General features: G+C 57.7%; 54 protein-coding genes and 1 other RNA gene (1 of these 55 running past the window's edge). 30 read left to right on the forward strand and 25 right to left on the reverse strand.

Translation table 11 applies throughout. The annotated features are described in order from the left end of the window. The 3 genes from ABIE13_RS19275 to ABIE13_RS19285 all read right to left on the reverse strand — a co-directional run. On the reverse strand, positions 1-916 hold a 916-nt coding region (locus ABIE13_RS19275; RefSeq protein ID WP_354446447.1), incomplete at its 3' end, for an Ig domain-containing protein. 150 nt (positions 917-1,066) lie between these two features. Further along, a complete protein-coding gene (locus tag ABIE13_RS19280) occupies positions 1,067-1,288 on the reverse strand; it encodes a hypothetical protein (protein WP_354446449.1) in 222 nt (73 codons plus the stop codon). 312 nt (positions 1,289-1,600) lie between these two features. Continuing rightward, positions 1,601-3,256: an amidohydrolase gene (locus ABIE13_RS19285; RefSeq protein ID WP_354446451.1), complete on the reverse strand. Its 1,656-nt coding sequence runs from the start codon at positions 3,254-3,256 to the stop codon at positions 1,601-1,603. A 965-nt stretch (positions 3,257-4,221) separates the two neighbouring features. On the opposite strand from ABIE13_RS19285, the gene ABIE13_RS19295 reads away from it, so the two are divergent. The 5 genes from ABIE13_RS19295 (at position 4,222) to ABIE13_RS19315 (ending at position 9,885) form a co-directional block, all read left to right on the forward strand. Beyond that, positions 4,222-5,805, forward strand: coding sequence for an ABC transporter substrate-binding protein (locus ABIE13_RS19295; protein WP_436278446.1), 1,584 nt, complete (start codon positions 4,222-4,224; stop codon positions 5,803-5,805). 112 nt (positions 5,806-5,917) lie between these two features. After that, on the forward strand, positions 5,918-6,898 hold the full coding sequence (locus ABIE13_RS19300; protein ID WP_354446453.1) for an ABC transporter permease: 981 nt from the start codon (positions 5,918-5,920) through the stop codon (positions 6,896-6,898). A 38-nt stretch (positions 6,899-6,936) separates the two neighbouring features. Continuing rightward, complete coding sequence (locus ABIE13_RS19305) at positions 6,937-7,848, forward strand: ABC transporter permease (RefSeq protein WP_354446455.1); 912 nt, start codon at positions 6,937-6,939, stop codon at positions 7,846-7,848. Between the two features lie 16 nt (positions 7,849-7,864). Beyond that, positions 7,865-8,845 (forward strand): ABC transporter ATP-binding protein, encoded by a 981-nt coding sequence (locus ABIE13_RS19310; protein ID WP_354446457.1) that lies wholly within the window; start codon positions 7,865-7,867, stop codon positions 8,843-8,845. Continuing rightward, on the forward strand, positions 8,842-9,885 hold the full coding sequence (locus ABIE13_RS19315) for an ABC transporter ATP-binding protein (protein WP_354446459.1): 1,044 nt from the start codon (positions 8,842-8,844) through the stop codon (positions 9,883-9,885). Before ABIE13_RS19310 ends, ABIE13_RS19315 begins: the two co-directional genes overlap by 4 nt. A 64-nt stretch (positions 9,886-9,949) precedes the next feature. On the opposite strand, the gene ABIE13_RS19320 is transcribed toward ABIE13_RS19315, so the two are convergent. Beyond that, on the reverse strand, positions 9,950-10,903 hold the full coding sequence (locus ABIE13_RS19320; protein WP_354446461.1) for a LysR substrate-binding domain-containing protein: 954 nt from the start codon (positions 10,901-10,903) through the stop codon (positions 9,950-9,952). A 95-nt stretch (positions 10,904-10,998) separates the two neighbouring features. Here ABIE13_RS19320 and ABIE13_RS19325 point away from each other — a divergent pair, with 95 nt between their 5' ends. From ABIE13_RS19325 to cls, 4 genes are all read left to right on the forward strand, one after another. After that, positions 10,999-12,087 carry a tartrate dehydrogenase gene (locus tag ABIE13_RS19325; protein ID WP_354446463.1) on the forward strand — a complete coding sequence of 363 codons (1,089 nt, stop codon included), beginning with the start codon at positions 10,999-11,001 and terminating at the stop codon, positions 12,085-12,087. Positions 12,088-12,119: 32 nt separating this feature from the next. Next, positions 12,120-13,115 carry a tripartite tricarboxylate transporter substrate binding protein gene (locus ABIE13_RS19330; RefSeq protein ID WP_354446465.1) on the forward strand — a complete coding sequence of 332 codons (996 nt, stop codon included), beginning with the start codon at positions 12,120-12,122 and terminating at the stop codon, positions 13,113-13,115. Positions 13,116-13,131: 16 nt separating this feature from the next. Beyond that, entirely contained in the window at positions 13,132-14,139 is a 1,008-nt protein-coding gene (locus ABIE13_RS19335; protein ID WP_354446467.1) for an alpha/beta fold hydrolase, read from the forward strand. 207 nt (positions 14,140-14,346) lie between these two features. After that, entirely contained in the window at positions 14,347-15,612 is a 1,266-nt protein-coding gene (gene cls / locus ABIE13_RS19340; protein ID WP_354446469.1) for a cardiolipin synthase, read from the forward strand. Positions 15,613-15,715: 103 nt separating this feature from the next. On the opposite strand, the gene ABIE13_RS19345 is transcribed toward cls, so the two are convergent. From ABIE13_RS19345 to ABIE13_RS19370, 6 genes are all read right to left on the reverse strand, one after another. Further along, entirely contained in the window at positions 15,716-16,849 is a 1,134-nt protein-coding gene (locus tag ABIE13_RS19345) for a serine hydrolase domain-containing protein (protein WP_354446471.1), read from the reverse strand. Between the two features lie 181 nt (positions 16,850-17,030). Beyond that, positions 17,031-17,615, reverse strand: a complete 585-nt coding sequence (pgaD, locus tag ABIE13_RS19350) for a poly-beta-1,6-N-acetyl-D-glucosamine biosynthesis protein PgaD (RefSeq protein WP_354446473.1) — start codon at positions 17,613-17,615, stop codon at positions 17,031-17,033. Next, positions 17,599-18,882 (reverse strand): poly-beta-1,6-N-acetyl-D-glucosamine synthase, encoded by a 1,284-nt coding sequence (pgaC, locus tag ABIE13_RS19355; RefSeq protein WP_354446474.1) that lies wholly within the window; start codon positions 18,880-18,882, stop codon positions 17,599-17,601. Before pgaC ends, pgaD begins: the two co-directional genes overlap by 17 nt. Next, positions 18,879-20,951: a poly-beta-1,6-N-acetyl-D-glucosamine N-deacetylase PgaB gene (gene pgaB, locus ABIE13_RS19360; protein ID WP_354446476.1), complete on the reverse strand. Its 2,073-nt coding sequence runs from the start codon at positions 20,949-20,951 to the stop codon at positions 18,879-18,881. Before pgaB ends, pgaC begins: the two co-directional genes overlap by 4 nt. Then, on the reverse strand, positions 20,948-23,413 hold the full coding sequence (gene pgaA, locus ABIE13_RS19365; RefSeq protein ID WP_354446478.1) for a poly-beta-1,6 N-acetyl-D-glucosamine export porin PgaA: 2,466 nt from the start codon (positions 23,411-23,413) through the stop codon (positions 20,948-20,950). The genes pgaB and pgaA overlap by 4 nt, the downstream gene beginning before the upstream one ends. Positions 23,414-24,441: 1,028 nt before the next feature. Continuing rightward, positions 24,442-25,329 carry a LysR family transcriptional regulator gene (locus tag ABIE13_RS19370; RefSeq protein ID WP_354446480.1) on the reverse strand — a complete coding sequence of 296 codons (888 nt, stop codon included), beginning with the start codon at positions 25,327-25,329 and terminating at the stop codon, positions 24,442-24,444. 70 nt (positions 25,330-25,399) lie between these two features. Between ABIE13_RS19370 and ABIE13_RS19375 the strand changes: the two genes are divergently transcribed. The 7 genes from ABIE13_RS19375 (at position 25,400) to ABIE13_RS19405 (ending at position 31,373) form a co-directional block, all read left to right on the forward strand. Next, positions 25,400-25,609, forward strand: coding sequence for a hypothetical protein (locus ABIE13_RS19375; RefSeq protein ID WP_354446482.1), 210 nt, complete (start codon positions 25,400-25,402; stop codon positions 25,607-25,609). Positions 25,610-25,816: 207 nt separating this feature from the next. Continuing rightward, positions 25,817-26,650, forward strand: coding sequence for an STAS domain-containing protein (locus ABIE13_RS19380; RefSeq protein ID WP_354446484.1), 834 nt, complete (start codon positions 25,817-25,819; stop codon positions 26,648-26,650). Between the two features lie 9 nt (positions 26,651-26,659). Then, the gene (locus ABIE13_RS19385) at positions 26,660-27,034 is read left to right on the forward strand and encodes an STAS domain-containing protein (RefSeq protein WP_354446486.1); all 375 of its coding nucleotides are present in this window, start codon (positions 26,660-26,662) and stop codon (positions 27,032-27,034) included. After that, entirely contained in the window at positions 27,024-27,428 is a 405-nt protein-coding gene (locus ABIE13_RS19390) for an anti-sigma regulatory factor (RefSeq protein ID WP_354446488.1), read from the forward strand. Before ABIE13_RS19385 ends, ABIE13_RS19390 begins: the two co-directional genes overlap by 11 nt. A 29-nt stretch (positions 27,429-27,457) precedes the next feature. Next, positions 27,458-28,426 (forward strand): ATP-binding SpoIIE family protein phosphatase, encoded by a 969-nt coding sequence (locus ABIE13_RS19395; RefSeq protein ID WP_354446490.1) that lies wholly within the window; start codon positions 27,458-27,460, stop codon positions 28,424-28,426. A 96-nt stretch (positions 28,427-28,522) separates the two neighbouring features. Continuing rightward, complete coding sequence (locus ABIE13_RS19400; protein ID WP_354447132.1) at positions 28,523-29,383, forward strand: sensor histidine kinase; 861 nt, start codon at positions 28,523-28,525, stop codon at positions 29,381-29,383. A gap of 4 nt (positions 29,384-29,387) precedes the next feature. Further along, on the forward strand, positions 29,388-31,373 hold the full coding sequence (locus ABIE13_RS19405) for a response regulator (RefSeq protein WP_354446492.1): 1,986 nt from the start codon (positions 29,388-29,390) through the stop codon (positions 31,371-31,373). A gap of 44 nt (positions 31,374-31,417) precedes the next feature. Here the strand turns inward: ABIE13_RS19405 and ABIE13_RS19410 are convergent, their stop codons facing one another. Next, a complete protein-coding gene (locus ABIE13_RS19410; protein ID WP_354446494.1) occupies positions 31,418-31,852 on the reverse strand; it encodes a response regulator in 435 nt (144 codons plus the stop codon). A 107-nt stretch (positions 31,853-31,959) separates the two neighbouring features. Here ABIE13_RS19410 and ABIE13_RS19415 point away from each other — a divergent pair, with 107 nt between their 5' ends. Then, positions 31,960-32,538 carry a flavin reductase family protein gene (locus ABIE13_RS19415; RefSeq protein WP_354446496.1) on the forward strand — a complete coding sequence of 193 codons (579 nt, stop codon included), beginning with the start codon at positions 31,960-31,962 and terminating at the stop codon, positions 32,536-32,538. A 140-nt stretch (positions 32,539-32,678) separates the two neighbouring features. Here ABIE13_RS19415 and ABIE13_RS19420 read toward each other — a convergent pair whose 3' ends face one another. The 4 genes from ABIE13_RS19420 to ABIE13_RS19435 all read right to left on the reverse strand — a co-directional run bounded on the left by ABIE13_RS19420 (position 32,679) and on the right by ABIE13_RS19435 (position 38,028). Continuing rightward, positions 32,679-34,718, reverse strand: a complete 2,040-nt coding sequence (locus ABIE13_RS19420) for a choice-of-anchor I family protein (RefSeq protein WP_354446498.1) — start codon at positions 34,716-34,718, stop codon at positions 32,679-32,681. A 95-nt stretch (positions 34,719-34,813) separates the two neighbouring features. Next, entirely contained in the window at positions 34,814-35,749 is a 936-nt protein-coding gene (locus ABIE13_RS19425) for a class I SAM-dependent methyltransferase (protein WP_354446500.1), read from the reverse strand. Positions 35,750-36,192: 443 nt separating this feature from the next. Then, positions 36,193-37,170, reverse strand: a complete 978-nt coding sequence (locus tag ABIE13_RS19430) for a Bug family tripartite tricarboxylate transporter substrate binding protein (protein WP_354446502.1) — start codon at positions 37,168-37,170, stop codon at positions 36,193-36,195. A 36-nt stretch (positions 37,171-37,206) separates the two neighbouring features. Continuing rightward, positions 37,207-38,028: an alpha/beta fold hydrolase gene (locus tag ABIE13_RS19435; RefSeq protein ID WP_354446504.1), complete on the reverse strand. Its 822-nt coding sequence runs from the start codon at positions 38,026-38,028 to the stop codon at positions 37,207-37,209. A 98-nt stretch (positions 38,029-38,126) separates the two neighbouring features. On the opposite strand from ABIE13_RS19435, the gene ABIE13_RS19440 reads away from it, so the two are divergent. Next, complete coding sequence (locus tag ABIE13_RS19440; protein ID WP_354446506.1) at positions 38,127-39,047, forward strand: LysR family transcriptional regulator; 921 nt, start codon at positions 38,127-38,129, stop codon at positions 39,045-39,047. 100 nt (positions 39,048-39,147) lie between these two features. Here ABIE13_RS19440 and ABIE13_RS19445 read toward each other — a convergent pair whose 3' ends face one another. Continuing rightward, complete coding sequence (locus ABIE13_RS19445) at positions 39,148-39,327, reverse strand: CsbD family protein (protein WP_354446508.1); 180 nt, start codon at positions 39,325-39,327, stop codon at positions 39,148-39,150. 379 nt (positions 39,328-39,706) lie between these two features. On the opposite strand from ABIE13_RS19445, the gene ABIE13_RS19450 reads away from it, so the two are divergent. Next, complete coding sequence (locus tag ABIE13_RS19450) at positions 39,707-39,985, forward strand: hypothetical protein (protein WP_354446510.1); 279 nt, start codon at positions 39,707-39,709, stop codon at positions 39,983-39,985. 56 nt (positions 39,986-40,041) lie between these two features. Here the strand turns inward: ABIE13_RS19450 and ABIE13_RS19455 are convergent, their stop codons facing one another. Next, positions 40,042-40,950 carry a LysR family transcriptional regulator gene (locus ABIE13_RS19455; protein ID WP_354446512.1) on the reverse strand — a complete coding sequence of 303 codons (909 nt, stop codon included), beginning with the start codon at positions 40,948-40,950 and terminating at the stop codon, positions 40,042-40,044. Between the two features lie 115 nt (positions 40,951-41,065). Here ABIE13_RS19455 and ABIE13_RS19460 point away from each other — a divergent pair, with 115 nt between their 5' ends. From ABIE13_RS19460 to ABIE13_RS19510, 11 genes are all read left to right on the forward strand, one after another. Beyond that, a complete protein-coding gene (locus ABIE13_RS19460; protein ID WP_354446513.1) occupies positions 41,066-42,043 on the forward strand; it encodes a Bug family tripartite tricarboxylate transporter substrate binding protein in 978 nt (325 codons plus the stop codon). Positions 42,044-42,047: 4 nt separating this feature from the next. Beyond that, positions 42,048-43,103 (forward strand): aromatic ring-hydroxylating dioxygenase subunit alpha, encoded by a 1,056-nt coding sequence (locus ABIE13_RS19465; RefSeq protein ID WP_354446515.1) that lies wholly within the window; start codon positions 42,048-42,050, stop codon positions 43,101-43,103. Positions 43,104-43,218: 115 nt separating this feature from the next. Further along, positions 43,219-44,163 carry a PDR/VanB family oxidoreductase gene (locus tag ABIE13_RS19470; RefSeq protein ID WP_354446517.1) on the forward strand — a complete coding sequence of 315 codons (945 nt, stop codon included), beginning with the start codon at positions 43,219-43,221 and terminating at the stop codon, positions 44,161-44,163. A 16-nt stretch (positions 44,164-44,179) separates the two neighbouring features. Next, the gene (locus ABIE13_RS19475) at positions 44,180-46,333 is read left to right on the forward strand and encodes an indolepyruvate ferredoxin oxidoreductase subunit alpha (protein ID WP_354446519.1); all 2,154 of its coding nucleotides are present in this window, start codon (positions 44,180-44,182) and stop codon (positions 46,331-46,333) included. Positions 46,334-46,337: 4 nt separating this feature from the next. Then, entirely contained in the window at positions 46,338-47,948 is a 1,611-nt protein-coding gene (locus ABIE13_RS19480) for an indolepyruvate oxidoreductase subunit beta family protein (RefSeq protein ID WP_354446521.1), read from the forward strand. Between the two features lie 143 nt (positions 47,949-48,091). Beyond that, entirely contained in the window at positions 48,092-48,868 is a 777-nt protein-coding gene (locus ABIE13_RS19485; RefSeq protein ID WP_354446523.1) for an IclR family transcriptional regulator, read from the forward strand. Positions 48,869-49,104: 236 nt separating this feature from the next. Beyond that, on the forward strand, positions 49,105-50,094 hold the full coding sequence (locus tag ABIE13_RS19490) for a Bug family tripartite tricarboxylate transporter substrate binding protein (RefSeq protein WP_354446525.1): 990 nt from the start codon (positions 49,105-49,107) through the stop codon (positions 50,092-50,094). A gap of 45 nt (positions 50,095-50,139) precedes the next feature. Beyond that, on the forward strand, positions 50,140-50,931 hold the full coding sequence (locus ABIE13_RS19495) for an enoyl-CoA hydratase/isomerase family protein (protein ID WP_354446527.1): 792 nt from the start codon (positions 50,140-50,142) through the stop codon (positions 50,929-50,931). Between the two features lies 1 nt (position 50,932). Further along, on the forward strand, positions 50,933-51,421 hold the full coding sequence (locus ABIE13_RS19500) for a DUF6841 family protein (RefSeq protein WP_354446529.1): 489 nt from the start codon (positions 50,933-50,935) through the stop codon (positions 51,419-51,421). Next, entirely contained in the window at positions 51,418-52,353 is a 936-nt protein-coding gene (locus ABIE13_RS19505) for an alpha/beta hydrolase (protein ID WP_354446531.1), read from the forward strand. Before ABIE13_RS19500 ends, ABIE13_RS19505 begins: the two co-directional genes overlap by 4 nt. 17 nt (positions 52,354-52,370) lie before the next feature. Further along, positions 52,371-53,129 carry an alpha/beta fold hydrolase gene (locus ABIE13_RS19510; RefSeq protein WP_354446533.1) on the forward strand — a complete coding sequence of 253 codons (759 nt, stop codon included), beginning with the start codon at positions 52,371-52,373 and terminating at the stop codon, positions 53,127-53,129. Between the two features lie 574 nt (positions 53,130-53,703). Here ABIE13_RS19510 and ABIE13_RS19515 read toward each other — a convergent pair. The 8 genes from ABIE13_RS19515 to ABIE13_RS19550 form a co-directional block, all read right to left on the reverse strand. Next, positions 53,704-53,874 (reverse strand): hypothetical protein, encoded by a 171-nt coding sequence (locus ABIE13_RS19515; RefSeq protein WP_354446535.1) that lies wholly within the window; start codon positions 53,872-53,874, stop codon positions 53,704-53,706. Then, positions 53,871-54,302, reverse strand: a complete 432-nt coding sequence (locus tag ABIE13_RS19520) for a MarR family winged helix-turn-helix transcriptional regulator (RefSeq protein ID WP_354446537.1) — start codon at positions 54,300-54,302, stop codon at positions 53,871-53,873. Before ABIE13_RS19520 ends, ABIE13_RS19515 begins: the two co-directional genes overlap by 4 nt. Beyond that, on the reverse strand, positions 54,299-54,649 hold the full coding sequence (locus tag ABIE13_RS19525) for a GIY-YIG nuclease family protein (RefSeq protein ID WP_354446539.1): 351 nt from the start codon (positions 54,647-54,649) through the stop codon (positions 54,299-54,301). The genes ABIE13_RS19520 and ABIE13_RS19525 overlap by 4 nt, the downstream gene beginning before the upstream one ends. A gap of 41 nt (positions 54,650-54,690) precedes the next feature. Further along, positions 54,691-54,900, reverse strand: a complete 210-nt coding sequence (locus tag ABIE13_RS19530; RefSeq protein ID WP_354446541.1) for a hypothetical protein — start codon at positions 54,898-54,900, stop codon at positions 54,691-54,693. A gap of 458 nt (positions 54,901-55,358) precedes the next feature. Beyond that, positions 55,359-55,734, reverse strand: a transfer-messenger RNA (tmRNA) gene (gene ssrA / locus ABIE13_RS19535). Between the two features lie 34 nt (positions 55,735-55,768). Continuing rightward, positions 55,769-56,434 (reverse strand): HAD family hydrolase, encoded by a 666-nt coding sequence (locus ABIE13_RS19540; protein ID WP_354446543.1) that lies wholly within the window; start codon positions 56,432-56,434, stop codon positions 55,769-55,771. Positions 56,435-56,436: 2 nt separating this feature from the next. After that, on the reverse strand, positions 56,437-57,153 hold the full coding sequence (gene ubiG, locus ABIE13_RS19545) for a bifunctional 2-polyprenyl-6-hydroxyphenol methylase/3-demethylubiquinol 3-O-methyltransferase UbiG (RefSeq protein WP_436278447.1): 717 nt from the start codon (positions 57,151-57,153) through the stop codon (positions 56,437-56,439). Between the two features lie 69 nt (positions 57,154-57,222). Continuing rightward, a protein-coding gene (locus ABIE13_RS19550) for a hypothetical protein (protein WP_354446545.1) crosses the window boundary here: on the reverse strand, positions 57,223-57,419 show its 3' end. The gene runs 1,084 nt beyond the window's last position; the window shows 197 of its 1,281 coding nt (coding positions 1,085-1,281); its start codon lies off the right edge, out of view; it ends in the stop codon at positions 57,223-57,225.

Genomic DNA, 57,419 nt, shown 5'->3' on the forward strand with positions numbered 1-57,419 from the left:
AGGCCCGTGAACCGGTGGATCCCGCCGCCCCATTGTCAGCGGTCACAGTGAAGTTGAAGGTGCCAGGGACGGTAGGAGTGCCGCTGAGCACACCAACGCTGTTGAAGGACATCCCCAGGGGAAAGCTACCCGCAGTCAAAGCGAAGCTGTAGGGTCCTGGGGCGCCACTGGCGGTGAGGGTTTGGGTATAAGCCGTGCCCTGTGTGGCGTTGGGCAGAGTTAAAGGGGTAATGGCCAGTGCAGGGGGAGGATCCACTACGAAAGAGTAGGCCCGTGAACCGGTGGATCCCGCCGCCCCATTGTCAGCGGTCACAGTGAAGTTGAAGGTGCCAGGGACGGTAGGAGTGCCGCTGAGCACACCAACGCTGTTGAAGGACATCCCCAGGGGAAAGCTACCCGCAGTCAAAGCGAAGCTGTAGGGTCCTGGGGCGCCACTGGCGGTGAGGGTTTGTGTATAGGCCGTGCCCTGTGTGGCGTTAGGCAGAGTTAAAGGGGTAATGGCCAGTGCAGGGGGAGGATCCACTACGAAAGCATAGGCCCGTGAACCGATGGATCCCGCCGCCCCATTAACGGTCACAATGAAGTTGAAGGTGCCAGCGACGGTAGGAGTGCCGCTGAGCACACCTGCACTGTTGAAGGACATCCCCAGGGGAAAGCTACCCGCGGTCAAAGCGAAGCTGTAGGGGCCTGGGGCGCCGCTGGCGGTGAGGGTTTGGGTATAAGCCGTGCCCTGTGTGGCGTTGGGCAGTGTGGGCGGCGCAACAGTGAGTTGGGCCCATGCTGTGGACACGGCAAAGAGTGCCAGCAGAGTGAGCGCACCGTGGCGCACCGCACGAAGGAGATACTGCACCATATGCAGAGTTGGCTGAAAACCCTGAGCTTCCGGCTTGTTGCGTGCCCTGTGTTCCTCTTCCATATTCATCTTCCCTGATGGCATATGAATCACATTTGGATTCTTGATTGGGCGATGTTAACCGTGCATTGACATTTTTTGGTTTGCTATTGGATGCAATAGGGTTAACCACAGGTGCAGCCTTGGACTGCTACGCCCCAGCCGGTCACGGCATCAGTCCTGGGCCGCGCTGTCACCCTCTTCCGCAGCATATGGGCGAACCAGCGGCAAATTTGGCGCAGACATAAAGCCATGCACCTCTTTCACACTGACTTCACCCTCGCCATGGATAAGGAACGTGTGATGTCCGCCTGGCTGCATACGGGTCTGACCCGCTGGCGTGGTGACGCAAACTTGTTTGTTGCCGCTGACGACGATCTGAACTGAGGTGGTCATGGTTTTCCTAGTGGAGGCCAAGCGACCTCCAGATACTAGCCGTCGTCGTTTCCTGATGTCTCAAAACTGCCAAGCGACTTTGCGCGATGACAAGGTACGCGATACGGCGACCAAGCCTGCGAACCCATCCCACCGCGCACCACGGACTATGACCGACGAGGTGCTTGGACACCCGCGGACCATACGAAAAACGGAGCGAAGTTCCCTATGAAACTTCGCTCCGTCCTTAGTCGCATGCGGCACCGGGACTGTTAATACCTGCCGCCGGTATCATGCCAATCGTCGGCCCCCTGTTCTTTCACGAAAGGAGGATTACTTGGAGTTATCGCTAAAACTCGCATCGCGGAACACGACTTTTCCTGTTGCCAAGGTCATCACCGGCTTGGCTGCAGAGATTTCTTCCGCAGTCATCGCGAAGAAGCTCTTGTCATAAACCACCAAGTCGGCAGACTTCCCAACCTCAATCGATCCAATCTCCTTTTCGCGGAACATGAGTTCAGCACCAGCGATGGTGTGGGCCGCAATTGCGCTTGCGACAGGAACACCGCTCTTCACAACTCGACCGATCCGCCTTCCAGGGAAAAAGTCAACTACGGGATAGTCACTCGAAAGAGTCACCTTGACCCCAGCATCAAAGAAGGCCTTGGGCGCGGGATGGCCGTCTGCGCGAATGTCCAACTGCTTAAAGCGCTCAATCGTCGGAACGGAGTCACCCTCATTGACGTGAGTAATGGTGTGACGAGCGTCACGCGGACCGTTCTGCTTCAAGGCATACTCGAAAGCATCGAGCATGTTGTTGTAACTTTCAACTGGCCCAATGTCATGAATGAAGATTCTCATGCCGTTCTTGTCCAGCGCTGCGACCGTCTGTTTCAGAGTTTCCTGGTCCCATACAGGTCGATCTGACGCTTCCCAGGCGGAGGAGCCCGTACCGAAGATCTTCACGGTGGAGAGCTTGAACTTATTGCCTCCCTTGTATTTTTCACGCAGGGCCAAAATCTCAGGCACTTGCTCGGTGCCGCGTGTCTCATCTGCCCACACTGCAACTTCAAAGTGCGAAGTCAGTAGTCCCTCGGCATCGAGCTCCTTCAGGGCTTCGTAGAAGTTGACGGTAGGTCTAGGCTGAGGAACCAGTGCCGACGTCACACCTCTGACCGCAGCCATCTTTTGCCAATCCAGAATGGCCTCCCGAAACTGGGCTTTGGTGAAGTCTGGGTATGGAAGCGCCTTCAAAATAAGACTCATCGCGCCAAATTCACGGACGATACCGCTCGGTTGGCCGATGCCCGCAGTACCTGCGACACGTTCAAAGAATGCACCCGGCGGATTGGGGGTGTTCTCGTTGATACCCGCATTTTCCAGAGCCAGCGAGTTGACCCACATGTCGTGATGCCAGTCGTGCAGCAGGATCACGGGAATGTCCGGGACATACTGATCAAGAATCTGCGCTGGGGACAATCCACTCTCGGCGCTGGCTTCCTTCAGCATGTCGACATCCCAACCGATTGCACGCAATTGCTTCATCGACGGATCCTTGGCCCGGTACTCCTTCAACGCAGCACCGATTTTCTCCATGCTGGTAAATGGTCGGGTTGTCAGCCAGAAGAGGCCTTCTGGATGGTCCGAGACATGGTTGTGTGAATCGACGATGCCAGGCAGCAGCATCTTGCCTTTGAGGTCCACGCTTTGCGTCTTCTCGCCTATATAGGCATCTGCATCGCGGTTTTTGCCCACAAAGAGAATTTTCCCGTTCTTCACAGCCACAGCCTCAGCTTCGCTTCGGGATGTGTCGACCGTGTACACATACCCGTTCTTCAAAACGAGGTCTGCTGTCTCTTTAGTGTGGTCTCCATCTCCACCACAGGCGTAGAGGAAAACGGGGAAAGTGGTCACGGCGATGGCGTACTTTGCGGCCTTGAGCACCGAACGGCGATTCGCATGCGTACCCATGCTTGGCTTACTAAACATTTTTGTCTCCTGATGTTGTTCTGTGCCGCTGATTGCGTCACTTCTTCATGGTAGGTCTGCCCCATCAGAAGATCATTGGCCTCATCTTTCATTGCACGATGATCGCGCATATTGTTCGCCCATCGCGCAATACATGACTTATCCCTGTAAGCCAGTCATGCTTCGCACGAATCACTTGCAAATGCGATGTCGCACTCCGAGAGAACTGCACTTCAGGAAGCAACGTTCCCGACTTTTAGGGCACCAAGACACCTGTCCCTTGGCCGTGCAGCCCGGCTGTTGGCTTTGTTCAAGTCGGGTACATTGCCGCTGCTACCTCGCACCTTGTGCACCAGGCGAGAGTCCGACTTCACGCTGGTGCGAGCCATGATGCCGAAGTACCACTGCTTGCCATTCTTGCTCTGTGCGCTTTGCGGTGTTGCTCAAGCCCAGGCTTCGGTGCAGATGTTTCTGCTACCCGGCCGGCACTTGCACTGTCGCCGCGGAGAACTCAGGCCATGGCGACTACGAAACAGCCCCTCGTGTAAAGCCAAGCCATCACATTAGCCCCGACATCGTTGCGCAGCCCCCCGCCACTCCACGGGTGCTGGCTCCATCACTGCCAGCTTCAACGGTGGCCGCGCAAAGATTGAACACCAAAGTATTCAATCCTAGCACTGCATCGAATTGCCCTCCGCCATCAGCGGCAACTGCATAACCTACGCTGCTACACACAGCGGCGCATATGCGAGGCCAGAAAATGCTGACGTTGAAGAGCTCGGTGGCGGGAATACTGGAGACAGAGCGGTCACGGAGCCGTCAGACCTCTGCGCGCTAAAAAGATCGCCTTGGCGACGATCGACAAGCGGAGTTTTGCCGCGTACTCCCTGTGACTCGGGAGTTTCCCTGTTCTGGTGCTTACCCTGTAGCGCCCCCTGGCACGCGTGTTGCATATTCTGGTTTTTGAATCTTTCGAGAGAGGCCCTATGACAAAGACCCGTTTTGCCTGGACCAGCTTGTTTGTTGCTGCGGCGACCCTGATGGCCCCTGCCATCCACGCCAAGACTTTCAAATGGTCCAGCGCCAGTGACCTTCCAACAATGGATATCCATTCGCAGAACAATGCTCTGGGCAATGGCATACACGCGTCCATCTATGAGTCGCTGGTGTACTACAACAGCAAGACTTTCAAGCCCGAGCCACAACTGGCTACGAGCTGGAAACTGATCACCCCCACACAAATGCGTTTCACGCTGCGCAGCGGCGTCAAATTCAGTGATGGCTCGGTACTGACGCCTGAGGACGTGATCTTCTCGATCAACCGCTCCATGGCCAAGACTTCCAACTACGCCGTGTACGCACAAGGCATCGATAAAGTCGTCAAGGTCGATGCCAATACGATCGACATCATGCTCAAAAGCCCCAATCCGGTGCTGTTGAACCAGTTGACCGAATTGCGCATCATGAGCAAGGCCTGGGCCGAGAAGAACAAATCGACCGAGCCCAAGGACATCAAAACCTCCGAAGAAAGCTTTGCGCACCGCAATGCCATGGGCACCGGCCAGTACATGGTCAAGGAATGGCAACCCGACCAGCGCCTGGTCCTGGTGGCCAACCCTAACTACTCTGGCAAGAACCCCACCAACGTAACCGAGATCGTCTACACGCCGATCAAATCAGCCCCTACGCGTATCGCGGCCCTGCTCTCCGGTGAAACCGACTTTGTACTGGACCCCAGCACGCAAGACTTGGCCCGGCTTCGCAGCAACAGTGCCATCAAGGTGCTGGACGGCGTCGAAGCCCGCACCATGTTCCTCGGTATGGACCAGCATCGCGACGAGCTGCCTGGCTCCAATGTGAAGGGCAAGAACCCGCTGAAAGACCAACGTGTACGCAAGGCGCTCTACCAGGCCATCGACATCAATGCGATCAAGCGCGTCACGATGCGTGACCTGTCGCAGAACACGGGCACGCTGATTGCACACCAGGTCAATGGTTGGACCAAGAAGGCCGATGCGCGCTTCCCCTACGATGTAGCCGCGGCCCAGAAGCTGCTGGCTGACGCCGGTTACCCGCAGGGGTTTGAGGTGGACTTTGCCTGTCCGAACAACCGCTACATCAATGATGAAGCCATCTGCCAGGCTGTGACCGCCATGTGGGCACGTATCGGCGTCAAGGCCAAGCTTCGCACGCTGCCTCTGGTGACCTATTTCCCCATGATCCAGCGCTATGAAGCCAGCATCTACATGCTGGGCTGGGGCGTACCAACGTTTGATGCGCTGTATTCGCTGCAATCGCTGCTGCGCAGTGTGGGTGCGGGCGGTGACGGCAACTACAACGTAGGCCGCTACTCGAACCCACAGATGGACGCCCTGATCGAGCGCATCAAGGTTGAGACCGACCTCACCTTGCGCAACGATCTGATCGAAAAAGCGCTGGTGCTGGGCAACGAAGACGTGGCCTACCTGCCGCTACACAACCAGGTTATCCCTTGGGCTATGCGCAAGAACGTGGAAGTCGTGCACCGCGCGGATAACCGGTTGGACTGGCGCCTGATTCAAGTTAAGTAATCCTTATGCGGCTGCGGCCCGCCTGACCATTGGTTTAGGCGGGCCGTTGTGTTTCTGTGCGGGTCCGGGTCTGACACCTCGATTGCCTGTCATCCACTTTTCAGTCAGCTCCATGATTGCATTTGTTCTGCGTCGCCTGATCCAATCCGTGATCGTCATGATCGCGGTGGCGTTCATCTCTTTCCTGCTCTTCCAGTACGTAGGAGACCCTATCTCCTTCCTGCTGGGCCAGGACGCCACGGCCGAAGAAATACGGGAAATGCGTAAAGCACTCGGTCTAGACCAGCCGTTCTTCGTGCAGTTCTGGCACTTTCTGGGCAACGCTGTGCAGGGTGATTTCGGCATGAGTTTGCGGCAAGCAGCCAAAGTGTCTGGCCTGATCGCAGAGCGTTTTCCCGCGACCCTGGAACTGGCCGTCGTTGCAGCGCTGCTTGCGCTGCTGATCGGCATTCCAATGGGTGTCTACACCGCCTTGCGTCGCGGCACCTTCATGAGCCAGGTGTTCATGGGCATTTCTCTGTTGGGCGTGTCACTTCCCACCTTTCTCATTGGCATCCTGCTGATTCTGGTGTTCGCCGTTGGACTGGGGTGGTTCCCAAGTTTTGGCCGGGGCGACACCGTGCAACTGGGCTGGTGGAGTACTGGCCTGCTCACGGTGGACGGTTGGCACCATATCGTCTTGCCAGCCATCACCCTGGCCATCTTCCAGCTCACGCTCATCATGCGGCTGGTGCGTGCAGAGATGCTGGAGGTGCTCCGTACTGACTACATCAAGTTCGCCCGTGCACGAGGCCTTTCCAACCGAGCCATTCATTTTGGCCATGCACTCAAGAACACCCTGGTGCCAGTGATGACCATCACCGGCTTGCAGTTGGGTGGCCTGATCGCCTTCGCCATCATTACTGAGTCGGTTTTCCAATGGCCCGGGATGGGACTGCTGTTCATCCAGGCCGTGACGTTTGCAGATATCCCGGTGATGGCAGCCTACCTGTGCCTTGTCGCGCTGATATTTGTGGTGATCAACCTGATCGTAGACCTCCTTTACTTTGTAGTCGATCCTCGCCTGCGCGTCGGCAAAGCCGGCGGGCATTGATCTCCAGGCCTCGGTGCTGTTTGAACGGACTTCCTACGATGAAAAAAACAATTGGGCGCTGGCTAGACAGCGATATTGGCCACAGCTTTCGCACCTCGCCTGTTGCCATGGGCGCGGCTCTGATTGCCTTGGTCTGTGTGTTCTGTGCGCTGTTTGCGGGCTGGGTGGCACCTCACAACCCGTTCAACCTTGCAGCGCTGGAGTTGGGCGACGCCCGCCTGCCTCCTGCGTGGCAGGCAGAGGGAAGCAGCAAGTATTTGCTGGGCACAGACGATCAGGGACGCGACATCCTGTCAGCACTGATCTACGGCGCCCGTATCTCGCTGATAGTGGGCGTTGTCTCAGTGGTCTTGTCGGTGGTGATTGGTGTGGTGTTTGGCCTGCTCGCCGGTTTCTTCGGCGGCTGGCTTGATGCCTTCCTGATGCGTGTGTGTGATGTGATGTTGTCCTTTCCCCCCATTCTGGTTGCTTTGTTGATCGCCGGGGTTGGTCGGGCCCTGTTTCCCAACGCCCATGAAACCGTGGCCTTCGGGGTGCTGATCATCTCGATCACGCTGACCGGCTGGGTGCAGTACGCCCGCACGGTGCGCGGCTCTACCCTGGTGGAACGCAACAAGGAATATGTACAGGCCGCACGTGTGACCGGGGTGGCGCCCAGCCGCATCATGCTGCGCCATGTGCTGCCCAACGTGACCGGCCCTGTGATGGTGCTGGCCACCATTCAGGTAGCTACGGCCATCATCACAGAGGCGACACTGTCCTTTCTGGGTGTGGGGGTGCCCCCCACATCGCCCTCACTCGGTACCCTGATACGTGTAGGTAACGACTATATTTTCTCTGGCGAGTGGTGGATCACCGTGTTCCCGGGTGCCATGCTGGTGCTGATTGCCCTTAGCGTCAACCTGCTGGGTGACTGGCTGCGTGACGCGTTGAACCCCCGTTTGCGCTGAAGAAGGAGAGCAAACCATGACCCTTCTACAAGTCAAAGACCTGGTGGTAGAGTTTCCGCATCGCCACGGAACCCTCCGGGCGCTGGACCACATTTCCTTCGACATCGCCCCCGGTGAAATTCTGGGTGTGGTGGGCGAGTCTGGTGCGGGCAAGTCACTTACCGGTGCGGCCATCATTGGCCTGCTCGAGCCCCCAGGCCGTATAGCCGGTGGTGAAATCGTGCTGGAAGGCCAGCGAATCGACAAGCTTCCTTTCGAAGCCATGCGCCACATCCGGGGCCGCAAGATCGGTGCGATCTTCCAGGATCCACTCACGTCCCTGAACCCGCTGTACACCATAGGCCGGCAGCTCACCGAAACGATTCGAGCCCACTTGCCGGTGAGCGAGACCGAAGCTCGACGCCGCGCCATCAGCCTGCTGCAGGACACTGGCATACCGGCAGCCGAGCAACGCATTGACCACTTTCCACACCAGTTCTCGGGCGGTATGCGCCAGAGGGTGGTGATCGCGCTGGCGCTGGCGGCTGAACCCAAACTGATCGTCGCCGACGAACCCACCACAGCGCTGGACGTATCGATTCAGGCGCAAATCATTCAGCTGCTGAAGAAGGTGTGCAAAGAACGCGGCGCCGCTGTAATGCTCATCACGCACGATATGGGTGTAATTGCCGAGACCTGCGACCGGGTAGCCGTGTTGTACGCGGGCCGCGTGGCTGAGATTGGCCCCGTGCACGAGGTTATTCACCAACCGGCGCACCCCTACACAGCAGGCTTGATGGCCGCCATCCCTGACATGGCAAGCGATCGCGAACGCCTGAACCAGATCGATGGTGCCATGCCCCGGTTGAATGCCATTCCCACCGGCTGCGCTTACAACCCCCGTTGCCCGCAACGCTTCGACCGTTGCCTGCATGAACGCCCCGAACTGTTGCCCGCCGGCGCCACCCGCGCAGCCTGCTGGCTGCATGAGCCTGCTACCTTGGAGACGGCCCGATGAATACCGCCGTAATGCAATCCCCCGAGGCCACTGCGCATGCTGCCCAAGGAGCCCCACTGGTCGTCGCTCACGACCTGGCACGCACCTTTGACGTGTCCCCTCCCTGGCTCAACCGCGTTCTGGAGCGCAAGCCGCGCGTGCTGCTGCATGCAGTGGATGGCGTGAGTTTCAGCATCGAGCGCGGCAAGACCCTCGCTCTGGTGGGAGAGTCTGGCTGCGGAAAGAGCACCGTGGCCCGCCTTCTGGTGGGCCTGTACGCGCCCACCCGTGGCGGCTTCCAGTTTGACGGACAGGACGCCCACGCCGCCTTCAAGACACCTGAAGGCCGCAAGCTGCGCCGTCGCATTCAGATGATTTTCCAGGATCCGTACGCCAGCCTGAACCCGCGCTGGATCGTGCAGGACATTGTGGGTGAGCCGCTGCGCGAGCATGGCATCCTGTCGGACAAGTTGGAGTTGAAGCAGCGAGTGGGTGAACTGCTGCAGTCCGTCGGCCTGTCGCCGCTCGACATGAGCAAATACCCCCACCAGTTCTCTGGCGGCCAACGTCAGCGCATCTCCATCGCCCGAGCGCTCGCCACTCAGCCCGAGTTTCTGGTGTGTGATGAACCCACTTCCGCGCTGGATGTGAGTGTGCAAGCGCAGGTGCTCAACATCATGAAGGACTTGCAGCGCCAGCAGGGCCTGACCTACCTTTTCATCAGTCACAACCTGGCCGTGGTACGCCATGTGGCCGACCAGGTGGGTGTGATGTACCTGGGCCGCTTGATCGAAGTGGCAGACAAGCAGGCACTATTTGCAACACCACAGCACCCATACACCCGCATGCTGCTGGACGCCATTCCGCAGATGAAACATACGGGTCGCTCCCGTACACCGGTGCAAGGCGAAGTACCCAACCCGCTGAACCCACCCACAGGCTGCGCCTTCCACCCACGCTGCCCGCATGCCAACGCCCGCTGTTCGGCCGAGCGTCCCAAATTACAGACGCTCAGAGGCGTACAGGTTGCTTGCCATGCGGTGGAGGAAGGACGCATATAGTTTTTCGCGTCGAAAGGTTGGCTCCTGCTGAGGCCAGGCTAGCGGGAGTTAGGGAGTTTCGTTCTCAAACCCGGCGAGCACTCGCAAGATCATCAGTCGACTCGGAATTCTGGAAGAAGTCTGACTCCTGGAACTCTCGCGCTATCCATTCTGTAGCTACCCTGACCTTGGCAGAGGTTTCCAGCCGAGACGGAAATACCGCCCAGATATTGGCTTGCTGCCGGTACTTGGGCAGGATTTGCACCAATTGGCCAGTCTCCACGAGGTGCTGCACGTCCCAGACGGAGCGAAGCACAATGCCCATGCCGTTCACGGCCCACTGAACGGCAATTTCGCCATGGTTGGTGGACAAGGGGCCCCGCACGCGCACTGACACCTCGCGTGCACCAGAGGTCAGCTTCCATACTCCGAAGGGATGGTCCCTCTCGCGAATCACAATGCAGCTGTGAGCAGTTAAATCGCTCAACAGCCTCGGCGTGCCGTGATGTTCAAGGTAGCCCGGAGAGGCACACAAAATGCGGTGATTGGACGCAATCCGCTTGGCGATATGGTGGGGCGCAATATCGTCACCTATACGAATATCCAGATCAAAGCCTTCTGCGCCCACATCGATCAGGCGGTCAAACACCTCAAACCTGATTTCAAGCGCGGGATAGGCCTTGGAAAACCGCGCCAGGATAGGCCCAACGACATGACGGCCAAACCCGAAACTGCTGGAGATGCGTAGCGCGCCGCGTGGCTCCGTGCGTTTTTCGCGAATGTCCTCCACCAGGTTGTCAACATCCTCCAGTATGCGTTGTGCCCACACATAGGTTCGCTCGCCGTCTTCACTCAAGCTGACTTTGCGGGTAGAGCGGTGGAACAGCGGGGTGCCCAGCAGTGCTTCCAGAATCTTGATGCGCTTGGTGATGAACGACGGAGACACGCCCAGATCCTTGGCTGCGCCCGAAAAATTCGACCGCCGAACCACTTGCACAAAGAGATCCAGATCGTCTGGGCTGGGAAATCTATTTTTCATGAAGTGTGCATTCTGAATTGCTATTTTTTACTATTGTTGTCGATTTATCAATTTTCTATGATCACCAGCTTCACCTGAAATCTCCTAGGATCCCCATGAAAAAAACGTACAGAATCGCGTCCATCCCAGGCGATGGCATAGGCAAAGAGGTGATGCCTGAAGGCTTGCGCGTATTGAAAGCTGCGACTAAAGCATTCGAGTTCGAGATCGAGTTCGTGCAATTCGACTGGGCGTCATGCGATTACTACGTCTCCAGTGGATCGATGATGCCGAGCGACTGGAAACAAATCCTGAGTGGCTTCGATGCGATCTATTTCGGTGCCGTGGGATGGCCGGCCCTGGTGCCGGACCACGTTTCTTTGTGGGGTTCACTGCTGAAATTCCGCAGGGAATTCGATCAATACATCAACTACAGGCCAGTGCGGCTATTTGAGGGCGTTCCTAGCCCGCTGGCCGGGCGCAAGGTGGGCGACATTGACTATGTGGTCATCCGCGAAAACACCGAAGGTGAGTACACCTCCCTGGGCGGGATCATGTTCGAGGGCACCGATCGCGAAGTGGTGGTTCAGGAATCCGTTTTCTCGCGACACGGGGCCGACCGGCTTCTGCGCTACGCGTTCGACCTGGCGAGCAAGCGTGCGCGAAAGCACGTGACTGTGGCCACCAAGTCGAATGGCATCGCAGTGAGCATGCCGTGGTGGGACAAGCGCGCAGACGCCATTGCCGGCGAATTTCCAGATGTGGTCCTGGACAAGCAACACATCGACATATTGACCGCCCGCTTCGTGCTTCAACCAGGACGCTTTGACGTCGTGGCTGCCACCAACCTCTTCGGCGACATCCTCTCCGACCTTGGCCCCGCCACAACCGGGACCATCGGCTTGGCGCCTTCTGCCAACCTGAACCCTGAGCGCCTATTTCCCTCGCTGTTTGAGCCGGTGCACGGTTCCGCGCCCGACATCTACGGAAAGAACATTGCCAACCCCATCGCGATGATCTGGTCGGGCGCATTGATGCTGGACTTCCTGGGCGAGAAGGCCGCACACGATCAAATCGTAGGCGCCATCGAAGAGGCTCTGCGCACCGGACCCCGGACGCCAGACATGGGAGGCAATGCCAGCACCCAAGACGTCGGCGCGGCGATTACACAACTACTACAAATCCGCACGCCGCAGCCAGACTGAAGTTCGAAGATTTCAACATTCAAGGAGACAACATGAACATCCCTATCACTCGACGCCTTCTGGTTGCAGCCACGCTGGTCATCACCTCCGCTCCGGGCTTGTCATACGCTCAGAGCGAACGCGTTGACAACTATCCGCAGCGCCCCATCAAGCTCGTGGTGGGTATTGGGGCTGGCAGCACAACGGACCTGCTCACTCGCATTGCGGCACGCAACCTCTCTGAAGCCCTCAAGCAGCCTGTGGTGGTGGAAAACCGGCCGGGTGCAGGGGGAACACTGGGCGCTGCCGCCGTCGCAACAGCGCCGCCGGACGGGTACACCTTGTTGTTCGTAAGCTCTTCGTTACCCACGTTCGGGCATTTCTATGACAACCTGAAGTTCGATCCAGTGAAGGATTTGGTGGGAGCTGCGGGCCTGGCGCAGGGCGGCATGGTCATGCTCACCCGCCCCGGAGCACCTTGGAAGAACCTGGCGGAGTTGGTGGCCTATGGCAAGGCTAAACCCGATGGCACTGTCTCCTACGCTTCGGCTGGCGTCGGCAGCATCGCCTACCTTTACTCAGAGTTGTTCGCCCAGAACATGGGCCAGAAATTCTTGCATGTTCCCTACAAAAGTTCTGCTGCCGCGCTTGCCGATTTGCTGGCCGGTCACGTGGATTTCGTCTTCGACGGAACGACCACGGCCAAACCGATGATTGACGCAGGCAAGGTGCAAGCATTGGCGTACTCGAGCAACCGCCGCAACCCCTTCCTTCCGCAGGTCCCCACCATGCAGGAAGCTGGCGTGAAAGACTTCGACCAGCGTACCTGGTTCGGTATCAGTGCGCCGCGGGGCACCCCCCAGAAGATTTTGGACCGCATCTCCAAAGCTTCTGCCACATTCACCGGCCAGTCCGCCTACCGCAACGAACTCGCTGGTGCGGCGCACGAGCCTATGGCCATGTCCGCCCAAGCTTTCGAGAGACTGGTTCAAGATGAAGCGCGAGTTTGGGGCAAGAGCATCCAACAGATCCGCAGCAACGAAAAGTGATCTGGTGCAAAGCTGTATGCCACACGATCACTTCTGTTCCATTGGGTCGCTCGCGCTGAAGAACGGCGACAGCTTGCCAGACGTGACCATTGCATACGCCTGCTACGGCAAACTCTCGGCCGATGGCAGCAACGCGATCCTTGTCACGCATGGCTACACAGCGAGCCATAGGCTGCTCGCGCACGGTGCTGGCGTGGCAGAAGGCTCCTGGGCTCCGTTGATCGGCCCAGGCAAGCCATTGGACCCGGACAGGTATTTCATCGTATGCCCCAATATGCTGGGCTCTTGCTACGGCAGCACGGGGCCGTCCAGCCTCAATCCGAAAACTGGTAAGCCCTACGGCGTTACTTTTCCAAGGATTGGCTTCTCCGACATAGTGGCTTCGCAGCGCGCTCTGCTGGACAAGCTCGGGGTTACGCACCTTCGTGCAGTGGTCGGTCCCTCCATGGGTGGGTTTCAGGCCTTGCAATGGGCCATTGATCACCCAGATTGGCTGGACACTGTCGCCGCAGTTGTTTCAGCGCCCTACTTGCCGCAGACCGAGAGCATGTCCATGGACTGGCTTATGCACTGGCTGGGGCGCGATCCTGCCTGGAACAACGGTGAGTTCACACCTGGAGCTTTGTACGACACCATGTGCCGCCTGAGAGTAGCCACGCTGCGTCAGTACGGAATGGAAACTATTCTGAACGCGCAAGGTGTCGATCCCACCGATGTCCAAGGGCGGATGGAGCGCATGGCGGCGCAATGGGCCCATGAGTTTGATCCACATGCACTGGTCGTGCTCCTGCGCGCCGCCCTCGATTTCGACGTGCAGCCCTTCATGGGCGCAATTCGCGCCAAGGTACTGCATGTAGTGGCGCGCAGCGACAAGCTGTTCCCACCCAACGCCACCATGAACTGTGAGATGGCCCGCGTGCTTGGCAGTTACCGGTACGTGGAAATGGACACCGACCTCGGTCACTCCTCCTCTGGCCCTGCACATGCGTTATGGAGCCCTGCCCTGGCGGCGCTAATCGACTGACTGCTCTGCAACGAGTTTTCGGGACGGGTAGCAAACCCTGCCGCTTCGCAGGCCCTGAGACTCGACTGGCCTATCACGTCAGCCCACCATTTTCGTATGCCACGTCCGTGGTCGTGAATCGACGCCGTCCTACGGAATTTTCCCCTGCCTGAGCCTAGACTGCCACAGGCTCCATTTCGGAGATAACCGCGAACAAAAAGAAGAAGAATGATAAAGCCCGTCGTCATTACTGCGCTCATCACCCTGCTTGCCGTCGTATTGGCGATGAACTTCGCCACGCCAGAAAAGAAGCTCGAGCGCAAGATCGAACACCGCTATGTAGTCAGCGACCCCCAGTTCAGAAGGGAACTGAGTGTCATGCTCGGCCCTGCCATTCTTCCTGGCAATCGCGTGCAAGACTTTCAAAATGGTGAGGAAATCTTCCCCGCCATGCTGGAAGCCATACACGACGCGACGCAGACCATCACCTTCGAAACCTACATCTACTGGTCCGGTGACATCGGAAAGAAGATGACAGAAGCGCTTTCCGAGAAGGCGCGCGCAGGCGTCAAAGTCAGGGTACTGCTGGACTGGGTGGGCAGCTTGAAAATGGAGAATGAGCTTATTGAGGGCATGCAGGAAGCTGGCGTCATAGTGCACCGGTACCGGCCTCTTAAGTGGTACAACCTCGGCCGCATGAACAATCGGACACATCGCAAGCTGCTGGTAGTGGATGGCCGAGTCGCGTTTACCGGTGGTGTTGGCATTGCCGATCAGTGGGAGGGACAAGCCCAGGACCCCGACCACTGGCGCGATGTCCACTTCCGGCTAGACGGGCCGGCAGCAGCGCAATTTCAAGCGGCGTTCAACGACAACTGGATCAAGGCTACTGGCGAAGTCCTTAACGACGAAGAGTTTTTCCCTCGCCTTTCGCCAGCCGGGGACGTAGACGCCCACCTGTTTATCAGCTCCCCTGCCAGTGGCAGCGAGAGCATGCACCTGATGTATCTGCTGGCCATTGCAGCGGCAGCTGAAAGTATTGATCTCCAGGCATCCTATTTTGTGCCGGACGAACTCATCATCAAAGCGCTAACGGAAGCACGCAGCCGCGGCGTGAAAATCCGGATTCTGGTGCCCGGCGAACATATAGATTCCGAGACCGTTCGGTTTGCGTCCAAAGCGTCATGGGGGCCCATGTTGCAAGCAGGGATCAAAATATACGAATACGAGCCCACCATGATGCACAACAAGGTGCTGATAGTGGACAAGGAGATGGTCTCGGTAGGTTCCACCAATTTCGACGTGAGGTCGTTCCGCCTGAACGACGAAGCCAGCCTTAACATCTACGACGCTGCCTTTGCAGAAAAAATGACGCGGATGTTCGAGGAAGATCTCAAGCACACCCATCTCTACACTTTCGAGACATGGGCAGCGCGCCCCTTGAAGGACAAATTGATCGAGCGCTTCGTATTACCGATCAAATCTCAGTTGTAGTCGAAGTCTCAAGACGCTCGGAAAGCCAGCACATACTGACCTCAAGGCTCCTCCGAACCACAAGCCGCCTCGCTGACATCAGGTTGAAAAAATTCCTGCAGGGTCACTTTGCCAAGCCGCGGGCCGCTTGAAGGATCTGGGTTCGGATGAGGGTAATGGCCTGCCCACGCGCCATGCTCTGCGGGGAAGTGCTTGAGGTGGCCGCAACCACCAGGTTCAGGTGCGGGTACACCCATATCCACTGACCGCCATGGCCGCTGGCCATGAACGGTTTGCGTGTCACACCGCGATCTGGAGCACTGTTGGCCACCCACCAGAGATAACCATATGGTGTGCTCAATGGAGGGCCGCCAGAATTCCTGCCTGAGGTGGCTGTGCGCATGAAATCCAGGGGCACCAGTGCATTCGCTCCCCACGACCCCTCCCTCAATGCAAGCTCCCCCAACCGAGCCATGTCGCGGGTACTAAGACGCAGGCCCAGGGCACCGAAATCGAAGCCGTTGGCACCTTTGGCCCAGGAAAATCGCTTGATGCCGAGCGGCGCAAAAAGCTGTTCGCGCGCAAGCTCTGATACGGGCTTACCGGCTGCACGAGAAAGCGCAATCGCCAGCAGGTTGGCGGCGCCATTGTCATAGTTGAATTGCTTGCCTGGAGAGGCCACAAATGGCCGGCGCGTGATCCACGCCACGTTGTCATCCAGGTCACGCTGGCTGAACTGCGCCCCTGGCCAACCGGCAGTCATGGTCAACAGGTGTGAAATGCGCAATTGACGTGCACGCGGATCCGGGTGACCACGTGCCAGATCGGGCACCAGTTCTGCCACCAATTGATCGACGCGCTTGATCTGGCCGGACTTCAGCGCCTGCCCCACCAGCAACGCGAGCACGCTCTTCGTGATGGACTGCGTATCCTGAAGCGTATCGGCGGTGACGCCCTTCCGGTAATACTCAAACATGAGCTGACCATTCTGAACGACCACTACACTGCGTATGTCCGTGTAGTGGCTTTCGATTCGCGTTGTCAGATCCCCAAACAACTGCGAGGCCTTTGCGGCCCTCGCTCGCGACGGCTGCTGCCATTCGGGTTTCGAAGGCTCTGAACCAACTGGGCTCTTTTGCGCCAAAGAGGTTGATGCGGTTACAGCCGCAAGCGTCAGCATCAAGGTGCGAAGCCAGGCCCGCACTAACCGTGAAACACCGAGCATTGGGTCAATTCCAAGACATGAAACGATCGTCATGAACGCCATCCGAGTGATACTTTGGGCGCGCAACGGCCTCTGACCACCCGCCTCGCATCCATACGCGATTCAGGTCGGGCGTCCAGCCGCATCTCATACTACCTCTGAATTCCCTGCTATCGCTTCGCCCACCCCATTGCAAACTCAGAGCCTCTGGCTAGCCATCGAATGGCGTTTTATCTCAGCGACGTGAATAGACTTTACGGCTCAAAACTGCTCCTTCGTCCTGGAGCGGGGCCGGTGAGGTTTCTGTCGCATCGCGCAGTTGACCATCGCGATCGTGGTGCACCAGCAGTTGCCGGGTGCGTTGCCATGTGGAAAGCAATGCAGGAGGTACGGCAATGTAGGAAGCCAGTGCGAACAAGGATGAATGCTCATATTTCGACGGCGCCTCGCGTTGGTCCTGCATGCGGCGCAAAGGTCCCATCACAAGCATGGAAAGAAGGATTACGCCGATCACGATGGCATAGAGCCCCAACAGATGCCATACCTCAGGTTGGGATCGAGCTCCCAAAACGTAGGGCCAGGCATACCAGATCGCGCAGAACCAGATCGCGAGCGTGACCGCGGGGCGCAGCAGGCGCAACCACAAGAACATCACGAGAGCACGCTGCGGCGAACGCCCTGTGCCGAAGGCACTCAGAGGAATGCGCGCCGCATCGATGATGGGCTCATCAACGTTGGGCTGGCCCCAGGAGCGTTGGCGTGTCGGTGGCGGCGATGAACGCTCGCGCGTTGCTGTAATGGAATCATTGTCGTGGTACATCAGAAACTCCTCGGTCTGGGCTCGTCCATACCGCGCGTTTTCCGCGACGGCGTATCAGGGCCTTGGGAAGGGCGACGACCGTGGTGGCCATCGTGATAGTCCAGAATGCGATCGGATACCAGATCGTTCCGGCGAAATAGCGCAGCAGGTCGCGGTCGTAGCGACGGTCGATCCACAGGCTCACCAATATCTGCAGGATGCAGGTCATGGCCAGCAGCGTCCCCTGCCATTGCGGCAGCAGCGCCGAATGCCAGCTCGACTCCTGAGGCAGGAAGGGACGGATGAAGCTGATTGCAAGTACCAACACCATCGCGTAGGCCCACACCACACTCGTCATGTACTCGGCATAGATAAGCCACAGGCGCCAACTGCGCAGCCTCAGAATGCGAAGCGTGACGCGCAGCATGGTCTGAATGCCGCCTTCGGCCCAGCGAAGCCTCTGCTTCCACAAACCCCTTAGCGTCTCAGGCATGAGAATCCAGCAAAGTGCGCGAGGTTCGAAGCGCAGCCGCCAGCCAGCCAGCTGGAGCTTCCAGCTCATGTCAATGTCTTCGGTGAGCACATCCGTGCTCCAAAAACCCACGTCAATCACTGCACGGCGACGGAACATGGCCAGTACCCCCGACACCGTGAACAAAGTGCCGATCAGTTGCTGCGAGCGCTTGATGAGCCCAATGATTGAAGAGAACTCACCTACCTGCATGCGCCCCAGCACGGTGGTGCGCGTGCGGATACGCGGATTACCTGTGACTGCTCCGATGGTTTCCGAGGACAGCATGCGCTTGAGCAGCCAGGCAATGGCGTTTGGGTCGACCAGCGCGTCGCCGTCGATGCCCAGAATGTACTCACCGAGCGCGAGTTGACAGGCGGTGTTCAGACCCACTGCCTTTCCCTGATTGCTGGCATTGTGAATCACGCGCAGCCGCTCGAACTCCAGTGTCATGGCGTCGAGAAGCCGACCCGTCCCGTCGGTGCTGCCATCGTTAACGGCGATCACCTCGTAGTTCGGGTAACGCGTGCGCATGAGCTGCTCGATCACCTCTCGCAGATGCGGCTCCTCGTTGAAGCAAGGCACCACCACAGTCACCAGCGGCAGCGAGGGCAGTTGCAAGAGCGGGTCCACTTCTACGTCTCGCTTGCGCTCGAATGACCATGCATGCGAGACACCGCCCGCCATCCATACCCACGCCATAAAGAAAGGGTAGTAGAAAACAAAGCCAAACAGCACCGGCGGGATCGAATCCAGCAAGAGGGCTAGCCCGTTCATTGGGGTGCTCCCGTAGCCAGCGGTGCGGTTGAAGCACGGGCGCTGCGTGGCAAGGTGCGCGGCAATAAAGAACGCACGGAGATTGCGCGTCGCACTGTGTCCAGTGAGGGTTGATTGTTCAGAAAATCGTCTGGGTAATAGCCCAGATGACGCACGCCAGCGCGCTGCAACAGAGTCCACTGTCGGGTCAGCTCTTCGTCGGATACTGGCTCGCCGGTTCGCCAATCGCGCGCCTGTAGTTCGAACACGGTGCCGTCCAGACCCCGGGGCGTGTCCGCCGCACGTCGGGCGAGGCGGCTTAGCCAGGCGTCGCTTTCAGCTGCAGTCCGGGCCTCCTGCTCCATGCGCGGCATCGCCATCAGGCCCACGTAGTCATAAGCTGCAAGCGAAGCTTCATAGTTCTGTGCGAACCATTGCTCAGCGGCGGGTTCAAGCACCGGCCGCGCGTAGAGGTTGCGGGCGGTCTCCAGGCCTGGGCGCCAAACGCGCACGCGGGCTGCCAACTCTTTCGTGAAGTCGATCAGGTGGCGGGTCTTTGCAGTGCTCCAGCGCTGCATCAGCATGGGGTCGGCGCGCAGCGTGGTCACGTCGGCCGGCATACCCCAGCTGCGATACGCTTCGAGCGCAGCAGAGCTCGCATCCTCGTCATCAGAGAGCATGGCGTCGTCATGAAACAGCAGGCCGGCAAAGTCGGCGTGGCGGCCAAGGTCTTCGTAAATGTCACCGACCAACCCGCGTACCTCAGGGTCGAAAGGTGATAGGCGGTGGTAGCGGTCGGCGGGTGCTTGACCGTTCACAGAGCGGACGGTGCGCGTCGCGAGCGGGTTGGAAGCCGGCAGACGAAAGGCTGTGACCGGCATCCAAGCGTAGACCTTGACGCGGGCGCGGGTGCGCAGCTGCCAGGCCGCGCGCGCAAACAGGTCGGAGCGCATCGGCAAGTAGCGGTTGGGAAAGTACAGCTCGCTGGCCACGCCATCCCCATCGGGGTCGGCGTAGGCCTGCAGGAAAACCGAGCGTGGGCGCACGGCGGCCACTCGCTCGATCAGCGCAGAGAGATTTTGCTCCTGCCTGGCTGGGTCAGGGTCGTAGACGTAGTCCAGATCGACGTGCATGACACGGTTGATTGGCCGTACCTCGCCACCAGCCGGGCTACGCAGCATGTGCACGTAATCGGGGGCCGAGGCATCATAGGTAGCCAAGCCGCGGCGGATGCGCGTCAAAGGCACTCCCAGCGTGTTGGGGCCGGCATCGAGCGTCAAGGTGATCGGCATGCCCGCGCGCACTGAGGCATCTATCACAGGCGCGTTATAGGCTCCATAGGGCCAAACGGTGGCACGCACTTTGGCGCCAGTGCGTGCTTCTATCAGTGCACGGCTGCGGCGCAAGTCGGCCTCAACGCGGTGCAAATAGGCCGCGTCGCTCTCGTAGCGGCCAGTCTCTGGATCGTAGCGGTGAGTAACCGCAGCCGGCATCAAGTTGCCCTGCGGATTGCCCTGAATGCCGGTATGCATCTCATGGGTATGCGTAGCGAATTCGACCAGTGGAGAGCGTGCCATCTCGGCCGCCTCACTCCAGAGCAGGAAATTCTCGCGTGGAACGGGCTTGTCGCCCCAGGGCACAAGTTGGCCTTCGGGCACTTCCAGCCAGCTCGTCACCAAGGCGAACACCGCCGGGTAATCAAAGCGCTGAAGCAGTGGAAACACCTTGGTGTAGGCGCTTCGGTAGCCATCGTCGAACGTGAGCAGGACAGGTTTCGGTGGCAGTGGCTTGCCGCCGGAGCGCGATTCCGTGATCTGCTGCAGACTGACCGGCCGGTAGCCGCTGTACTGCAGCCACGCGAACACCTCGGTGAGCGTGCGCTCGTCAAGGGCGGTATCGTCGGGCGCCGCCTCAAAGCTCGCGCGCACGTTGGAGCGTACGTCGTGGAACGCGATTACTCGAAAGTCGGCCCCGTTGACGGGATCGGCTGCTGGCAGTCGCTGCGCCGAGGCGGGCCATAGGGGTGCCAGAAGCAACCCGAACAGCACAGCACGCAGCCATTGGTAGAGGAAGAAGGAAGTTCTTTTCACTGCAAAGGCATCGAGAGATTCAGGAACACGCCGTGCTGTCGTTCATTCACGCCGTCGTATGGATGGCTGCCCAAGCTCAGGCCATAGCGCAAGGTGAGCTTTTGACCCAGAGCCCAGTTGTGTTCGTAACGCAGACTCCAAAGCGGGCCGCGACCAAAGTCGGCCTGGTGATAGCTGCCACCTGCGAGCTCGACCGCCTGGATGAATTGGCGGTCGTCTCGTTTCCAGCTGAGCCACTGGCCGCGCACGGCAATCTGCGCGCTGGCGTCGCGCGAGGGACTGAAGTAGCGCACGTCCTGCAGCCGGGTATGGCTGGTGTCCGCGCCCAGACGGGTTTCGAGTTGAAAGCGCGGAGTGCTGATCCAGCGCTCGCGCCAACCAAAATCGAAGCTGTCGCGCAGGTTGCCGTCACTGAAGTCGAGCCGGCGCCATTGCAGGTCGAAGCGACGCGACTCATTGAGCAGGTAGGTCACACTGGCGCCGAAGTCGCGCGCACCGATGGACTGCGCGCCAAGAGGGACGACCCGCGCCTTCCATGGCAATTCCTTACTGTCGCCGTCATAGCTCGCCGACAGCCGCCAGGCGTCGCTGGCGCGGTAAGCGATGCGGCCAGCCACGCTGCTGCGATAGGGGCCAGCATTCGAATGCTGCAACACGCCCTCGGCCAGCCAGCGACCTTGTTGCCAGCTCAGACCGAGGCCGCCGCGCGCCAACCTGGCACTGCCCTCCAAGGTGTCGCCGCGGCCCAGGGACTGGTCATAGAAGACGCGCCAGGCGTCGGCAATCAAGCCGGTGCTGAGCCGGCTGTCGGCGCGCCATTCGCGGCCCGCCAGCGCGGTGCCGCCGCGCGAGCCTTCGGCGCTGAGTTCAAGTTGCGCGCCCACCAGCGAGCGCCGCTTGATCTCCATCTCGCGGACCTGGTGTGCATCGGGTGCGTCGGCGAGAACCCCTTCGGCGCGCTGTCGAGCCTCACGGAATTCGCCGGCATTGAGCAGCGCCTCCACATGACCAATACGGGTGCTCACGTTGTCAGGATGGTTGGCTGCCAGTGCCTCAAAGCGTGCGACGGCAGCCTCGGGATGCTCTCGCAACCGTTCAGTGAGCGCGGCACCGGATGCAAAGCCGGAATTGAGTGGCGCCTCGCCGGTCAAGGTGACAAAGCGCGGTTGTGCAATCTTCGGCCGGTCACCGTAGAGCTGCAGAAGGGAGTCCATGCCGGCAACGGACGAGTATTGTTCGTTAGGACGCCCGGCTTCTGGCGCGAGCCGCATAGTGGCAGGGGTGTCATCTTCCATGCGCTTTAGCAGCGATTCAGCGTCATCGAAGCGGCCAGTATCCAGGTACGCATAGACCAGGCCGAAAGACAGATCGTCTGACACCGGCAGATCAGCCAAGGCCTTCTCGAAAAGTGGAACGGCGTCGGCCGACCGGCGCACTTGTGCCATCGCACGGGCCACCACGCCCAGCGCATAGGCCGGTAGTTCAGTGTCGGCAGCAAGCAGCGTCTCATACTGCGCAATGGTCTCGGCAGGACGGCCACGCTCCAGCAACGCCAGCATGTGGTCAGACTGCAGCCGCACGCGCAGCGTGCGCCAGTTGTCAGCATCCTGAGGGGTTGATTGCGCAGCTCCAGCGTCGAGCCGCGCTTGAGCTGATCTCTGATCAACCAGAACCCGGTCAATCTCAGCAACGCGTGCCGGGCCGAGCCGTTGGTCGCGAGCCTTCACGGCCCAGCGTAGACGCTGGGCCAGGGCCTGCTGTTCGAGTGTGGCCAATGCCAACGCTGAGAACGCCCCCGGATGAGCGTGCTGAATGTCCTTGGCATCCTCAAAAGCTGCCGATGCGCCGCCCTGCTCCGCCAGCAAAAAGCTGGCCTCGCGCTGCGCATCGTGGCGCTCGGATTGCAGTTTGATGACGTTTCTGTAGGCTGCTAACGCCTGGTAGGGCTCTCCGAGCGCACGCGCCAGCGCCGCTTGCAGGTCCAGCAACGCCACACGATCCGAGATCGCCGTGGGTGTCGGCTCCGACAGCGCACGGTAGATCGCCTGCGCGCCCGTTGTATCTTTTACCGCCAGTCGCCAGAAGGCTTCGTGAATACGTGGATTGCGAGCCTCTGGCTGGCGTACCCGCCAGACTTGGATGGTTTCGCCCTGTTGTGCCAGATCGCCCATTCTTCGCGCAGCAATGGCCAGCGGTTCCAGTGCGTAGTCGTCAAGCTCGGCGGCAGGCGTCTGGCGTCCTAGCTCCACAGCATCGGCGAACCGCCCATCCGCGACGGCGATGACGATAGCGTCAGAGGCCACGCGACGGCGCTGTGTGGCGTCCAGTGGCACAGCCAGCCATTGACGTAGCTGTTGTAGAGCTTGCACTGCAGTCATCCGGCCGTCGCGGCGGGCCACGATCAGAGCGTCGTGCGACTGCGGATCATAGGCTAACGCTTCGCCAGAAGAACCAGAAGGCATTGACGCAACGCCGGCGCCGGAGAACGAAGCGATGCCAGCACCAAAGGTGAGCACGCAGACAATCGGCAAACAATTCCGCACAGCACTGATCAGACGGTTCGGCACTGCCTTGGCAAGTGCAATTTCACACCCTGCAACGACAGTGCCTCTATTTCTTTGTGTATAGATAGACACTCAACTCCCTGAACCCGAACTTCTCTCAGACCTGATCAGCCATAACAAGAAAGCTCTCAAAAAAAACAATAACCAAACAACCATTCCGCATTAACGCTTCAGCAGGGGCATCATAAAAACAATATTCAATAATTCTTCAACCCCATATATATTTAGAATGGATTTGCGTGAAATATTTTTTGGTTTTTTAGTTTAATTTTTGGATAAGCACCCAAGAGTTCAACGTTCCGCTCTTGTCGCAACACATTGCTATTAAATGGAAATTACTTATTTCCATTTAAATTTGCTTCAATAGCAATAAAAAGAAGTATTTCTTAAAGCCCAAAAACCACCCACCCCAGGGAATTTATCCACCATGCTGGCATTCGTGTCTCTTTGCATATATTGTTTCCGCACGAAAAAATACCCAACTCTCATTAACAAACCCCATAAATCTTAAAAATACAGTACTCACCGTTAATCGCGGCGGGTTAAAAACTACCGCTTTAATATTCAATCGAAATGATTGCAAGGAATTCCTGCCGTGATAACGGATGGCCCTGAGTGGTGATGGAGTCTTAAGCTCGTGCTCACATACGGATCACTTGAACCGTGTGCTTCGAACACTCGTGGTGTTGGCCTCGCGTTGACCTTGGCAGCGAGACCAAGCAACTCGCGTGGCACCAGGGAATCGAATTGAATTCCGACCATCGCGCGCATGACCGCAGGGAGGAGTCGGATCCGATGGAGACAAAACGGGCAGCCAACCGCGCGCGGGTTGGTGCAACCAGGTTGAAGCGAGGCCTCAGTGAGCGGACAAATTTGGCTGGAAACCGCAAAGCTCCGACAACGCAGAGTGCATACGCAACGCTTGCTTAGCTCGATAGCCCAAGCAATACATTCAGTACAGCGGTTACTGCCAAGTCAGGGGTCGACAAGCGCCTATGGGCCACGGCCATGGGGCGCATAAGTTGAGGCTGCAACGGCCGTACATGCACGTCGGGCGAATTCATCTGGTCTTGTACTTCCTCCAACGGCAGAAGAACTGCACTTTGGCTTGCTGCGGCGAGACTCTTGAGCGCCCCGGGATAACTAAGCGTGAGGAATGGCCGCGGATTGAAGCCAGCCTGTCCGAACCATGATGAAACAAGGCCATGCATCTGCGTGGCAGGCGCGAAAGAAGCCCAACGCCGTCCAGCCAGCCACTCGGGAGTGACCTTCTCAGGAGCTTCCCATGAGGCGGGCAGGAGTGCCACCATGGGATCGTTACGCCATGGCGTCAGGTGAACTTCCGCCATGGGCGGCTGGGGACTTGCCACGATGCCGATATCCAGAGTGGCCGTCTTCAATCGATGCATGGCCTCAGCCGAGCCCACTGCTTCCAGCTTGACTTCTACGCCTGGACTTTGCCTGCTCAGTACCTCAAGCGCCATGGGCAATAGCCGCGTGCTTACACCGGCTGAAACGCCCACTCTCACAACCCCCTGTCGCCCACTGGCCCGGCGTTGAACCAGATCGATCAGGTCATCACTGGCGGCCAGCAATTTTCGACCTTCTTGCACCAGCACCGCCCCTACAGGCGTCAACTCTGTCTGTCTTCGTCCGCGTACGAGCAGTACCGCGTTCATGCGCGATTCAAGCTCCTTGATGTGCAGGCTGATGGTCGGAGGCGCCAGATGCAGCGCTTGTGCGGCTGCGGCAAAAGTACCTAGATCCGCGATGGCGACAAGGGTCTGCAGCTGGTCCAGATTCAAGTTACGCATCAGAATTTCTGAATTAATTGGTCATATAAGTCAACTTTACAGAATATAGAGCACCAACGAGCATTCAGTCATGGCAAACACAGACTCCCATGACGACTTGCAGCCCGTGAACGCTGAGCGACTAATCACCCGATATGCAGCCAGTGGCCTCATTAACGAAAGCGCCCGCGTCACCCAGCCTGGGCGCCTTGCCCGTTGGTGGGGTTGCGTGCAGCGTCTGCTGGCCAAAGCTGAGAAAAAGGTCACTGAGAACTTTCGGGTCCCTCCACACGGCGGCTAAGGATGGCTAAGGGCCGCTAAGGAGTTCAGATCGTCCGTCGACAACCGAAGGCAACCCGTAGCCTGGGTACCCCACGTAGATCATCCCTATGAGTTCTTGTAGGAAATCATGCCGTCCTGGGCCTCCAGCGGCAAAAGTGCCATTTCCTCCGATAGACCTGCCCCATAATTCCCGGCGAACTAAATAAGTCATGCATAAGGGGTTGCCGTGGAAAAGAGCTATAGCATTTTGGCCAGTCTGCTGGAGAACGAAGAATCTCAAGTACTGGATCAATGGATTCTCAGCGCCGGAGGCTCTGCTTCTCCCAAAGTGCGCGCTGAGGTAGCCCCTATTCTTGACAAGCTGCGCGCTGCAGTTCAATCGAATGAGCCCCTCACCTCTGGCTCTGGTGCATGGAAACCGCTCAATGCTGCCCTGGAAGCCCTGTCTGCTTCGCGTGCCGCGCAAGGTACTACGGCGGGAAGCACAAGTGCCTTGGTGCTTGCTTTAAAGCAACCTGTTTTCGCAGCGCTGCAAAAGTCGCTTTCTTCAGACAGTCAAGCCTTGTTGGAAGCCATCACGGAGTCTTCCAAGCTCATTGACGTCATGGCCCAATGGACTGCCGACTCGTATCAACGGAGCCGAGATCAACTGATCGCTCGGCAACAGGAAGAATTGCTGGAGCTGTCCACGCCAGTCATCAAGCTATGGGATGGCATCTTGGCTGTTCCGATGATTGGAACGCTGGATTCCAGCAGAACCCAGGTCATCATGGAAACGCTGTTGCAACGCATCGTGGAAACCGAGGCATCGATAGCCATCATTGACATCACCGGGGTCCCCACCGTTGACACCCTGGTTGCGCAACATTTGCTTAAAACGGTCACTGCGATTCGGTTGATGGGCGCTGACTGCATCATCAGCGGCATTCGTCCGCAGATCGCTCAGACCATTGTTCATTTGGGAATTGATCTTCAGTCAGTGGCCTCAAAAGCCACCCTGGCTGACGCTCTTGATCTGGCGCTGAAACGCATCGGCTACACCTTCACCAAGATCAAGTGAGGTTGAGAGATGTACCGTATTCCGATACTGCGCATGGGACGAACGCTGCTGGTCACCATTCAGATTGATATGGAAGACCAGACCGCCATGGCGCTGCAGAACGACCTTGCGGAGCAGATTGTCAAAACGGGGGCCAGAGGTGTACTGATTGATATCTCTGCATTAGAGATTGTTGACTCATTCGTGGGAAGAATGTTGGCCGGCATCTCGAGCATTGGGAAGATTCTTGACGCAACCACCGTCGTAGTCGGCATGCAACCTGCCGTGGCCATCACGTTGGTGGAGCTGGGCCTTTCCCTGGATGGTGTCAAAACCGCGCTCAATGTGAGCAAAGGCATGGCCCTTCTAGAGGCTGCTGCTCAAGGAGATTCTTTTGTCACTTGACACTCACGGCTCTGAGCCACTCCGCAGTGAAGCGGATATTGTGTTGTGTCGTCAGACAGTGAGAAGGCTCACTGGCGAACTCAAATTTTCACTGGTCGATCAAACCAAGATGATCACGGCCGCCAGCGAATTGTCGCGAAACACCCTCGTGTACGGCGGCGGGGGCGACATGGAATGGGAACTGCTGAGCGACGGAATCAAACGTGGGCTTCGACTGAAGTTCAGAGATTCTGGCCCTGGCATACCCGACCTCAGTCTTGCACTCAAGGATGGCTGGACATCAGGCAAGGGCATGGGTCTGGGCCTTTCCGGCAGCAAGCGCCTGGTCCATGAGTTTGAACTCGAATCGGCCGTAGGTGTAGGCACCTGCGTCAGCGTGACCCGTTGGAAATAATAGGCGGCTCCAGCCACGTTTCGTTTCCCATGGAAGATGCCAGCCGTGTGGGCGAAGCTCGTCGGCACGTGGCCAGCCTGTGCAGCGAACTCGCCTTCGACGAAGTCCTTTCTGGACAGGCAGCCATCGTTGTGAACGAGCTTGGAAACAATCTCTGCAAACACGCGGTCCGTGGGCAGCTTTGGATTGCTTGTCGCAAGGGAAACGTTCCCGAAATCGAAATTCTGTCGGTGGATGAAGGGCCAGGAATCGGCGACCTCACTCTGGCAATGAGCGATGGGTACTCGACTGCCAGCTCCCCAGGTACTGGCCTCGGAGCAGTGCAACGGCTTTCTACGGATTTCGACATTCATTCCGAGGCTGGCAAGGGAACGGTGGTTTTGACGCGCTTTCGCGCAGCCCCCCACAAACAACGAGCATTCACTTGGGGTGTAGTGGCATTTCCCGCCCCTGGAGAACGCGTATGCGGCGATAGCTGGGCGCTCGCATTCAAGGGTCAACAGGCCGCCATGTTGGTAGCCGATGGACTCGGTCATGGCGAGCTTGCGGCAGAAGCCTCTCAAGCAGCTGTCGGGGTGTTCGAGAAGGACCCCTTTGCCGAATTGCAGGATTCTTTGGAAGAGTCTCACGTCGTTCTGAGAATGACGCGCGGCGCCGCCGTGACCCAGGCTCAATTGGATGCGGATTCCAATAATTTGACTGCCGTCGGTGCGGGTAATGTCATGATCCGTGTGGCCAATGGGGTTTTCAATCGCGCCGTACTTCCTCAAAATGGCACTGTGGGCCTCCAGATACGCCGCGTCGAAAAAACCGCCATGCAGTGGCCTGCTCATGCCTTGGTGGTGTGCCACAGCGACGGCCTTCAGTCTCGGTGGCCACCAGAGGCGATCACATCTCTGCTTGGGAAGGATCCGGCGTTAGCCGCAGCCATCCTGGTCCGAGATTACGTTCGAGGGCGAGACGATGTCACGGTCATGGTTGTGCGCCGAAACGACTGAGAGATGGATATGAACGATTTGACAGCAGGTGGTGGTGGCAGTCGAGGCAATCAGGTCAATCAAGGCGATTGCGTTTCAGACAGCCAGAACAAGGACATGGAGCGCCGCTTGGCTGAAGCGCAAGCAGAGGTTGAGTCTTTGCGGTCCGAGCTGGAGGAGACCAATCGCGGCGTCGTCGCGCTTTATGCTGAGCTGGATTCGCAAGCTGACCATCTAAGGCAAGCCACGGAACTCAAAAGCCGCTTTCTCGCCTATATGAGCCACGAGTTCAGAACGCCCATTGGTGCTATTCAAAGCATAGCGCGAATCCTACAGGACAAAGTCGATGGTCCACTGACTGAAGAACAGGAAAGACAGGTCCAGTTCATTCAAACCACCTCGGCCGAGTTTGCAGAAATGGTCAACGACCTGCTGGACCTTGCGAAGGTTGAAGCGGGACGTATTGAAGTCTCGCCGGCATGGTTTGAGATGGTCGACGTGTTCGCTGCACTGCGTGGCATGTTCAAGTCTGTAATCATCAACCCCGATGTGACCTTGCTTTTTGAGGAACCAGAGAGTGTTCCCAAGATGTTCACTGACGACCGTAAACTGGCTCAGATCTTGAGGAACTTCATCAGCAATGCGTTGAAGTTCACCCTCCAAGGGGAGGTCCGCGTCAGTGCCATCCGAGTTCCCGGAGACCGAGTGCAATTTGCAGTGTCTGATACCGGAATCGGTATAGCGCCTGAATTTCACGACGCCATTTTTCAAGATTATTCCCAGATCGACTCACCCATTCAGAAGCGCCTCCGAGGGACCGGCCTTGGGCTGTCCCTCAGCAAGAAGCTGGCAGAGCTGCTGGGCGGGACCGTCTCAATTGAAAGCGAATCCCATAAGGGCTCCACGTTTTTTGTGACCATACCGATTCAGATGGATGTCCAAACCGACTCCACCGCGAGCGAACTCAAACACTCCTGAAGACATGTCTACCATTTCTGCCAGGCTCAATGTCAGCATCGATCGGTCCAAGCACACCGTTTTGGTGGTCGATGACAACCCTGTGACCTGCTATGCAACCTCTCGTTCGCTGCGGGCCGCTGGCTTTCAAACGATTGAGGCGGGAACAGGAAGACGGGCTTTGGAGCTCTCGGTGGGAGATGTGTCCGCCGTCGTGCTTGATGTGCATTTACCCGATATGGGGGGCTTCGACGTTTGCCGCGAAATCCGTGCGAATGAGATCACACGGGCTCTGCCTGTGTTGCACCTTTCCGCGGCCTTCGTCAAGGATGCAGACAAGGTAGCGGGCTTGGAAGCTGGGGCGGATGCATACCTCACGCACCCCGCGGAGCCTGCGATGTTGGTGGCAACCGTGCAAGCCCTGGTACGTGCACGGCTGGCCGAGAAGAAAGTCCACCAAAGTGAAGCGAAGTTTCGATCAATCTACGAACAGGCGCAGAGTGGCATCGCCTTGATCAATGATGACGGCCGATTCACTGACGCGAATCCCGCCTTGCTTGAGATGATGGGACGCACCGCTGAAGACGTGCTCGGTCGGCCTGTGGCGGAATTCGCCGCACCAGGCCATGAGGAGCATATTCAGCACATCATGGCGGCGCAAAACACCCAGTCCCTGTGGCGGGAAGATGTCGTGTTGTTTGACGCGAGCGGTGAGTTGCTTCACCTCGAATGGAGTATGGCTCCGGGCGCTCGGGGCGAATTGCGTGTGGCGGCTGTCGCGAACGTTTCAGATCGCATTCAGCTGGAACAAGAGCGCAAGCTCTTGCTGGAACGAGAGCAGGCCGCGCGCGCCACTGCTGAACGCTACAGCCGTTCAAAAGACGATTTCGTTGCCGTGCTTTCCCACGAGCTTCGCAACCCGCTGGCCGCCATCATTATGAATGTGCACCACCTCATTCGGAAGTCGCCGCCTCCAGAGCTGGCAAAGAGCATCGACGCGATCAAACGCAATGCCAATACTCAAGCGCGCATCATCAGTGACATTCTGGACGTGTCGAGGATCAGCTCAGGCAAGCTGACGCTGGAGCGCGAATGGGTTGAACCCGACTCGCTTATCTCTTCGTCCCTGGACTCCATGAAGCCCGCCATGGACGCCAAGCACTTGACGCTTGATCTGCAAATGCAGACTGGCAGCAGAAATGCACTTTTGGATCCCGCGAGGTTTCAGCAAATATTCTGGAATATTCTGAACAACGCCATCAAGTTTTCTAACGAAGGCGAACGCATCGAGGTGAGTCTGAGCACGCACGAGAACGATCTGATCCTCACAGTGCGAGATCACGGAAGAGGCATTGAGGCGAGCTTTCTCAATCACATCTTCGAAAAATTCACCCAAGTCGCGACCCCTGGGAGCAAGTCCACAGGAGGCTTAGGGCTTGGGCTTTCGATTGTTAAGCACTTGGCTGAATTGCACTCTGGCGATGTCACCGTGTCCAGTCCCGGCATTGGGCTAGGCACCACGGTGAAAGTGACCTTGCCCGAAAGCCTTTCGCCCGTTGGAGAAGCTCCAGATCAGGATTCGAAGTGGAGCGAGCTCAATGATGGAACGGAAGAGCTCAACGGCATTCGTATTTTGGTCGTAGAAGACGATCAGGAAGCAGCCGATCTGCTCGGCTTGATTCTTCAGGAACGCGGCGCTACTGTCAGCATTTCAGGAGATTATGAGGCTGCAGTGGCCTCGCTTGAGAGGACCGGAGCAGACCTTCTCATCAGCGACATAGGCCTGCCGGGTAAAGACGGCTATGAACTCATCCGCCATGTACGAGCCTCTTCAAGCCCGTACTCCCGCATACCTGCCATCGCTTTGACTGCCTTTGGGCGCGAGGCGGACAAACAAGCTGCCATCGCTGCGGGGTTTGATCTTCACTCAGCCAAGCCACTTCAACCGCAGAAACTGCTCGTCGCTATCAAGTCGTTGATGGCTAGTGGCTCGCCATCAGGTTCAGCGTGAGGTCAAGCTTCCGTTCACCGTAGTTTGCCCTGCGCAGAGTGGATTCAGGGAGAGCTCTGAAGCATCGCACGCTCAAGTCCCAGAAGCTTTTTTTCAAGCTCTTCGGGTTCACTGCTTTTGAGCAAAGCCGTCACATTAGGTCCTATCGATTCCAGACCACTGTTCATTTCATAACCGGACAGCAAAAGTATGAACCGGTCTTTATTCGGCTGCAACCAATGCCTGGCCAAATCGGTCCCTGACATTCCGGGCAAACTGATGTCGGTTATCAATACATCAAACTCTTGATCATCAGCGGCAGCCAGCGCGGCCTCGGCGTGAGGCACTGACACAATCTTTCGGTGTTCGGCCTCCATGAAGGATGCCACCACCTCTCGGATATCTTCGTCGTCTTCGACGTAGAGATAGGAAATCATACTTTGCGGCTCGTTAACCCCAAGACGAGGGAACTGTGAAAGCGTTATGAATTTTCTGAGCATCTATTCTTCACGCGTTTCACAATAGTGGGTGTACGCTGGGACCGTTTTTCATGTAGGACAACGCCTACTTTTTCACTGCCTAACCTGACAAAGCTTCGAATTCCATCATGACTTCAAATGTAGCGCCTGTGCCGCTGGAAAAAGCCACCCGTCTGCTTAATCACGGCCCGACTGTCCTGGTCTCTGCACGGCATGCCGGTGAGGACAACGTCATGGCCGCAGCCTGGGCCTGCGCGCTGGACTACACGCCACCCAAGCTTACCGTGGTGCTGGACAAGATGACCAGGACGCGGCCCTTGGTTGAAGGCAGTGGAATCTTTGCCATACAGGTCCCTACTGCTGCTCAAATGCAACTTACCTTCGACGTCGGCCATAGGAGCCTACACGACGACGCGGATAAGCTCGCAAACTGTGGCGTGAAGCTATTCGGCATCGACGGTCACGATTTGCCCTTTGTTTCGGGGTGTTCTGCTTGGCTAGCCTGCAAACTCATTCCCGAGAAGCACAACCAGCAGATCTATGACCTGTTTATCGGCGAAATCGTAGGTGCTTGGGCGGACACCCGAGCCTTCGAGAACGGACACTGGAAGTTTGAAACTGCCGATCCCGCGTGGCGCAGCCTCCACTATGTAGCGGGCGGCCAGTTTTACGCTACCGGAGAATCGCTGGTGGCACCGTCGAAGTGAAGACAGTTTAGCCACACTCGCCTCCCCCAGAAAAAAGGCGATCGCCGGAGGGAAGCGAACGCCTTTTCAATGCTCTCATCTGCGCGTTGCCTTGCGCGGTGCCTAAGCCAGGCCCGCCAGCTACACCACCTCAGCAGTTGTTACTGCACTTGGTAGATCGTGGTCGTGCCGCTCACCTCGTGCCCGACAATCAGCAGCGCCTTGCCATTAGGCGACTTGTGTGCAGGCACAAATGCCAAGCCTTCAGGGCCGAGGTCACCAAACTTTGCGCCATTGGCGGCCCAACCACCTGCTGCGCTCGCGGCATCTGCAGGTTGGTCACCCCAGTTTTCGCGGGTATTCAGGTAATCCTGAAACACAGGGGCTTTGGGATCTGTGACGTCATAGACCATCACACCACTCATACGCTCCAAACCGATGAAGGCGAAGTAGCGGTTTCCAATACGGCCAATGGTGACACCCTCTGGCTCGGGACCCTTCGCATCGCTACGGCTATCGAACTTGTATTCGTCGTGGCCGGTATTGAAATGCGGCGCACAAGGAACAAGGCGTGCCGAACCTAGTTTGCAACCCGCGTTCTCCGCAATGAATTTTTCGAACAAGCTGCCGGAATCCCACATCAAGGAACCCGTGTCATCCCAGACTGCGAAAGAGCGGGCACCGTAGGAATACAGTGTGTGGTACATCAACCGGCTCTTGGGGTCGGCCGCCGTCAGGCTCGCATCTTCCAGTCCGGTGTCGAAGTTGTAGAGCCGAGGAGATCCATCAGCCTTTTGGTGATAGCCGAGGGTCCACGTGACATTCAAGCGGCCCAGCTTGTCGTCGTCGCGGCAGCTGCCCGAGCGCCGCTGATCGGCATGCATGCAGTTGGCACCATTGGTCCCAAACACAGCGGGGTCGAGCATAGCCCCGGCAGCCAGGTCGCGCAGCTGCGCCGGCATATCCTCGCCCCCTCGCCTCTCGAACCCGTCGTTGTGAACCAGGTGCTTGACTCGGAATTCCTCAACGAAACCTTGGCTTCGCTTGGTATCTACGGCAGAAGTACCCCAGTAGGCCGGGTTATCTTCACCCCAGGCGCGTGCGTCACCCTCGTTGGCCGTCACCAGGAATGTTTTGCCCCCGACAGTGTAGGAAGCCACTGCGTCTGGCATGTACACCCCTTTAACTCCAGGATGTGTCTTGATGAGAAGTTCGGCAGGCTCGTCGCTCGCATCTATCTCGTTGCCCACCACACCATAGTCTTTGAACCCGAGCGGCCGGATGGCAGTGATGCGCGCGTTAGCCACGTCCACTTCTGCGAAGGCATTGTTTTCTTGCAGTGTCACCCAGGCCTTGGTGCCGTCGCCAGAAACTGCAATGTATTCAGGCTCAAAATCCTGGGCAGCGCTGGCGAGATTCCGCGCACCGTAAGCGGCGGAGTTGTCCTTGGGTCCAAAAATACGGACGCCCTGTGCTCGCAGACCATCTTCCTGGCCGTTGAAAGCCTTGAAATCTGCCGTACGCACGGCGGCCTGCTTGTCGGCTTGCGTCTTGCCGTTAACCAGCTTGGTGAGATCTACCACGCTCACCGAGCCTTCCGGATCAATGCTGTAATCTGCGTTAGGTTCACCCTCGTTCGCCACCAACAAGGTTTTGCCATCTGGAGTGAAAGTGACCATGTCGGGCAATGCCCCTACTTGCGCCGACCCGAGCAGTTCGAGCGTTTTGGCATCGTAGAGACTGACGAAGCCATGGTTGGTTTTGGGGGATGACTCAATAGCCAGGGCAATCACGCCACATTGCGCTGCCACGCTGTTGACCGAGACTGCAGGACTGGCGCCTGCGCCAGCTGCCGTCGCCGCAGCAGAGGCATTGATCGCTCCGAGCTTGGTGGGGGCCGCAGGGTTGGCTAAATCCAGTACATCCAATTCGCCTGCTTTCGCATTGACGATGAAGCCGCGCTTGCTTGCAGCGTCGAAGGCCGGAATCTCTGCAGCAGACTCAAGAAAAGTACCCGATGCATAACGGCCGAGGAAACTCAGCTTGATGCCAGAAGTCGGCGTTGTGCCAACTTCGCTGTCAGTGGCGCAACCCACGACGCGGGGCGCAGGAACTTCCACAGCCGGGGTGTCGGAGCCACCGCCGCAGCCGGTCATCGCCAGCAACAACAACGCAGGAAAAAATGCGGAACGTACAGGCATCGGGCCGGCTTCCTCTTGAGTAGTAACAGGAACGGCGATGCTATCGATCGATTATTACAGTATGACGGCAGAGTGAATATTCTGTGGCGGGCGATTCAGTTCTGGCGAAACACCAGAACTTTCAGGGATCTATCTTCATCCGTATCGCTGAACACGGGCGGGTTGGCAACCCGTGACACATAGGTGAGTTCAGGGGCATGCTCACGCATGCCTTCCAGAAGAAACTCAAGTCCCAATTCAGGAGCGTTCAGGCACAACAGCACGTGCCCGCCCGGTGCCACCAATGTGGGCAGGCGGCGCATCAGGCGTGCGTAGTCCTTGGTGGCAATGAAGCTACCTTTTTGATAGCTGGGTGGATCAACAATCACGAGGTCATATGGACCACCGCGAGTCAACTTCCCCCATGAGTTAAAAATGTCATGAGCGAAGAAAAGTGCCCCTGACGAAAGACCGTTGAGCTTGTGGTTCTGGCGACCAACTTCCAGAGCACCTTTGCTCATGTCCATGTTCACCACCTGCTCTGCTCCCGCATCCAGCGCGACCAATGAGAAGGCGCAGGTGTATGAGAACAGGTTGAGCACCTTAGGCCTGAAGCCCTGAGTGGATCTCACAAGCTCAACGTGTTCATGCACCCAACGCCGGCCCTCGGCCATGTCAAGAAACAAGCCATGGTTCTGGCCCTTGAGCAAGTGCACCAGATAGCGCAGGCCTGATTCGGTGACCTCGTGAGGCTGCGGAATCGTGCCACTCATCAGGCGAGTCTCAATGGCGCCAGTCGCGCGACACTGAAAAACCCAGTTCAATGGTTCTGTTGGCGAAGCGACGCGCTGCCAGTGAGCCGCCAGCGCTTCGCCAATGGTGGTGAGCTCGCTCTCTTCGACGTTCCGAAAACTGGTCAAAACCCAAACGGGAGGAAAAGCATCCAGCACCCAGTGTTCACAACCCGGGTAGCGGCCCCCGCGTCCGTGAAAAATCCGGCGGGCGTCGCCACCCGGTGTGATGGTCTCTATAGCGTTCAACAATGCTTGCATGGACAGGATTCTGACGGATCCACACCGCTCGCTTCGGATACCGTGGGCCATGTTCTGAGGAGATAGGCATGCCAACGTCCAAAGGTCTGTTCGCCTCTGTGCCATCTCACAGAATTTTGTCTAGCCAAGGATCGGCGCGACTACTTCTGCTTTGCCTTTTTGCCGCTGCCCTTACGAGCATTCTGAGCACTGGGCTTCGGCGTGATCACGGCTGGCCGAAACTCCCAGATTTGCTTTCAATAGAAGTTGATTTCTGGGAGCTTTGCTGTGATGTTTCGCTGTGCTGCCACAGATGGATCCTTCGCTCGCACATGGACCACATGATTGGTCTGCGCCATCCCTTGACGGTGTTGGCTTCGCGTTTGCCCTGACAAGAGATACAAGCACGGGTGCCTCAGTCATCCCGTATCAACGCAGGCCACTGAGGCAAGTTAAGTGAACTCTTAATCCAAGCTTAATTTGGCCCTCTCGGCCACGCGGTGAAATCGCTGGGACTCTTCGGCAATAAAGGCATTGACGTTCACTTTTCTATCCACCGCAGGATCAAGTCCGCTATCGCGCAACTGCCTCTGAAACACGGGGTCTACCGAAACCGCGTCTAGCGTCTTGCTAAGTGTTTCCCGAACATGCTTTGGCGTCCCGGTTGGCGCAACCAACGCAATCCAACCGTCCACCCTGTAATTAGGCAAACCGGCTTCAGCAACAGTAAGGACATTGGGGAGAAGAGCACTACGCTCTTTTCCTGTCACTGCCAGCGCTCTTATGGAGCCACTTTTGACTTGTATGGCTGCGGCGGGCACGGCGTCAAACATCATCGAAATGTTGTTCCCCAAAAGGTCGGTCAATGCAGGAGCAGCCCCCTTGTAAGGAACATGCAGCATGTGAACCGCGGCCGTCTGGTTCATCAGTTCACCGGCCAGATGAGTGATCGTCCCTGTGCCGAAAGAGCCATACGAAATCCGCTCAGGATCCTTGCGCGACGCATCCAGCAGGTCTTGCAGGCTAGCGTAGGGAGACTTTGCGTTCACCGTGATGACGAACTGGTTACTTGCTATAAAGCCGATAGGGTCCAACTGCTCCATCCGGAACGGAATCTTCTTATAGATATTCGGTGCGACGGTCAGGGTGGTGTTAGGTGCAACCAGCAAGGTGTACCCATCCGGTTTGGATTTAGCAACAAAGTCGGCCCCAATCAAGGTACCTGCACCCGCCTTGTTATCGACCGTGACAGGCTGCCCCAACCTTCCAGCCATGGCCTGCGCCAACAACCTGGCAACAATATCCACAGTCCCGCCCGGCGGATACGGCACCACCATCTTTACCGGAGCCACGGGAAAAGCACGGTCCTCCGCCGCGCGAGCGATTGGCAGACTGCTTGCAAGTGCAAGAGAGAGAATGATTGCCGTTTTCATCGTCTTCATTTCAAAGTCCTTTAACGAGAAACATCCACAAAACAGTTAGCCAGGATGGGCGGTAAGAAAACTTCGCAGCGCATGGTTGAAGTCCGCGGGTTTTTCAATATTGATGAAATGCCCGCACCGCTCCATTACTTTCAGCGTGGCGTCTGGAATCAGCTGCGCGATTTCGGTCATCTGCGCAATAGGCGCAAGGGTGTCATGTGTTCCAGCCATCACCAAGGCTGGGGCGGAAACAAGGCCCAGGTCGAGGAATGCGGTCAGTGCAACCCTCATAGCCACGGTTTTCCTGTAGCTACCAAGATGAAGGTCCAAGAGGCTTTTCTGCAACATGTCGAAGGTCTCGGAACTCACATCCGGCCCGACCAACTTGGGCAATAGAGTTCTGGCCAATTCCGCGGTGCTGTTCTGACCTTCCAAAGGCCCCAAACGGTCTTTCGCAAAACCCTCGCCGTTCGCCACGGGTGAATGCCCTCCTCGGCACGCAACCAGCGTCAGGCTTGTAACTCGCTCGGGGTAAGCGGCATACAGCGCCTGCACCACCAGGCCTCCCATCGACAGGCCCACCAGGTGAGCAGAACGAATGTGCAAATGGTCCATGACGGACACCACGTCCTCCACGAAATCGGTGAGCGCCAGCGCGCCCTTCGGCAAAGAACTAGCGCCGTAGCCGCGGAGATCCAGGGCCACCGTCCTGAACCCCGAAAGTGATCCATCCATCTGAGCTGCCCAGTTGCTTCGGTTGCCGCCGATACCATGTAAAAAAACAATAGGCGTGCCGCTGCCTCGCTCTTCATAGGCGATGCGCATCTCGCCATCGGTGGTCTTGAGAGTGGCGTGCTGAGGTGAAATCAAGGTGGCCATGTTTCATAGGATTCGATATTGGAATTAGTCTATCGAGCTTCTAAACAGTCCGGTAGGCCGCTAAAATTCACAATCCAATAACTTCTAGTTATTACCAAGTGATCCCAAAGACACTGGATTATTTTGAGAAGATTTACTTGCACCGCAGCCTCAACAAGGCGAGTGTCGATCTGGGTATCTCTCAACCGGCTCTAAGCAAAAGCCTCAAAGCACTGGAGCAGGAAGTAGGGGCGCCGCTTTTTATTCGCCGCTCATGGGGGTTGGAACCTACCAAATTTGGGCAGGCATTTCGAGCGCATAGCCTCGCTATCTCCAAGCAATACCAATCTCTTGAAAGAGATGTACATGCCCTCTTGAATGCACAGCTCGGCAGCGTGCAGATTGGAGCCAACCTCGGAGCCACCACCAGCCTGATTCCAGAATCGATTCTGGCTCTAGCGGCTATCCGGCCAGGCATTCGCATATCCCTGCTTGAAGGGCTTTACGAGGATCTCGTTGGTGGTGTCATCAGTGGATCCCTGGACATGGCTGTGACAACGGCCACCAGCCTGGAATTGCCCACGGTTCTTGTATCCGAGCCACTGTTTGAAGACCCTTTTGTCATAGCAATGGCGAAGAGTCATCCACTTTCCCAATTCGTCTTGGACGGGAATGGGGATGCATTACAGGACTACCCGTGGGTGCTTCCACCGGATCAAGGAATACTTCGACCTCGGGTGGTCGAACTGTTCGCTCGTCTGGATGCCCGCGCGCCCGTACCCCGAGTGGAAACCGTTTCTTTTGCAGCTTTACTAGAGCTGATGTGCACAGGCCACTATCTGACAATGCAACCCCTCTCTGTGCTGCAGAGTCGTTTGGCCTCGCCGCATTTGACATGGATTGACGACCCAGCACTGACCATTGCACGGACTGTCACCTGTATCAGACATCGAAACCGCGAGTTGTCACCCGCAGCAGATGAATTCCACGATGTCTTGAAAAATACCGCACAGAAGACTCGTGCAGGAACCAGTCGCTGATCATCACCAGGGAACCAAGCTTAGAGACCAATGGAAAAAGCCCCGACCATCGCTGACCGGGGCTCTCTCGAAAGAAACGGGACAGATCCCGTTTTCAACCTTACTTCTGGGCGTCTTTAACGGCTTCTTTGGCGTCGCCATAGTTCTTTTGAACGTTGCCTTCAACTTGCTTGGCAACGCCCTTGACCTGTTGCTCAGGACTATTGATAACTTCGCCAGTTTTTTGCTGAACCTTGCCAGCCACTTCTTTCAAAGCACCTTTGACTTGATCGGTATTCATGTTGCTCCTTAGTTAGTAAGAAATGCACAGCGGAACGCGTTGCATGGTTCAAATATTAGGACTCTTTGATCAGCTTGACTGCGGGAAGGCATCTGCTGATGACGTCGGTACAAACCTACAGAACAGGGGTGCGGACATGGATCAAGGCGAGCCAAAGGCTCACATGCCTCAAAGACATCTCACATTCAAGTCAGCTTTTTCTTACAACACTAAACCATTTTTCGTAGCAAACTGGCAGCAGTGATGCTCAACTTGTCCTACCAAAAAGGAAGAGTGGGTGAGTAAAGCTGTTCACACGGTAGGGCCATGCTACTGAGACGTAGCCACTAGTTCACAGCTCGTTCCGGCCACATGTTGACCATGTTCTGAGGAGATAGGCATGCCAAATTCCAAAGGTCTGTTCGTCTTTTTGCCTTCGCGCAGAATTTTCTCCAGCCAGGGTTTGGTGCGAGTAACTCTGCTTTGCCTCTTTATCGTGGCCGCCACGAGCGTTATCGTTGTCGTCAAAGCATTTATAGAATTTGGCGACGATAACAACTATCGATTACCGAAAGATTCGATTGCGGAGATCGGGTTAGAAGGGTTGAAAGAACCGGCGTTTCTCAGACTTCCTGTAGGCGCTAGGGCTTCCAGCAATAATGAAAGTTTCAGCCGTTAATGCGACTGATTCCATAGAGAGCACCCTGACCCCTTTCCTTGAATTGGTGGTCGATGCTACGCTGGTCCGAGCGTCTTGAAAATAAGAGCGCGCAGCCACCGGTTCCTGCTGTCATTCGCGAACCGCCGGTGCCAATGCTGCCGAACTGAGAACTTCGGCGGTGTGAATGGGGGCGCGACAGCCCTGACCATCCCAGTAGACGCGTGCGCTTCTCCAACTGCAGCAGGCACAGTCGCACACATATCCGATTGGCTTATCAGGAATGGCAAGCTAAGGAAGTGAGGTGTGCGTATGACGATATTTCTTCGAATCTTCTTGTCGTCGATCGTGCGATCCACCAGCTCCTGACTGCGGATCGGGGTCATCACGACCACGTGTTCCAACCTCTCGAATTGCGACTTCGTGAGGCGCATGGCACGCACGGGATGGTCGACCCTAAGCAGACAGGTAAACGAATGCGTAAACAACTGCTGCTGAAAGATGCCAGCGCCCTTCAGATCTGGAATGTACCCAATGGCAATATCGATCTGGCCGGATTCAAGGCCTGCGGCCATCGATTCCGGTGTCACTGAAAGGGTCCGAATGGTGCAATGGGGCGCTGCTTTGGCCAATGCAGCGTGCAGACGCGGCAGGAGCATCATTTCGCTGATGTCCGACATGGCGACTCTGAACTCGGTCTGGTCGACGCGTGGGTCGAATACACGAGCGCCGTAGAGTTCGCCCTCGAATTTCCCAATCAGCGCACGCCCGGTTTCAATCAGCTCCCGCGCCCTGGTCGTCGGATCCATGCCGGTGGGAGCGCGGACAAAAAGAGCATCCCCGGATTCACGGCGCAACCGGGCCAGCGCCGTGCTAAAGCCCGACTGGCTCATACCCAGGGTGCGAGCTGCCATGGTGACGTTCCGGGTCTGATCCAGTGCAAGAAGAATTCGGACGAGGTTCAAGTCAAAGCGGCGGATAAGCATCGTTCTGTCAGATAGGGAACATCTTTAAAAGTGTACCCCCTAAGGTGCAGTCATACCTAGAATTCCCGGAGCGGTCCATCAAGCAAGAAGACTGCATCACAACTCGGAGACCACGATGACACATCTTTTCAGGGTACTGAGACAAGCACTCGCCCTCCTCGCCCTGTCTACCTCCATGGCGTTCGCGCAAAGTGCGCCATGGCCTGTCAAGCCGGTGAAAATCTACGTCGGCTATCCGGCCGGCGGGCTCGCCGATGTGATGGCACGCTCCGTCGCGCAGTTGATGTCCGAGAGCCTCGGTCAGCCGGTCGTGGTCGACAACAAGCCCGGCGCCAACGGCAACCTGGCCGCTGAATTCATCGCAAAGCAACCTGCGGACGGCTACACGTTGTGCCTTTGTTCCACGGTCATCGAATCGGTCAACCCTTTTCTCTACGAGAAGATGGGCTTCGATCCCCTGAACGATGTCCTGCCTGTTGCAGCGACGGGGCGCATTCAGCTATTTCTTGTCACGAAGCCCTCGTTCCCCGCAGCGAACCTCAACGCATTCGTGGCCCATGCCAAGTCGCAGTCGACACCGCTGACGTACGGCTCAGCGGGTGCCGGTAGTTCGCCGCACTTGCTTGCAGAGATGTTCAAGCGCAGCGCCGGATTTAGTTCAACGCATGTGCCCTACAAGGGCGCCGCCCCCGCAATCCAGGACCTGCTGGCAGGACACACTGATTACATGTTTGACCCCGGCCTGTCGATTCCACATATCAAGGCGGGCAAGTTGAAAATCTATGCCGTGGTCAGCGGTTCCCGGTCGGCCGTGCTTCCCGATACACCAACACTCGCGGAACTGGGCTTCAAGGATCTGGACTACGACACCTGGTTTGCCCTCTATGCCAGAACCGGCACGAATCCGGCCATCATCGCGAAGATCAACGAGGCGACCAACAAGGCGTTGGCCGACCCTTCTCTGAAAGCCCGATATCGGGAGCTAGGCGCCGAGGGCGTTCCTATGAGTGTCTCGGGGATCAAGGCGATAGCCACGCGCGAGCGAACCGCCTTTGGTCAGTTGATTCGCGAACTGAATATCAAGGCGGATTGAGGGTATGTCGATGCTTGTCAAGAACACTTGGTATGTCGCAGCGTGGTCATCGGAAGTGACGTGCGGCTCGTTACTCGCTCGCCGCATTCTCGACATCCCCGTTGTCCTCTTTCGTGATCAGAACAGTGTCATCGGCGCCTTGCACGACCAATGCTGTCACCGGGGACTGCCGCTTTCGATGGGTAAGGCGGAATCCGGTGGCATACGTTGTGGCTACCACGGGATGCGATACGACCGAGAAGGGGTTTGTGTCGAGATTCCGGGCCAGACCGTCATCCCCAAAAGAGCCTGCGTACGATCGTTTCCTGTGATCGAGCAACACGGACTGGTGTGGATCTGGTGCGGCGACATTGCGCCTACGGCTCAGCCGCCGGCATATCCTTGGCACGGAGAATGGATCTGGAAAGGAGGCCAAGTCCACTATGAGTCCAACTATGAGCTGATTCATGACAACCTGCTCGATCTCAGCCACTTGGGCTACGTCCACGTGTTCACCATCGGCGGAGACCCGAAGAGCCACATGAACGCTGAGATGAGCACCAAACGCGCCAATGGCGGCGTTTTGGTCGAACGCTTCATGCGCGATGTATCACCGCCACCAACGCATGTGCGCATCAATGGATATTCCCAATCAGTCGACCGCTGGCAGCGCATCCAGTTCGTACCCGGGCTGATCACGATTTACTCAGGCTCGGTTCCTGCGGGGACCTTGCGCACTCGGGGCGACCAGGTGGGTGGTTTCCAACAGCGCGTGTTCAATGCCATCACACCCGAAACCGGCGGCACGTCGCACTACTTCTGGTCTGTCTCTCACGTTCCGGTTCCGGGCAATCCGGGTATGACAGACACGCTGTATTCCGACACCGTGAAGACGTTTGAGGAAGACAGGGTCATCGTGAACGCTCAGTATGCGCGGATGCAGGAAAGCGTTGATCAGAAGTGGGTCGACCTTGGCATCGACGCGGGATCTATCCAGGCTCGCCGCATCTTGAAGGATCTGGCTGCTGCGGAACAAGTGCCACGCGTCGTTCCTGTGGTGCTGCAGCCCGTCACCTCCTAGCACCACACCAGCCCCTTCTGTTCTGCGCGGTTGCGCAACTGCCTGACTCGTGCGGCGCCTGCAGACAAGGGTCCAAGCGTACCGCCATCGTCATACATCTATGTCAACACATGCCATGCTCCAAGTTCGAGTGATTGCCCGTCAGCAGGAAGCGGAGAATATCGACAGCTTTGTGCTTGAGTGCATCGAGGGTGGAAAACTTCCCGCCTATACGCCTGGCGCCCACATCGACGTGGAAGTGGGAAATGGCTTCGTGCGTCAGTATTCGCTGTGCGGCGAACCGTCATCCGGTACATGGCGGATAGCCGTCCTCAGGCACCCGGCATCCAGAGGAGGGTCTCAATCCATGCACGATGCTGTTCAGGTGGGAAGCCAGTTGCAGGTCAGCACACCACGCAACCTGTTCGAATTGGCTCCTGCACCTCATGTTGTGCTTGTTGCAGGCGGGATCGGCGTCACCCCCATCCTCGCGATGGCGAAGGCGCTCTCTGCCTCCGGTACATCATTCGAATTTCACTATTGTGCGCGCCGCCCAGAAGCAATGGCCTTCGGCGATGAACTGGGCTCAAGCGCATACGCTGACAGAGTACATCGTTACTTCAACGAACTACCGGATGGAGAGCAGTTTGACGCGGCACGCCTCCTGCGCACGACCCACCCTGAGTCACACCTGTATGTCTGCGGCCCTGCGCCGTTCATGGAGTATGTAGCGGGTGCCGCCTACAGCGCCGGCTGGCCGGGCGACCGCGTCCATCAGGAGACCTTCAGTCCGGCGACTCCGCAAACAGACGCCGGCTCGTTCAATCTCAAGCTCGTGAGCTCCGGACGCGTCATTGCCGTTCCGAAGGACGTCACCGCGCTACAGGCGCTTTTGGATGCAGGCGTGGACGTTCCATATTCCTGCGAGAACGGCGTGTGCGGAACCTGCCTCACCCGCGTGCTTGAAGGCAAGCCGGAGCATCATGACCAATACCTGACATCGGAAGAGCAGGCGTGTAACGATCAATTCACGCCCTGCTGCTCCCGGTCCAAATCACCCATTTTGGTGGTCGATCTCTAACCACAAGGCAAAAGATATGGAAGTTTCATTCAGCAAGGAAATCGAGTCGCTGCGCCTGGGTACCGGCGAGACGTTCCACGGCGAGGGCATCCTCGCCATCACCAAGGCGCTGTTGCAGTCGGGCGTAGCCTATGTCGGCGGCTACCAGGGCGCACCCGTGTCGCACCTGCTGGACGTCATGGTCCAGGCAAAACCCTACATGGACGAACTGGGCGTGCACGTGGAGGCCTGCTCCAACGAAGCATCTGCCGCAGCGATGCTGGGAGCCTCCATCCACTATCCATTGCGCGGCGCCGTGACGTGGAAGTCCATCGTTGGCACCAACGTGGCATCAGACGCATTATCCAACCTGTCGTCGCCCGGCGTCACCGGCGGTGCGTTGATCGTGGTGGGCGAAGACTACGGCGAAGGTGCCTCGGTGATCCAGGAGCGCACCCACGCCTACGCTCTCAAGTCGAGCATGTGCCTGCTGGACCCGCGGCCCGACCTGGCGGTGATGGTCAAGATGGTGGAGCATGGTTTCCGCTTGTCCGAGGCGTCGAACATGCCCTGCATCCTGGAGTTGCGCATCCGCGCCTGCCATGTGCGCGGCAGCTTCGCGGCGAGCGACAACATCAAGCCAGCGGTGTCCACGCGCGCGCTGATGGCGGACCCGGCTGGCTTTGACTATATGAAGCTAGCGCATCCGCCCGTGACCTTCCCGCACGAGAAGCTCAAGGGCGACAAGCGCATCCCGGCAGCGCGCAAGTACATCGTCGACAACCAGCTCAACGAACTGCTGCCAGGCAAACATGCCGACCTGGGCATCATCGTCCAGGGCGGCTTGTACAACTCCACCATCCGCAGCCTGCAACAGTTAGGCTTGGCCGATGCCTTCGGCGACAGCGACATCCCGATGCTGATACTCAACGTCACCTACCCGCTGGTGCCCGAGCAGATGGCCGACTTCTGCGTCGGCAAGCGCGCGGTAATCGTCATCGAAGAGGGGCAGCCCGAATACATCGAGCAGGAGATCGCCACCCTGCTTCGCCGCCGCGACATCCAGACGCCTTTGCACGGCAAAGACATGCTGCCGATGGCGGGGGAGTACAGCGTAGAGGCCTTGGCCCAGGGTGTGTCGCAGTTCGCGGCGCGTTACGTCGCAGGACCGGCCACCGCATTGGCGCAGCAGTGGCTGGACGGCAACCGCACACGTCGGAACGAAGTCACAGCGGTGCTGAATAAACCGCTACCGCCCCGCCCGCCCGGCTTCTGCGTTGGTTGCCCCGAACGCCCCGTTTTCTCCGCGCTCAAGCAAGTGCAACAGGACATCGGCGCAGTGCACATCGCCGGCGACATCGGCTGCCACGCGTTTGCTACCTTCGAGCCGTTCTCCATGGGACATTCCATCCTGGGCTACGGCATGAGCCTCGCCAGCCGGGCCGGCGTCTCACCGATGATGCAGCGGCGGACCTTGGCCATCATGGGCGACGGCGGCTTCTGGCACAACGGTCTGCTCACCGGTGTGCAGAGCGCACTGTTTAACGGCGACGACGCGGTGCTGCTGATTTTCAAGAACGGATACTCCTCGGCCACCGGCACCCAGGAGCTGATCTCGACACCCAGCAGCGCAGCCAAGGACATGGCCGCCGACAAGGTGGAGAGCCTGACGCATACCAACACGACCATCGAATCCACACTGCAAGGTTTGGGCGTGCAGTGGATGCGCACCGTGCACACCTACCATGTGGACAAGATGCGAGCCACGCTGAAAGACGCCTTCACCAGCGACTTCAACGGCCTTAAAGTCATCATCGCGGAAGGCGAGTGCCAACTGGAGCGGCAGCGCCGCATCAAGCCCTGGATCGCGTCGCTGCTGTCCAAAGGCAAGCGCGTGGTGCGCGTGAAGTACGGCGTAGACGAAGACGTCTGCAACGGCGACCATGCCTGTATCCGCCTGTCGGGTTGCCCCACACTGACCATCAAGGACAACCCTGATCCACTGAAAGTGGACCCTGTCGCTGTGGTGATTGACGGGTGTGTGGGCTGCGGCCTGTGCGGTGCCAATGCCCACGCTGCGACCTTGTGCCCCAGCTTCTACCGCGCCGAAGTGATCCAGAACCCCCGGTGGCACGAACGCCTGCTGGCCGGTATCCGTGGCAGCTTCGTGCGCCTACTCCAACCGACTTGAAGCCATGAACTCGACCCGACCCACAACCCTCCTCGTCTGCGCCCTCGGTGGCGAAGGCGGTGGTGTACTCACCGAATGGCTGATCGAGACTGCGCGCCACGCCGGCTACGCCGCTCAAAGCACATCCATCCCCGGAGTTGCTCAGCGCACCGGGGCAACCACTTACTACATCGAGGTCTTCCCGGTACCGACCGCACAACTGGGCGGGCGCCGCCCCGTGTTCAGCCTCAACCCGGTACCAGGCGCGCTCGACGCCATCGTGTCGTCCGAGCTACTGGAGACCACGCGCCAGATCGGCAATGGCATGAGTTCGCCCGAACGCACTGCCGTCATCACGTCCAGCAACCGCACGCTCACGACAATGGAGCGCATGCAATTAGCCGATGGCCGCGCTGACAGCGATACCCTGCTGGCCGTGGTCAAGCGCTTCAGCCGCGAGCACCACGTGTTCGACATGGGCGCGATGGCCAAGGAAGCTGGAACCATCGTCAGCGCGGTGATGCTGGGCGCGGTTGCCGGCAGCGGCCTGTTCCCCTTCACGCGCCAGCAGTACGAGGACGTGGTGCGCGCAGGCGGCGGCAAGTCGGCGCAGGCCAGTCTGCGCGGCTTTACGGCGGCTTTCGAGGCTGTCAGCCAACCCCGCGCTCAGGCCGCATTCGTCAGCGAATTACTATCAAGCGAGGACCAAGAGCCTCAGATCCGAAGCGCCATACCGCCCGACCTGGCAGCGAGATTTCCCGTGCCCGTTCACACCTTGCTAGCACTGGGCCACGCGCGCATGCTCGAGTACCAAGGCTCTGCGTACGCCGCACTTTACGTGCAACGGCTCTCGCAAGTCCTGGATGCGGAACGCGCGGCCGATCCTGCCGGGGTGCATGCCTTTTCAACCACACGCGAGATGGCCCGCTGGCTGGCACTCTGGATGGCCTTCGACGACATCGTGCGCGTGGCCGACCTCAAGAGCCGCGCCACCCGTTGGCTGCGCGTGAAGAACGAAGTAAAAGCGACGGACTCCGATCTGCTTCAGGTCTACGACCATTTCAAGCCGGGTGCGGCTGAGTTCGCCGCCCTACTGCCGCCGACCCTGGCAGGCAAGGTGCTGCGCTGGGACCGCAGACGTGTGTTGGCCGGCAAAACACCTTGGGCGCTGCCGCTAAAGATAGGCACGCATTCCGTGTTCGGCATGGTGGCGCTGCGTACGCTGGCCGCGATGCGCGGGTTGCGCGTGCGCGGAAGTCGTTACGCCAACGAACAGGCCATGATCGAAAAGTGGCTGACCGGCGTGGTCGACGGTACCCGCCGCCACTGGCAGCTGGGACACGAGGTCGCGCTATGCGGGCGCCTAATCAAGGGCTACGGCGCCACGAACGAACGCGGCAAAGAGAACCTGCTGCACGTGCTGGATCACTTGGCCCAAGGCGCCGACGCAGACGCGGCAGCGCACGCCATCGCCGCAGCACGAACAGCCGCGCTGGCCGACGAGGCAGGCACCGCGCTGGACGCCACTTTGATGGCGCATGGCGCGCCGGCGAGGCCTGTCAAGGCACAGCCCATCTTCTGGAAAAAGCGCTCTCTGGAGCCTCGTGGGGCCACTCCAGGATCTGACCCGCGCTAGCTCTCCGCCGCCCATTGGCAGCCACAGTCCGGTTACGATGGCACGGTTGAATTGCCGTGTTGAAGGCCCATGCTATGTGCTCGGATCGTGCCTCCTCCCCACACCCAAAAATAAAAACTTCCGCCAAGGAGGACCGCCACTTTGTGACGGCCTTGGCACGAGGTCTTCTGGTGTTGCGAGCGTTCAAATCTGGGGAGGAACGCTTGGGCAATCACGAGCTTGCGGTGCGATGCAACCTGCCAAAATCCACGATCTCCAGGCTCACCTACACGCTGGTGAAGCTGGGATTTCTTCATCAGGTGGAGGAATCAGGCAACTATCGCCTAGGCATGGCCACGCTCACGCTGGGGGGAACCACGCTGTCCCATCTGGATGTGCGACAAGCGAGCGCGGCTATTCTTCAGGAAGTGGCCGACAAAACCTTGACCATGGTGAGCCTGGGTCTTCTGGATGATCTGTCGATGGTGTATATCGCCACGCATCGCAGTGAAGCAGCGGTTGTGACCTTGCGATTGGATGTCGGTTCTCGCCTTCCGATTGCCTCGACTGCGATGGGTCGCACCTATCTGGCTGCTTCGCCACCAGCTATCCGCGAGCAACTCATAGAACGTCTTCAAACGCTGGACGCGGCCGCGTGGAAGCGCGCATTGCCAGAGGTGCGCAAGGCCATGTCGGACTATGCAAGAACTCGCTGTACTTACTCCTTTGGCGAGTGGAAACAGCAGATCAATGGGATGGCAACCCCACTTCAACTGACACCGGATTTGCCGCTCATCATCATCAATGCAGCGGCCCCTTCGCATCTCACAACCCCGGAGCACTTTCTCACGAACGTGCAACCTTTGCTGTTGGATGCAGCAACGCGCATCTCCAAAATCTATCTCCAAACCACAGGAAAAGTCGCTTTCAAAGCCAAGTAAGGCGCAGAAGCCGCCAGCAAGTATTCATTCTTGAGTCCTGAACATCTCGTGAACCTCATCTGAACATCAGTTCTGCAATGCAGAACTGATGCCTTCTGCGCGGGCGAAAGCCATAAATTTCCGGCATGGCTGCAGCGAGCGCACACAGATGCGAGATCCCGCAGAGCAGTCATCGCGGCAGGTTCGCCCTGTCATGACCGCATAGAACTATGAATGAGCATACTAAGGAGACATCGGTGAATCGACTGCAAGAAATCAAATTTCGACCTCTGCTTGCTGCATTGGTCATAGGCGCCTTCGCTTCGGTAAGTGGTGCCCAGACACTTGGTGATCGCCCAATCAAACTGATCGTTCCCTATTCAGCGGGGGGCGGTACCGACATTCTGGCGCGCTCTCTTGCAGAAAGCATGTCTCAGCAACTGAAGGTTCCGGTCATTGTGGACAACCGTCCTGGAGCTTCAGGCAATATCGGTGTGGATGCGGTAGCCAAGGCTCCAGCAGATGGTCACACGCTCTCGTTTGCGATCAGCTCGAACCTGATGATCAACCAGTTTCTCTTCAAGAAGCTGCCCTACAACCCGCAGAAAGACCTGCGGATGGTCGCCAAGGTGGCAGATGCGCCATTAATCCTGGTGGTATCGCCCGCAACCGGTGTTACCACGGGCGCGCAATTGCGAACCTGGGCGAGCGCCAACAAGGGCAAGCTCTCTTATGGCTCGTGGGGAATCGGCACGATTGCGCACATGAGCGCATTTCGTCTGAGCTCCATGATGCAAGCCGATATGGCGCATATTGCCTACAAGGGCGAAGTTCCACTCATGCAGGACCTGATTGGCGGGAACATTCCGATGTCCTATGCGACCGGGGCACTTGCCGGCCAGTTCATTGCATCGGGCAAGCTCAATGCCATCGCAGTACTCGGCCCCAAGCGCATCAACTCGTTCCCCAACGTGCCCACCATGAAGGAAGCGGGCTTCGATGACCCACTGTTGAACGCTTTGGGTTGGGCTGGGGTAGCGGCTCCCGCTGCCACGCCAACGCCCATCATCAACGAGCTCGCGAAGGCCGTTGAAAACTGGGTGGCGTCCGCTACTGCGCAAAAGCGCATTGGAGACATTGGCTGGGTGTCCTCCTTTGAAGGACCGGTCGATTTCACCCAGACTTATCAACGCGATTCCGTTCTCTGGGCCAACGCGGTCAAACAGTCGGGCGCAACGCTGGATTGATTGAGCACTCATGAACCGTTTCAACCAATTCAAGTCACCTCCGCTATGAACACCACTCATCTGAAAATCACCAACGGCATTGCCCATTTGGTTTGGGACAACCCACCACAAAATCGCATGTCACCCGGCGTGATGACCGGCTTCGAAACCGCTATCGCTACCATTCAACAGGACAGCAACGTACGTGCAGTGGTTTTCTCCTCCACCGGCTCCAATTTCAGCTTCGGCGGCGACATCACGATCTGGCCCGGCGTTTCCCCTGAGGAAATGGCCAATCGAATCCGAAAGTCTTTGGCTCGAACCAATTTGCTTGAGCAATTGCCCATTCCCGTCATCGCCGCCGTTCAAGGCAAGTGCGCTGGCGGCGGCTTCGAATATGTTCTGCGCTCTGACGTCATCATCGCCGAAGAGCAAGCCACGTTCCGCCATCCAGAGCAGACCTTGGGTGTGTTCACCTTGCTTGGTGGCGTGCAACGAGTGGCGGAGCGTGCAGGCAAGACGCGGGCTATGAAATGGGCACTCACCGCTGAAGAAGTGCCTGCCCGCGAGATGCTGGAGGCAGGCGTCATTACTGAAGTGGTATCGAACGGACAAGCCCTTGCACGCGCCATGGAGTGGGCCAGAGTGCTTTGCGATGGTCCGACTCAGGCGCACGCCGCACACAAGGAATTGTTGCGCCAGTGGTCCACCGGAGGAGTGGCGAAGGCGGACGCCAGCATTCCAGATCTGACTCAGAAGATCTTTGCCACACGTGATGCGCAGATGGGGGTTCAATCCGCCGTCAACGCACTGACCCAGGGCGTTGAGCGTCCGACGCTGACGTTCTCGGGAGTCTGACATGCACAGCACAACACCTTCATCGCCCATGCACGCTGAAATCAACCAATGGTTCTTCCATGACTACCTGCCCACCTGGATCGCAGCAGGTGCCAGCGGTTCTGGCGATGATTCGAATTTCATTGCCCAGTACTGGGGCAGCCCATTGCACATTTCGTCCGACGCGTACTGCGGTTGCAAACTAACCAGCCCCGAAGTGATCGCCTTTTTGAATGCCATGCATGAGCGCTTGCGGTTTGCAGGTTATGCACATACAGATGTGCTCGACAAGCGAATCAAAGTGCTCAGTAAGCGTGGCGGCAGTATTGAAGTCATCTGGTCGCGTCAACGGGCTGATGGCAGCGAAATCGAGAGAATTCTGGTGCACTTTCACGTCGTGAAGACCGATCAAGGCTGGAGAGTGCTGGCCTACCAATCCACCAAGACCACTTCAACCACGTTGAAGGAAGCATGGCTTGAGCTCAACCCTTCTGAAAGCGCAGCCGCATGACATCCAAGGTTGCCTACCCAGCGCTGCATCTACCCACCAACGTACAGTGCAAGAAAGTCAGTATCTTCAGCAATGGCGTTGAACTGGATGCAGACCTTTACGTCCCTTTGCATGTCATCGGCACACAGGGGAAGCTGCCCGCCGTCGTCATGAGTCACGGCCTTGGAGGCGACAAGAAAACTGCCGAGCGCTATGCCGCGTTGTTTGCGCAGGCCGGAATGATAGCGCTGTCCTTCAGCCATTCGGGGTGGGGAGATTCTGGCGCACGGCCCATCGTGGTTGAGACGATTTCCGAAGCAAGTAAGTCCAACGAGGCGCTGGTCAAGGTAGTCTATCAACGCCATGTGGTCGACCCCATGGATTGGTTACAGAACTTCCGTGCGGCCACCGACTTCCTGGAGGGCGAGGTGAATGTCGATCCATCGCGAATGGGGGCTTGGGGCACCAGCTATGGCGGCGGAATTGCATTTCACAGCGTCTGCAATGATGCACGACTCAAGTGCCTATCTCTCCAAGTAGCCTCACTTAGCGGAGCAAGAGGAGCCATGCTCACCGATGCGCGTACACGGGCCATCGACGTCGCCAGAGGCGTGACCTCAGGTCTACTCGACCCTAACCGAGATCGCTTCCCGGCCACTCCGGGCATCCCCCACCTTGCACAAATGAGCCGGTATCGCCCGCTGAACGAACTTCTGAAACTTAGCGTCCCCACACTGATGATTGACGCGGGTAGCGAAGAGCTTTTCGACATCCGTGAACACTGTGGATTCGTGGCAAAGCATCTGCAAAGCAATGCCTCCATCCCTCATCACTACGAAGTCATTCCCGAAATCGATCACTACGGCATCTACTTTGAGGGGTTCGAGCGCAGCTCCACACTCGCACGTGATTGGCTCGCAGAGCACCTGGGAGCCGCCCCATGCCCTCAGTGAGCAACGAAAGACGGTACATGACTCAACCTGTCATGCTAATTCACGGCTACAACGACACTGCGGCCATCTGGCAACCGTTGATCAGCGTCCTCAATGCCGCATGCCAAAACGGTGCACCCACCGCCGCGCATCTCTGCGTGCATTCTGTTCAGTTGGCAAAAACTCCGTCGAGAGCATCAGCAGACTCTGCCACGCTGCTTGAGCAATTCTGCGAACAGGTCGAACAAGCCATCCGAGGAGTGCAGACTCCTGGCAGCTATCCCTGGATTTTGGTAGGCCATAGCATGGGTGGAGCAATCGCAGAGTTAATCACCGAACGCGCCAAGGTAAATATCGGCGAGCTGATTCTGCTCACGCCTGCACCCCTCGCAGGCGTACCACTGGACGAAGCCACCATGTCCCGCTTTCAGAGCGGATTTCTCGAGCCAAACCTGCAACGCGCCAGAGCCGTCCGTGCAGCAATGTCCGTTAATTTGAGCGAAGCGGACATCGATCTCCTGGTCAACGCCAGTGCCCAACTGGAGCCTGAACTGCTGTACCAGCAGTTGACAGCATGGACCGGTGGCCACCCTGCCGGGCGAAGCCCGTCAACTATTGCATGCGACGTAACGGTAGTCACGACGGAAGATCGCTTCTTCACCCAAGAGATGTTGAAGCATATGGCCAAGAGGTTTGTGAATGGTCGTACCGTCCATATCCCGCAAGCGGGTCACTGGGTGCACCGTGAACAGCCGGAGGCCGTGGCGCAACTCATACAGGACGCCAGGAGGCACTGAGCGGCGGCAGTGCTCAAACGGCAGTCAGGGATAGGGAACCCCAGGTACAGCAAAAGCCAGCGCGGCCGCAAATAGTCGAAAGCACCGCTTAGAACGTAGCTTTTAGCCGACCGGGGCAGTCTCCACCCTCCTGGTATTAGCGAAAACTATCGAGTTCCGAGCAACTTACTTCGCCCAACAGTGACTTGAGAGCATCCCTACAAGCAGATCAAAGACGCTTGAATCGTGGTATGCGCTGATGGTTTTCATGCCAACCTAATATAGGAGATTTCGTCGTACTTTCTACAAACCCCCGCGAGTATTCTGCTGCCCAATGGGCTCATGTGCAATCGATACGTGAGTCCAGACGAGGCGGAGAAGAATATGCGTGGTGCCGCAAGTCCGAAGCTACCTTGAACCGTGGTAACCCGCCAGAGCGGTACGCCCTGCGGGAGTCAACCCGAGTACGAGAGCCGTCTGCTGAGGCTCTTCCACGCCAATGTCTGGCAACTCCACCAGAAGATGACTGCTGCATTCAGCACTCTCAACTTATCTATCTTAGACATGTCTGAGACCTTCAATGGAAACTCCTTGTTCAATCTCGGCCAGCAGTTCCATGGGCACAGTGATTCTCCTCAAGACTTCGATACAAGTTAGCGTGGATGTGCTCGTTGACGGGAACGGTGTCGACCACACCCCTTTCACACACCACCAGGCTGTGCAAGTCGCTGCGTGCCCGGTAGATTTTCGCGATAGCTTTGCTCATGAGAGTGCTAAGGTTGGCGTGCATGCAAGTGTTACCAGTGCGGCGGAAACCATCTCAACTGCTGAGGGAGCGATTGATTCGACGGCTTCGGTGCAAATACTATCGGCAGTCTCGCGTGCCGAGTTCACCAACGCAAGCCCGGCTGGGCGAAGGACGGCCTGACGGAATCCAGTCGCACCTTCGCGCACCACAAGGCCAATCTTTTCGAGCATGATCAACTGACGCAGCACCGACGATTGGGGCTGACCAAGCGGACGCACGAGTTCCGGAATGCTGACCCGACCACCGTCCGCTTGCGCGAGCAAATTCAGTAGCGCAAAATCATTGAAACTGATGCCATGGTGTATGCCCAACTCATCATCGAGCTTGAATTGCAGGCTGGCGTGGGCACGGTGCAGCGCCAAACAGAAACCAAGATTCGTATTCATCGAGGTTCGTTCCGGAGTTGGTCGTAACCGAATTCGCCGACACAAGGGATTTCCTGGCGCCACAGGCTAACTAGCATTTCCAATTCTCGTGCGGCGTTAAACGCTGGATCTTCGCTCGGTTTGACCATGTCGAGCACGTCGAAGAGAAAGTTGCTCTCTCCATGCTTGACCCAGTCCTGCGCAAGCCTCGCATTGCGATGCTGTCCATGCTGCAGTTCAAAACGATGCCGGTTAAGTGTGCCTTGAACGTTCGTACTTCCTGCAACCAATGCCCGGCCCGTGATCTGGTTACGGATCGCATATACGCCTGCTCGGGTTTTCGTCTCCAGATACTGTTGTTTCTGCATTTTCCTGTTTGTCATCATTAATCCTTTTTATCTCAAATGAGTCACTGCGCAAGCGATGGCACTTCTACCAACGGCAGCGGATAAGCCAGGTACCTGGCGTCATCGCGAACGTCGGTCGTCCAAGCTGAGGGCTGTTGGCGGAACTTTGCCGCGCCGTGTTTCACAGCTAATGCATTGATCGGCAAGCTGCCAGAGGCAATGCGCTTGTGGCCGTTGAAGCTGGTGTAGGAAGGAGTAGCGGTATCAATCACAGTGAGGTCGCCCTTGAATTGGATGAGCGAATAATATCCGGGCTAAATTATCTTGTCAATAATGCCCGGGTTAAATTTCAACTACAGTGCTTCTATGACTGGCGCATCGGCGTTGCCAGAGCCTCCCTTTTTTGCTCGACAAAACCGAAGTCGATCATGTGCCTTCCCTCGTAATCAAGCAAAGTTCAGTTCGAGGACAGGCGCAATCGGGGCGTGGATGCAATCTCGGCACGAACGATTTCGTCATGCTCGCTCACTGGTTTCCACACGTCGCGCTGCTGCTGGGCGTACGCAGGGTTCAGGAGCTTATTGGCTCCGCATAGTCAGCAGGCGCGGCTTTCATCCATCGGCATTCGGCGGCGATGATGGCCAGCTCGCAGCAGGGCTTACACCCACAGGTATGCGCCCAAGAAAAAAGGCGTTCACCGGATGTCAGTGAACGCCTTTAGACGTTGTAATGGTGGAGCTGGGGGGATTTGAACCCCCGTCCGCAAACCTTCCTCGCGCAGATCTACATGTTTAGCGTTCTGATTTAAATCTCGCTATTCGGATCGCGCAGGCGCACGCTATCCGAACGGCCAGTACCCTTGAATCTCACTTGCATCCAAGGCACCCGGATACAAGCCAGCCCATGTAGTTATCCTCGCAGCCGGGAGGTCTTGCGACCCCCTTGCCCAGCCCATCGGCCTGCTGTTGCGAGGCTCGTCGCTAATTAAGCGGCGAGTGCGAAACGTTCGTCGTTTGCAGTTAGTTTGTTTGAATCTGTTTTACGAGCGCACTCAGCTCGACATGCACCACTGCGATTCCAACCCACGTCGAAACCAATGCAGCCCCGTGTAGGACCTATTTTAAGCCTATTCCTGAAATTTCAAGAGAGCAATGACAACAACTCTTCAGGATGCGTGATGATGGCATCAGCTTTCCACAAAGTGACGTCAGCATCGGCTCCCAAATAGCCATAGTGCGCGGCCACGGTGCGTACGCCCGCAGCCTTTCCTGCGACGATGTCGCGCGCATCATCGCCTACATAAATGCACTCTTTTGCCTCGAAACCGGTACGGCGCATGGCCTCCAGAATCGGTTCAGGGTGGGGTTTGGCATGCGGCGTGGTGTCCCCGCAAACAATGGTGGCAGCGCCCGTGAAAAGTGGCATGGTCGCCGTCAGGGGATAGGTAAATCGCTCACCTTTGTTGGTGACCACACCCCAGGTCACCTGACGCGTACTCAAAGTGCCCAGCAGTTCGGGAACACCATCAAAAATAGAGGTGTTGCGGGTCATGCGGCGTTCGTAGTTGTTGAGGAATTCCTCTCGCATGGCCCCGTAGGCCTCATCGGCAGGCGTCAACCCGAACGCAACACTCAGCATGCCCCGGGCGCCTGAACCAGCCACGCAGCGGTACAAGTCCAGTGGCAAAGATGGCATGCCGCGGGCTATGCGCATTTCATCTGCAGCCAAACCAAGATCAGGTGCGCTGTCGATCAAGGTTCCATCCAGATCAAACAGGACGCAGCGAACGCCGTCAAAGGCCGCCATAACTACGCTCCCTCCGCTACGCGGCGCGTGGCCAGCATGTAGTTCACGCTGGTGTCTGCTGTCAGTGAATAGCGGCGGGTGATGGGGTTGTATTCCAGGCCGCGGCTGTTTGCAGGTGTCAACGCCGCATCGCGGCAAAAGCGGGAGAGTTCGCTGGGGCGAATCAGCCTGGCGTATTCGTGCGTGCCACGTGGCACCAGGTTCAGGACATATTCGGCGCCGATGATGGCCATGAGGAAGGACTTGGGGTTGCGGTTGATGGTGGAGAAAAACACCCATCCCCCCGGCTTGACCAAAGTGGCACAGGCCCGCACGATGGACTCAGGGTCCGGAACGTGTTCCAGCATCTCCATGCATGTCACCACATCGAATTGAGCAGGACTCTCTGCTGCCAGGGCCTCCGCGGCGACAGAACGGTATTCAATGTTGGGGGTTTGGGCCTCAAGCGCGTGCAACTGAGCCACCTTCAGCGACTTATCAGCCAGATCGACTCCCAATACGTGCGCCCCCTTGCGAGCCATGGAGTCAGCCAGAATTCCGCCGCCGCAGCCGACATCCACCACGCGTGCACCTTTAAGTGGGCACAAGCCATCAATCCAGCCAAGGCGCAGCGGGTTGATTTGGTGCAACGGAGCAAATTCCCCTTCCAAATCCCACCAACGATGCGCCAGTGAAGAGAATTTTTCCAGCTCAGCTGGGTCGACGTTTGCTTGAGTCATACCGGACATTGTCCCATGCACCCACCGCCTCCTGCCACTGGCTACAAACAGGTCTGTGCGGCGCGCTTTTCAGGGCTTGAGCTGATGCATTCGCGCAAACGCTGATCGCTCTCGATCCACATCTTTATGGGTGATACAAGCTTTGGGTGCCGGCTCATTTCGAGCACTCCAATAGGCTTTGTACGCCTGGCTCTGATAGGGGTCGGCCACCACATAGCCGGTTTTCTCAGGGCAACTGGCGGTATCCGCACAATCGCGCCAGGTTG

The sequence above is a fragment of the Ottowia thiooxydans genome (genome assembly GCF_040548795.1).
GTDB lineage: Bacteria > Pseudomonadota > Gammaproteobacteria > Burkholderiales > Burkholderiaceae_C > Ottowia > Ottowia thiooxydans_A.

Bases quoted from the DNA above. Each gene is read 5' to 3' on its own strand.
- ABIE13_RS19280 (WP_354446449.1), bottom strand. From the start codon at position 1,288: ATGACCACCTCAGTTCAGATCGTCGTCAGCGGCAACAAACAAGTTTGC.
- ABIE13_RS19285 (WP_354446451.1), bottom strand. From the start codon at position 3,256: ATGTTTAGTAAGCCAAGCATGGGTACGCATGCGAATCGCCGTTCGGTG.
- ABIE13_RS19295 (WP_436278446.1), top strand. From the start codon at position 4,222: ATGACAAAGACCCGTTTTGCCTGGACCAGCTTGTTTGTTGCTGCGGCG.
- ABIE13_RS19300 (WP_354446453.1), top strand. From the start codon at position 5,918: ATGATTGCATTTGTTCTGCGTCGCCTGATCCAATCCGTGATCGTCATG.
- ABIE13_RS19305 (WP_354446455.1), top strand. From the start codon at position 6,937: ATGAAAAAAACAATTGGGCGCTGGCTAGACAGCGATATTGGCCACAGC.
- ABIE13_RS19310 (WP_354446457.1), top strand. From the start codon at position 7,865: ATGACCCTTCTACAAGTCAAAGACCTGGTGGTAGAGTTTCCGCATCGC.
- ABIE13_RS19315 (WP_354446459.1), top strand. From the start codon at position 8,842: ATGAATACCGCCGTAATGCAATCCCCCGAGGCCACTGCGCATGCTGCC.
- ABIE13_RS19320 (WP_354446461.1), bottom strand. From the start codon at position 10,903: ATGAAAAATAGATTTCCCAGCCCAGACGATCTGGATCTCTTTGTGCAA.
- ABIE13_RS19325 (WP_354446463.1), top strand. From the start codon at position 10,999: ATGAAAAAAACGTACAGAATCGCGTCCATCCCAGGCGATGGCATAGGC.
- ABIE13_RS19330 (WP_354446465.1), top strand. From the start codon at position 12,120: ATGAACATCCCTATCACTCGACGCCTTCTGGTTGCAGCCACGCTGGTC.
- ABIE13_RS19335 (WP_354446467.1), top strand. From the start codon at position 13,132: ATGCCACACGATCACTTCTGTTCCATTGGGTCGCTCGCGCTGAAGAAC.
- cls (WP_354446469.1), top strand. From the start codon at position 14,347: ATGATAAAGCCCGTCGTCATTACTGCGCTCATCACCCTGCTTGCCGTC.
- ABIE13_RS19345 (WP_354446471.1), bottom strand. From the start codon at position 16,849: ATGACGATCGTTTCATGTCTTGGAATTGACCCAATGCTCGGTGTTTCA.
- pgaD (WP_354446473.1), bottom strand. From the start codon at position 17,615: ATGTACCACGACAATGATTCCATTACAGCAACGCGCGAGCGTTCATCG.
- pgaC (WP_354446474.1), bottom strand. From the start codon at position 18,882: ATGAACGGGCTAGCCCTCTTGCTGGATTCGATCCCGCCGGTGCTGTTT.
- pgaA (WP_354446478.1), bottom strand. From the start codon at position 23,413: ATGCCTTCTGGTTCTTCTGGCGAAGCGTTAGCCTATGATCCGCAGTCG.
- ABIE13_RS19370 (WP_354446480.1), bottom strand. From the start codon at position 25,329: ATGCGTAACTTGAATCTGGACCAGCTGCAGACCCTTGTCGCCATCGCG.
- ABIE13_RS19375 (WP_354446482.1), top strand. From the start codon at position 25,400: ATGGCAAACACAGACTCCCATGACGACTTGCAGCCCGTGAACGCTGAG.
- ABIE13_RS19385 (WP_354446486.1), top strand. From the start codon at position 26,660: ATGTACCGTATTCCGATACTGCGCATGGGACGAACGCTGCTGGTCACC.
- ABIE13_RS19395 (WP_354446490.1), top strand. From the start codon at position 27,458: ATGGAAGATGCCAGCCGTGTGGGCGAAGCTCGTCGGCACGTGGCCAGC.
- ABIE13_RS19400 (WP_354447132.1), top strand. From the start codon at position 28,523: ATGGAGCGCCGCTTGGCTGAAGCGCAAGCAGAGGTTGAGTCTTTGCGG.
- ABIE13_RS19405 (WP_354446492.1), top strand. From the start codon at position 29,388: ATGTCTACCATTTCTGCCAGGCTCAATGTCAGCATCGATCGGTCCAAG.
- ABIE13_RS19410 (WP_354446494.1), bottom strand. From the start codon at position 31,852: ATGCTCAGAAAATTCATAACGCTTTCACAGTTCCCTCGTCTTGGGGTT.
- ABIE13_RS19415 (WP_354446496.1), top strand. From the start codon at position 31,960: ATGACTTCAAATGTAGCGCCTGTGCCGCTGGAAAAAGCCACCCGTCTG.
- ABIE13_RS19420 (WP_354446498.1), bottom strand. From the start codon at position 34,718: ATGCCTGTACGTTCCGCATTTTTTCCTGCGTTGTTGTTGCTGGCGATG.
- ABIE13_RS19425 (WP_354446500.1), bottom strand. From the start codon at position 35,749: ATGCAAGCATTGTTGAACGCTATAGAGACCATCACACCGGGTGGCGAC.
- ABIE13_RS19430 (WP_354446502.1), bottom strand. From the start codon at position 37,170: ATGAAGACGATGAAAACGGCAATCATTCTCTCTCTTGCACTTGCAAGC.
- ABIE13_RS19435 (WP_354446504.1), bottom strand. From the start codon at position 38,028: ATGGCCACCTTGATTTCACCTCAGCACGCCACTCTCAAGACCACCGAT.
- ABIE13_RS19445 (WP_354446508.1), bottom strand. From the start codon at position 39,327: ATGAATACCGATCAAGTCAAAGGTGCTTTGAAAGAAGTGGCTGGCAAG.
- ABIE13_RS19450 (WP_354446510.1), top strand. From the start codon at position 39,707: ATGCCAAATTCCAAAGGTCTGTTCGTCTTTTTGCCTTCGCGCAGAATT.
- ABIE13_RS19455 (WP_354446512.1), bottom strand. From the start codon at position 40,950: ATGCTTATCCGCCGCTTTGACTTGAACCTCGTCCGAATTCTTCTTGCA.
- ABIE13_RS19460 (WP_354446513.1), top strand. From the start codon at position 41,066: ATGACACATCTTTTCAGGGTACTGAGACAAGCACTCGCCCTCCTCGCC.
- ABIE13_RS19465 (WP_354446515.1), top strand. From the start codon at position 42,048: ATGTCGATGCTTGTCAAGAACACTTGGTATGTCGCAGCGTGGTCATCG.
- ABIE13_RS19470 (WP_354446517.1), top strand. From the start codon at position 43,219: ATGCTCCAAGTTCGAGTGATTGCCCGTCAGCAGGAAGCGGAGAATATC.
- ABIE13_RS19475 (WP_354446519.1), top strand. From the start codon at position 44,180: ATGGAAGTTTCATTCAGCAAGGAAATCGAGTCGCTGCGCCTGGGTACC.
- ABIE13_RS19480 (WP_354446521.1), top strand. From the start codon at position 46,338: ATGAACTCGACCCGACCCACAACCCTCCTCGTCTGCGCCCTCGGTGGC.
- ABIE13_RS19495 (WP_354446527.1), top strand. From the start codon at position 50,140: ATGAACACCACTCATCTGAAAATCACCAACGGCATTGCCCATTTGGTT.
- ABIE13_RS19500 (WP_354446529.1), top strand. From the start codon at position 50,933: ATGCACAGCACAACACCTTCATCGCCCATGCACGCTGAAATCAACCAA.
- ABIE13_RS19505 (WP_354446531.1), top strand. From the start codon at position 51,418: ATGACATCCAAGGTTGCCTACCCAGCGCTGCATCTACCCACCAACGTA.
- ABIE13_RS19510 (WP_354446533.1), top strand. From the start codon at position 52,371: ATGACTCAACCTGTCATGCTAATTCACGGCTACAACGACACTGCGGCC.
- ABIE13_RS19515 (WP_354446535.1), bottom strand. From the start codon at position 53,874: ATGAGCAAAGCTATCGCGAAAATCTACCGGGCACGCAGCGACTTGCAC.
- ABIE13_RS19520 (WP_354446537.1), bottom strand. From the start codon at position 54,302: ATGAATACGAATCTTGGTTTCTGTTTGGCGCTGCACCGTGCCCACGCC.
- ABIE13_RS19525 (WP_354446539.1), bottom strand. From the start codon at position 54,649: ATGCAGAAACAACAGTATCTGGAGACGAAAACCCGAGCAGGCGTATAT.
- ABIE13_RS19540 (WP_354446543.1), bottom strand. From the start codon at position 56,434: ATGGCGGCCTTTGACGGCGTTCGCTGCGTCCTGTTTGATCTGGATGGA.
- ubiG (WP_436278447.1), bottom strand. From the start codon at position 57,153: ATGACTCAAGCAAACGTCGACCCAGCTGAGCTGGAAAAATTCTCTTCA.